Below are 48,288 nucleotides of genomic sequence, written 5' to 3'. Positions count from 1 at the left end.
CGTGGGCGTCGGCCCACACCGACCAAGGGAGGCGTAAACGCGCCTCCCTTGGAACCCTGCGTTTTTTCTTTTGTGAGTTCGAGGCTGCGCAGGGTTGGAATGGACATGTTTCAGGCACTTTAGTGATCGTCGCGAAGTGCCGTTTCAGTGGTGTGCTGTTCTGCTCCTCCCCCGGGAAAGGGGGATGCTGGGAGTGGGTATTGAAGAAAACTCAGTGACTTAGGTCAGTCTGGGGATGGGTTTACTCCTTCTCCTATCAGAGGAGAAGGCAGGGATGAGGAGTGGTTTAAAACCGTGCTCAATGCACCAAACCTCAACCCGGCCTCTCCTTAAAAAGAAGAATGAGCAGGCCCTATTCAGGATAAATCCCTCTAAAACTGGTCTTCTTCCTCGGCCCCGTCATCAAACCCTCAAGCGCCTCGACGCACTTTAGGTAGTGCGGCGTCTGTTTGTGGGCGGCGACGGCGGCGTTATCGACGTAGGCTTCATAAATGAAAAATCGCGTGGGTTCTTGCTCGTCTTGCAGCACGTCAAAGCGCAGGTTGCCCGGCTCTTTAATCGCGCCTAAGTGATTGTCACGAAACACTTTCAAGAACTCATCGACCTTGTCCGCTTTAACATTAATTTCTACCAGTGTGACTTCCATAACTCCTCCTTGGCTCAGCCTTTTTGGTCGAGAAACAACTCGTAGGCGTGGTCGACGCTGGCGTTGTTATGCACCACGGCCTGCACGGCTTTCAGCATGGCGATTGGCGATTCGGACTGGAAGATGTTGCGCCCCATATCCACGCCAGATGCCCCCTGATCGATAGCCTGGAAGCACATCTCTAAGGCTTCGCGCTCGGGCAGTTTCTTACCACCGGCGATAACAATCGGCACCGGGCAGCCTGCGGCGACGCGCTCGAAGCCACTGTCCACATAGTAAGTTTTGATGATGTGCGCCCCCATCTCGGCGGCGATGCGGGTGGCCAATGAGAAGTAACGCTGATCGCGCACCATATCTTTGCCCACCCCGGTCACCGCCATGGTTGGCATGCCGTAGCGGGTGCCCTGATCCACTAGCTGAATAATGTTTTTGATCGACTGATGCTCGTGCTCGCTGCCGATATAAACCTGCGCGGCCATGGCGGAAACGTTCAGGCGCAGCGCGTCTTCAATGGCTACGGCCACGGTTTCGTTCGACAGCTCGGTGAGAATCGAATTGCCGCCAGACGCGCGCAGCACCACGGGTTTATTGACGGCAGCGGGCACCACGCTGCGCAGAATGCCGCGTGTACACATCAAAACGTCCGTGTGTTCGAACAGCGGCGCGATGTTGAGATCGATACGCTCAAGGCCGGTGGTCGGCCCCTGAAAATAGCCGTGGTCGAACGCCAGCATGACGGTTCTCCCGGAGGCCGGATTGAAAATGCGCGCCAGCCGCGACTGCATCCCCCAGTCCAGCGCCCCGCTTCCTTTAAGGAAGAAAGCGTGGTTGCTTTGCGGCGTACCAATACCAAAATCCTTGCCGTCTTTGATGTCATCTAAATCAGCCATCTCAAGTTCTCCTTACAGTGACGTTAATGTTAGAAATCGTATTTACCGATGTTGTCTTTGGTGAACACTACGCGCTCCGGCAGCAGAACAATGCCGTTGCCCTTGGCTTCATATTGGTAGCCCTGCACGCTGTTCGGCGAGACTTCTACCTGCCCGATTTTCGGCACATCCAGCTTGTCGCCGACGTTCAGCTCGCCCTTCTTCAGCAGCTGTTCGGCGACATACACCGAGATTTTGCCCTGCGCCACTACGTCCCACAGGCCGAACTGTTTCACCGTGCCACGCTCGACGTACGGGCGCATAACGTTTGGCGTGCTGAAGCCGACGATGGCGACATTCTTGCGCCCGAGGTTTTCCGCCGCCTGCGCCGCCGCTGGCAAGGCATTGGCATCCGGGGCGATGATGGCGTCGAGGTCATTCCACGATTTCATGATGCCCTCGGCGGTTTGTAGCGACTTGGTGGCGTCGTTATAGCCATATTGCGTGGTGACAATTTCCCAGCCCGGATGCTCTTTGGCGATTTTGGCTTTCGCCTCTTTCACCCACTGGTTCTGGTCGGTCACCGTCGGGCTGGAGTAGAAGAACGCCACCTTGGCTTTCTCTTTGGTCACTTGGCTGGCGGTCATGTCCACTAACATGGAACCTAACTGCTGCGGCGTGCCTTGGTTGATATAAATCGAGCGGCACTCGGGCTTGGTGTCCGAGTCCCATGTCAGGACTTTCACCCCGCGCTGCATGGCGCGTTTTAAGGCCGGGCAGAGTCCATCGGGGGATACCGCCGCGACCACGATGGCGCCATAGCCCTGATTGACGAAGTTATTGATCATCTGCACCTGCCCCGACACGCTCGGCTCCGTCGGGCCGTCGTAGGTCACGTCGATGCCCAGCTCCTTGCCCGCCGCCGTTGCGCCACTGCCGCCACTGGTGAAGTAGCCAACTCCGACCAGTTTCGGGATAAAGGCGATGCGATCTGCGGCCTGTGCGCTGGCACAAACCACAGCCAATGCGCTGACGGCGAACAGGTTTTTCCACGCGGTTGTTTTCATCATTCACTCCACATTATTTCGAGGTCAGAGAAGCAGAAGGCGCAGACCAGCGGCGGTAATAGCGCTGGAAAACACTGCGAAGGAGGCCACGGTTGAGGCTGGCTGAACGGCCAATCACCACCAGAATCAGCAGCGCGCCGGAGAGTGCGCTGGAAACTTGGCTGGAGATGCCGACCATTTGCAGCCCTTGTTGCAAATAACCAATCAGCAAGGTCGCCAGCGCGGTGCCTAACACCGAGCCGGAACCGCCGTAAATATTCGCCCCGCCCAGCACCACTGCGGTGATGGCAGGCATGAGCAAGGAGACGCCGAGGTCCGAGCGCGCCGAGCCGAAGTAGGAGGTCATGACTATCGCTGCAACCGCCGAGGCCAGCCCGGTCATGCCATACAGCGCAAACAGCGTGCGGCTGACGGGCAGTGCGCCATAGCGCGCCACGCGGGCGTTTTGCCCAATCAGAAACACATTGCGGCCGGTGCGGGTGCGGTGCATCAATGCCCAGAAGAACAGCGTTGCCAGAAGGAAAATCAGCAGCGGCATCGGCAAGCCCAGCACCACTCGGTTAGCGAAATCGGTAAAAGCCGCCGGGAAGTCGCCAATGCCTTCGAAACCGGTCGCGCCCGCCAGCCCGGAAAGCAGCAGTGCGCTGCCGCCAAACAGGTATAAGGTGCCAAGGGTGATCACCAGCGGATTGACCCCGGTATAAAGGATGAGCGCGGCGTTGAGCAAACCGCAGGCCGCGCCGAGTACCAGCGTCAGGCCAATCGCCAGTGGCAGGGGCACGCCCGCCTGACACAGCACGCCGAGCGCGATGGCGCAAAGGCCGATGGTCGAGCCGAAAGAGATATCAATGCCGCCGCTGACAATCACCATGGTCAGCGGCAGCGCGACGATGCCAATGGTGATGAAGTCGCTGGTGCTAAACAGCAGCGTGTTAATGTCCAGCATGCGCGGGTTAGCAAAGCCAAACAGTAAGATCTCCATCACCAGCAGGGCCAGCAGCGCCCCTTCCCAGCCGTAACGCTTCAGGTTGTTCATCACAGCACCCCGCTTTTATTGGCGTTCATGCGTCGGGAAGTGCGCGGCTCCGACGGTTTGGTTTTGGCTCTTTCGACTACCGCCGCTTTGGGTTGGAAGCGAGCGTACTTCTGGCGGCGCAGGTTTTTGTCGAGGGCCTGACGCAAACGCCCGTCAAACACCAGCACCGCCAGCAGCACTACGCCCGCGATAAAGTCGTTCCACCACGCGGGCAGGCGCAATAGCACCAGCACGCTGTCGATTTGCGTCAGGAAGTAGGCTCCCAGCACCGCACCAACGATGCTGCCAGTGCCGCCAAGCAGGCTAATGCCCCCCAGCACGCAGGCAGCGATGGCTTTCATTTCCAGCCCGCTGCCGGTTTGATTCGGCACAAAACCAATTTGCGAAGCGAAGACAATCCCGGCCAGCGCCGCCATCGCGCCATTAATGCCGAAAGCCAGAATGCGCATGCGATTCACCGGCACGCCGAGCTGGCGCGCGCCCTGTAGATTGTCCCCAACGGCGTAGAAGCTGCGGCCAAACGCCGTGCGCGACAGCATCCAGAACATGGCTAACAGCAGCACAATCACCAGCAGGCCGAGAGGTGAAATGCCCAGCACCAGCGGCGCAGAGAGCGATTTCAAGTCAGCGGGCAGCCCCTCAATCCATTTACCGCCGGTCAGCAGCAGCATCAATCCGCGATACAACCCCAGCGTGCCGAGGGTGGCGACAATCGCCGGAATGCGCAGCCACGCCACCAGCACGCCGTTGAACAAGCCCGCCGCAATCCCGACTGCCAGCGTCGCCAGACAGGCCAGCGGCAAAGCGACGCCGCTATTAAGCAAAATACCCAGCGACACCGCGCACAGCCCGGTTATCGAGCCGACCGAGACGTCAATATTGCGGGTCAGCATCACCAGCGTGGCGCCCATCGCCAGCAGCATGAGGATCTGCGCGCTGCCGAAAATCATCCCCAGCGTCTGAAAGCTAAACGACTGGCTGTCCATCGCGCCCAGCAGGCCGAACAGCGCGACAATCGCCAATAGCGCGGTGAGCTCACGGTTATTCTGAATCAGTTTCAGCATGACGCTTCTCCATCTAAAGCCTTGGCGGGCGCGGGTTGGTGAGCATTGCCGAAGGCGATATGCATGATGCCGTTGACGTTAATGTCGCCTCCGCGCAGCTCGCCGCTCATCTCCCCCTGATGCATGACAAAAACCCGGTCCGCCAGCCCTTCTATCTCGTCTAAATCGGAAGAGATCAGCAGCACGGCGACATTCTGTTTCACCACGCTTTGCAGCAGTTGGTAGATGTCAGCGCGGGCGGAAACGTCCACGCCACGGGTTGGTTCATCGACAATCAGCAGCGCCGGGGCGGCTTCCAGGCATTTGGCGATCAGCAGCTTTTGCTGGTTGCCGCCGGAGAGCGTGCGGGCGTGCTGCTCGCCGTGGGAATATCTAATGCCCAGCGCACGGTGGTAGCGTTCGAGCACGGCGGCCTCGCGTTTGGGGTTGAGCCACCAGCCGGTGCGGTTAAAGGTCAGCGAGGTGGTGTTCCATGACAGCGGCGCGTCAAGGTATAAGCCGGAGGCCTGACGGTCTTCGGGCAGGTATACCAGCCCCTGTTCCAGCCGGGCCAGAGTATTGAGCGACGTGATATCGCGCCCCGCCAGCCGCACCTGCCCGCCCCGCGCCGCGCGCAGGCCATACAGCGTTTCAGCCAGCTCGGTGCGTCCGGCCCCGACCACGCCCGCCAGCCCGACAATTTCTCCGGCATTCACCGTTAAAGAGATATCAATAAAGCCTTCGCCAGTGAGGTTTTCCACCTGTAGCACCGGCTGGCCTGCCGCAGCGTTGCGGCGCGAACCGGGGAGATCCAGCCACAGCTTCTGTTCGGCGGGCAGCGCGGTTTGTGCGGCCTGCGGAGTAATAGCCTGAATCAGCTGCTCGTTGTCGAGTTCGCTCAGGGCGCCGCTGAGCGCAATTTTGCCGTCGCGCATCACGCTCACGCGGTCGGCAATTTGGCGAATTTCCGGCAGCTTGTGGGAGATAAACACCACCCCGACGCCCTGCGCCGTGAGCTTTTTCACCTGAGTAAAGAGCCGGGCGGATTCAGCAGGCGTCAGCGAGGCGGTGGGTTCGTCGAGGATCAGCAGCCGCGCGTCGCGCATCAGCCCGCGCAGGATCTCCACCAACTGCTGGTCGGCCACTTCCAGCGTTCCGGCCAGTGCGCCAAGCGGCAAGGTACAGCCCAGCTGCTCAAGGCGCTGTTTCAGCTTATCGCCGCGAGCCTGATGGGCGGGCAGACGAAATAAAATGTTCTCTTTTACCGTCAGGCTCGGGAACAGCATCGGCTCCTGCGGCACCAGATAGATCCCCGCCTGGTGGGCCTTGGCGGGCGTCATGCCAGTTTGTATTTTGCCGTTCAGCCACAGCGTGCCGCTGTCCGCCACCTCGACCCCGGCGATGATTTTCATCAAAGTGGACTTCCCCGCGCCGTTGCCTCCCAGCAACGCATGGATCTCACCGCCGTGCAGGGTGAAGTCGATATTTTTCAGTACCGCCACGCCGGAAAAACCTTTGCTGACACCGGAAACCTGTAATAACGCGTCGAGGGAGTCTGTCTGCATGAAAGGGCCTCTGAGTGAAAACACATTCAATGAACAAATGTATTTATCATTTAATATTGTTCAAAAGCCTAGTCTCGGGTGACGAATAAAACTTCAGCCGCGATCACAGTTTGTTCAATCCATATACTCTGCGATATGATTCGAACAGCAATCATTCACGATTTGCCATACACATCACAGTTAACAACATTTTGTTAACGAACAATTGATCTACATTTTGATAAGTGTTCACTATGAATGACAAAGCAACGCAGTCCGACCTGACTATCCCAATGGAATACGGCATGGGCGAAGAAGAGCTGTTGGCACGTACCGCGTGGTTCTATTACCACGACGGCCTGACCCAAAATGAGATCGGTGACCGACTGGGGCTGACGCGCCTGAAAGTCTCGCGTTTGCTGGAGAAAGGCCGTCAGTCGGGCGTTATTCGCGTGCAGATTAACTCGCGCTTTGAGGGTTGTCTGGCGCTGGAAAACACCTTGCTAAATCGCTTTGATTTGCAGCACGTCCGCGTGTTGCCGCAGCTATCTGAAGGGGTGCTGAGCAGCCGTCTTGGCGTGGGTGCCGCGCACATGTTGATGACGCTGCTTAAGCCCGATCAGCTGCTGGCAGTGGGGTTTGGCGAAACCGCGATGAGCACTTTGCAGCACCTGAGCGGCTTTATCAGCTCACAGCAGATCCGCATGGTGACGCTGTCCGGCGGCGTCGGCCCTTATATGACCGGCATCGGCCAGCTCGACGCGGCCTGTGGCGTAAGCATTATCCCCGCGCCGTTGCGGGCATCCTCGGCCAGCGTCGCGGCGATTTTCCGCCAAGAGCGCAATGTGCATGACGTGATGCTGGCGGCCTGCGCGGCGGACATCGCTATCGTCGGCATCGGCTCGCTAAACCAGAAGCACGACGCCACTATTCTGCGCTCGGGCTATATCAGCGAAGGCGAACAACTGATTTTTGGCCGCAAAGGCGCGGTCGGCGACATCCTCGGCTACTTCATGCAGCGCAATGGCGAGCTGGCGGAAAACATGGCCATTCACGACGAGCTGATTGCCGTCTCGCCGGATGAATTGGCCAATATCCCCACCGTGCTGGGCGTCGCAGGCGGGGTAGAAAAAGCCGAGGCGATTGTCGCGGCGCTAAAAGGCAAACGAATTAACGCACTGGTTACCGAAGAGAGCACGGCGCAGGCGATGCTGGCGCTGCTCGACTAACGCGCAGGATGTGTTCTGCGCGGCGGTAACGGGTATGGACAAAAACCGTTATGAGAGAGCGACTATGAGCACATCATCTGCGACAAAACACGATGCTTATTTGATGGCACTGGATGCCGGCACGGGCAGCATTCGCGCGGTTATTTTCAATCTCGAAGGTGAGCAGATAGCCGCGGGACAGGCCGAGTGGATCCACCTTGCGGTGCCGGACGTGCCCGGCTCAATGGAGTTTGATCTGAGTAAAAACTGGCAGTTGGCCTGCCAGTGTATCCGCCAGGCGCTGCATGAGGCACAGATCCCCGCCTCGAGCATTCGCGCCGTCGCCGCCTGCTCAATGCGCGAAGGCATCGTTCTCTATAATAAAGCCGGTGAGCCAATTTGGGCCTGCGCCAACGTTGACGCTCGCGCCAGCCGTGAAGTCTCCGAGCTTAAAGAGATCCATGATTATGAATTCGAGCGCGAAGTCTATGAGTGCTCCGGCCAGACGCTGGCACTGAGCGCCATGCCGCGCCTGCTATGGCTGGCTCACCATAGCCCGGACATTTACCGTCAGGCGGCAACCGTGACTATGATCAGCGACTGGCTGGCCTATATGCTGAGCGGCGAGCTGGCGGTTGACCCGTCCAACGCGGGCACAACGGGCATGTTAGACCTCGTCACGCGCAACTGGCGCCCTGAGCTGCTCGACATGGCCGGGCTGCGTGCCGATATGCTTTCTCCCGTCGCGGAAACCGGCACCCGACTTGGCTCAGTCACCGCCAAAGCGGCAGAAGCCAGCGGCCTGCAGGCCGGTACGCCGGTGGGCATGGGCGGCGGCGATGTGCAACTCGGCACGCTGGGGCTGGGCGTGGTGCGCGCCGGGCAGACGGCGGTGCTGGGCGGCACCTTCTGGCAGCAAGTGGTTAATCTGCCAAAACCCGTCACCGACCCGGAAATGAACATTCGCATCAACCCGCACGTGATCCCCGGCATGGCGCAAGCCGAGTCAATCAGCTTCTTCACCGGCCTGACGATGCGCTGGTTCCGCGACGCATTTTGCTCCGAAGAGAAGCTGCTCTCCCAGCGTTTGGGGGTCGACACTTATTCATTATTAGAAGACATGGCTGCCCGCGTGCCGGTCGGCTCATGGGGCGTGACACCGATTTTCTCCGACGCGATGCATTTTAAAACCTGGTATCACGCCGCCCCCTCTTTCATCAACTTGTCGATTGACCCCGAACGCTGCAATAAGCAAACGCTATTCCGCGCGCTGGAAGAGAATGCCGCCATCGTCTCCGCCTGCAATCTGGACCTGATTGCCGAGTTTTCCGGCGTTCGCGCCAAGTCGCTGGTATTCGCCGGTGGCGGCTCGAAGGGCAAGTTGTGGTGCCAGATCCTCAGCGATGTCACCGGCATTCCGGTAAAAGTGCCGGTCGTGAAGGAAGCCACCGCCCTGGGCTGCGCCATTGCGGCCGGCGTCGCGGCGGGCGTCTACTCCACCCTCGCGGAAACCGGGGAATCGCTGGTGCGTTGGGAAAGGGAGTATCAGCCCGACGCGGCAAATCATGAGATTTATTTGTTGCAGAAAAGCAACTGGCAGGCCGTTTACGCCGACCAGTTGGGCCTGGTAGATAGGCAGTTGACCACGTCGATGTGGAAAGCACCCGGGTTATGAGGGGATGGTGGGCCAGTTGGTCGGTGTGTGCAGACGCCCACGACCTTGACCTTAAACCGCAAAACCGGACTCTTACCCAACGGCCAGTAAAGGCTCTGCCACACGGCTGCTCTCCCCTGCCATCAGCTCCTGCAAAATCTTATAAACCGCCTGCGCCGGAGGTGACAAAGGTTGGGTGGTGGAAACTTTTAGCTGGTGCGACCGGCGGGCTGATGCGCCGCTGACGACGGAGAAGGCTTTGGCTGGGCGGGATTCGGCGATCACTGCCATGTCCATGCGACCTTCGGTGACAAGTTCGGTGAGGGTCGAGTTAAAGTTTTCGTTGATATACAACAGAATGCGCGGGTGCTGCTCGCGAACGGCCTGTAACAACTGGGCGGCCATGTTGGGTGCCGCGCTGCCGAGGGCCAAACCGACGGACACTTGCCCGCTGAGTGCCTGACCGGCACAGTTCACGGCGCTATGCGCCTGCTCGCACTGACGTAAAATCGTCTGGGCGTGCATGTAAAGAATATTTCCGGCCTCGGTTGGGGTTACACCACGCTTAGTGCGAATTAATAATTGCTGATGCAACTCCCCTTCCAGCGTCGCCAGTTGCTGGCTCAACGCAGGTTGGGCGATATGCAAAACCTCTGCCGCCTGAGTCAGGCTGCCGATATCGACGATTTTCACGAAGTACTTTAAGCGTCTGAGGTTCATCACTGTTCTCCACGTTGCCAGAAAAGGTTCCCCTGAGGGGGTGCCAAACATAGTAGCTACATCAAGAGAGCAATAACTGGGCCAAAAACTCAATCATTACAAAAATATATATAACTCATTGTAATTAATATTTAATTTCTCAATCATCGCATAAGTAATTACTTCCCACACGCGCACCATTCACATCCTATTGCACCAACATAATGCAATCTTATGACGCGTTAACCTACATGGCCTTTAGGTAGAGAGGCGAAGAAGTCGGCGTAGGAAGGCTGGCGGGTTTGCTGGAGGATTTCGGCCAATTCGGCAAGGGGGAGATCAGACCAATCAACACGCAGATCAACGCTGGGATATTCGCGATCGTGCCAAATTTTTAGCGCCGCTGACTTCAGCCCGCGCTTGTCTCCACCGGCCTGCGCACCGGCGAACATGGCGCTGAGAAGGCGATCAGCAAAGGGTAAATCGCCGTTTTGGTCATAACTTTCCAGCATGTCGGACAGCGTGCTGGCGCCGGTGAGCAAGTTACCGCCGACCACGCACGAATCCCCCGCCAAACTGCCGGCCCACGGACCGCACTCTCCGCCGCTCCAATGCGCCATCTTGCCCTGATTATCAATAATCAGCACCTGACGCATCTGGCGGTTGAAGTCTTCGGCCAACAAGTTTTTTAAGGTCAAAGCGGCGTCTGCGCCTTGTCGGAGCAATGCCAGTCCGCGCTCGCCGTAAAGTGGGTTGGTCATGGCTTGGGTAGCAATAGCGCCAACTTGCGATCGCCCATGGGTCACCAGCGCGCCCACCGCCGGGCCCGCCGTGGCGCTGGCAACGCCCAGTGCTCCCGTTTTTTGGTCCCGCGCTACGATTGAAAAGGTCAAAACCGCCCCCTGTTTTTGTCGTATTATGACAACTTCGTTAAATTTATGAGTATAAATTATTGCATTTAATTCTATTTATACGCATAAATAAATTAAGCACAAATAATAAACAGACTCTTTTGAGAGGAGTCACACCACACACAACTCGCCACGAGGTCAGTATGCTGCAAACTCTGCGAAGAAGGTTTCTCCCGCTCTGTCTCTGCTTCGGCGCGCTGGCGTGGTGCGCTCCCACCATGGCGAAAACGCCAGCCGATGCCTTGTTAATAGGCCAAGTTGCCGAGCCGCAATCCCTCGACCCGCAAATCGCCACGGCAGCGAACGATTCGCGTATTTTGGTCAACATCTACGACGGGTTGGTACGTAATGGCGAAGGCAAGCTGGATATCGAGCCCGCCCTTGCAACACATTGGGAAATCAGTCCGGATGGTCTGACCTATCGCTTTCATCTGCGGGAAAACGTGACGTTTCAGGATGGCACGCCGTTCAACGCCGAAGCGGCAAAATTCACCTTTGACCGTATGCTGAATGACAAAAATCCGTGGCATAACACCGGGCCCTTCCCGCTTTCCTTCTTCTTTTCATCGATAAAAAGTATTGAGACGCCGGACACCAATACGCTGGTGTTCACCCTTAAAGAGCCTTTTGCCCCTTTCCTCTCTAATCTGGCGACGCCGACCGGCCTGATTGTCTCGCCGACCGCCGTGAAGAAATATGGCAAGGAGTTTGGCCGCCACCCGGTGGGCACTGGCGCATTTCGCTTTGCTGAGTGGCAGGCCAATCAGCGGGTGGTGGTCAATGCCAATGAGCATTATTGGGACGGCAAACCTGCGGTACAGCACGTCGTATTCAGGCCGATAACCGACGGTAATACACGGGTGGCCGAGATGCTGTCTGGCGGCATCGATGCCATGGTGGAAGTGCCGCCAGACACGGTAAAGCTGTTTGAGAAAAAGCACGATCGCTTCCGTATGTATCAGACCACCGGCCCGCACGTCTGGTACGTGATGCTCAATACGCAGGTGCCACCCTTCAATGATGTACGCGTGCGGCAGGCGGTGAATTACGCGGTGAACAAACAGTCTCTGGCAGACAATATTTTGCAAGGTTCCGCCGAGGTGGCTGATGGTCCTATCCCCCGTGCTTTTGGCTGGGCGGCTAACAAAGAGGTTTCGCCCTACCCTTATGACCCGGCCAAAGCGCGTGAGTTGCTCAAAGCCGCAGGAGCCGAAGGGGCGACGCTGACCTTCTACGTGACAGAGGGTGGCTCCGGCATGCTCGACCCTATCCCGATGGCGACCGCTATTCAGGCCGATCTGAAAGCCGTCGGCCTGAATGTAGCGATTCAAACCTATGAGTGGAATACCTATCTGTCGAAGGTGAACGCCGGGCTGAATAACCAAACCCATATGGCGGAAATGGCGTGGATGACCAATGACCCGGACACCCTGCCATTCCTCACGCTGCGCACCGACGCGTGGCCGAAAGCGGGAGGATTTAACTCTGGGTATTACAGTAACCCGCAGGTTGACGCGCTGCTGCAAAAGGCGCGGCTGACCACGGACACCGCCACACGCGGCGCGCTCTATCGTCAGGTACAGCAGAAGGTTCATGACGACGCGCCGTGGATTTTCGTCGCTAATTGGAAGCAAAACGCCGTGACGTCAACGCGCATTCAGCACTTTGCGCTGCAACCGAATTTCAATCTGTTGCTCAATCGGGTAACCAAACAGTAAACGGGGAGAATCACGATGATGGGTTACGTACTGAAAAGGCTGCTGGCGACCATTCCGGTGTTTATCGGGCTGTCGCTGATTGTCTTTCTGATTATGGCGATGATCCCCGGCAACCCGGCGCAGGCGCTGCTGGGCGCGTGGGCGACGCCGGAAAACGTTGCGCGCATCAACCAAGAGTTGGGGCTGAATAAGCCGCTCTATCAGCAGTATTTCATCTGGGCCGGGAATATCTTGCACGGCGACTTTGGGCGCTCTTACGTGCTTAACAGGTCGGTGATTGATGAAGTGCTGGAGCGATTTGGTGCCACGCTGCTGCTGGGTGGTTGCGCGTTACTGATAAGCACAGTTCTGGGCTTGCTGGCAGGGATTTTCTCCGCAGTGCGTCAGTTCGGCTGGGGGGATCGCCTGATAACCCTGCTAGTGCTGCTGGGCATTTCAATGCCCTCTTTTTGGATTGGCCTGCTGATGATCATGCTGTTTGCCGTGCAGCTCCAGTGGTTTCCCGCCTCTGGCATGTACGCCATTTGGGGTGGTGGTGGCGCGCTGGACTTGCTGCATCACCTCACCCTGCCTGCCATTACGCTGGCGATTGTCGCTACCGGCGTAATTGCCCGCCTGACGCGCACCGCCATGCTGGAAGTGCTGCGACAAGACTTCATTCGAACCGCCCGTGCCAAAGGTCTTTCCGAGCGAAAAGTGATCTATAAGCACGCGTTTCGTATGGCGTTGGTGTCGGTTATTCCGGTGATCGGCATTCAGGCAGGCTTTGTGCTGGGTGGCGCAGTGTATATCGAGACCGTTTTTCAGTGGCCGGGGCTGGGGGCGATGATGGTGAAAGCCGTGGCGACTCGCGATCTGCTTCTGGTTCAGGGCGGCGTGCTCATTGCTGCAGCGGCCTACGTGCTGATCAATCTCTGTGCTGACATTCTTCAGGCGCTTCTCGACCCGAGGTTAAAATCATGAACTCGACGACAACGACCACCGCGCCGCGCCATCGCCAATCAATCTGGGCACTGTTGCTGGCCAACAGACTGGCCACGCTGGGCCTAATCCTGTTAGTGCTGGCTGTTGCGGCAGCGCTAGCGGCTCCGCTATTGCCGCTGCCAGATCCTGACGCGACCGACTTACTCAATCGCCTACTGCCGCCCTTCTCACAAGGACACTGGCTCGGCACTGACCCCTTGGGCCGTGACGTGCTTTCACGCCTGCTGTGGGGCACGCGCGTGTCGCTGGCTGTGGGCATTTGCGCCACGCTTTTGGCGGCATTTTTTGGCACGCTGATTGGGCTGATTGCCGGTTATGCCGGGGGAAAAACCGACAGCTTGCTGATGCGGCTGATAGACATGCTGATGGCCTTTCCCTACATATTGCTGGCGTTGGTGATTGTCGCGGTGCTCGGCCCCGGCCTGCTGAATGCGCTTTACGCCATCGCAGTGGTCAACATTCCCTTCTTTGCCCGTAATATTCGTGGCTTGACCGTCGGCCTGCGCCAGCGCGACTTTATTCAGGCGGCGCGACTGTCGGGTAAAAATCACCTGCAAATCTTGCTGACTGAAGTGCTGCCAAACGTCATGCCGGTGGTAGTGGTAACCATGTCGACTACCGTCGGCTGGATGATTTTGGAAACTGCCGGACTGTCGTTCCTCGGCCTCGGGACGCAACCCCCCAATGCCGATTTAGGCTCAATGCTTGGACAGGGCCGCGCACAGATGTTCAGCGCGCCGCACGTCTCGGTGGTGCCTGGCTTAATGATTTTCCTGCTGGTAATGAGCTTTAATCTGCTCGGCGATGGCGTGCGTGACCTGCTAGATCCGCGACTCAAGTCCGGCGTGCTGCAGCGCGCTCAGGCAGTGACTTGCGTAAAACGCGCTCAGGTACCGGCGGCGCGGCACAGTGATAAAGCCCTGCTGGAAGTGGTCGATTTGCAGGTGAATTTCCGCTCCGGCGCCCATGTTTCGGCGGCAGTGAAAGGCATTAGTTTCTACGTTGCGCAGGGTGAGTGTTTAGGGCTGATAGGCGAAAGTGGCTCGGGGAAAAGCGTCACCGCGCTGTCCATCATGGGGCTGGTGTCCTCCCCGCCCGGCGAGATAACCGGCGGCGCGATTTACGTGAGTGGCGAAGAGATGCTGTCCCTTCCCCAAAGCCAGTTGCAGCAGAGGCGTGGCGCGCGGGTGGCTTATATCTTTCAGGATCCGCTGACCACCTTGCACCCGCAGTTCACTATCGGCGCACAGATCATTGAAGCTATTCAGGCCCACCAGCCGCTAGCGGCTTCAGCCGCCAAACAGCGGGCACTGGCGCTGCTGGCAAGCGTCGGCATTGATCAAGCAGCATCTCGCTTTGACGCCTTCCCGCATCAGCTTTCAGGCGGCCAGCGCCAGCGAGTGGGGATTGCCATGGCGCTGGCCAATGACCCCGAGGTCATTATCGCTGACGAACCCACCACTGCGCTGGATGTCACGGTGCAGGCCCGCATTCTTGAATTACTGCAAAAGCTGCGTCACGAACGCGGGCTGACCCTACTGTTTATCACTCATGATTTTGGCGTTATTGCGCAGATTTGCGACCGCGTGGCGGTTATGCGCCACGGTGAAATCGTTGAAACTGGCGAAACAGGGTCCGTGCTTCGCCAACCTCAACATGACTATACCCGGCGCCTTATTGCCAGCGTGCCAAAGCTCGGTCAGGGACGTGCTTTCCTTAAACAAGTCGGCGAGCTTTATCGCCAAGACGCGTCGCCGCAGGAGGCTCCATGAACAAGGTGATTGAAACCATTGGGCTGGTGAAAACCTTCGGCAGCGCGTCCGGCTGGTTTTCCGGCCATAAACATCAGGTAGAGGCGCTCAAGGGTGTCTCCCTGCACCTAGACGCAGGTGAAACGCTGGCGATTGTTGGCGAGAGCGGCTCAGGCAAAAGTACTTTGGCGCGAATGTTGGTGGGCCTTGAACGCCCGACGTCCGGCAGCATCAAGCTAATGGGTGAAGAGATGTCGGCACACGCCAAGCGCGGCGACAAAGCCTTCGGCCAAATGATTCAGTATGTGTTTCAGGACCCGGTGGCTTCACTCAATCCGCGCAAAACCATCGCCGATACGCTGAACGTGCCTCTGCGATATTTGTGCAACTACCCCGCCGCGCGCCGTCGTTCGCGGATGCTGGAACTGATGGATGCCGTGCAGATGCCCGCCGACGCGCTAGCTGGGTATCCCCATGAGTTTTCCGGCGGGCAGGCACAGCGGCTGGCGATTGCTCGCGCACTGGCAGCAGAAGCACGTATCTTGGTGCTCGACGAGCCGGTCAGCGCGCTCGACGTATCGGTGCAGGCGCAGGTGCTGTTACTGTTAGACCAGTTAAAGCGCGAGTTTGGGCTTTCCTATCTGTTTATCAGCCATGATTTAGCAGTGGTGGAGTCGATTGCCGATCGGGTGGCCGTGCTGTATCACGGAGATTTGGTAGAATGTGCGCCAAGCGATAGGCTGTTCAACGCACCACAGCATGATTATACGCAGCGGCTACTCGCCAGCGCGCCACGGGTTTGAAGGGATGAAGGATTTTATGAGTACAGACAGGCCAACTCAGAGCGAACCGACGCGCCGCAAACGCACCGATGAAATTGTCGATGCCATAAAAGAGAGCATTATTAGCGATAACCTTCTGCCGGGAGACCGACTGCCACAGGAGAAAGACCTGATAACCCGCTACGCAGCAGGGAAAGGCACCGTGCGCGAAGCCTTGAAATCGCTGGAGGTGCAGGGTCTGATCCGCACTAAAACCGGCCCCGGCGGCGGCGCATTTATCGAATCCATGACCGAATCCCGCGCCATGAGTTTGCTCTCCAATTATCTTTTTACCCGCCAGCTTTCCATCGCCAATATCTATGCACTGCGCAAGGCGTTAGAGCCTCTGGTAGCGGTCAGTGCCATCGACAATATTGATGCCAAGGGCTTCGAGCAACTGCACCAGCTGATTACGGTTTATGACCACGAACCGGCAGATGAAGAAGAACGCTGGGAGCAGCGAATGGCCGAACTGGACTTCCACGGAGTGGTTGCTAGTTACTCTGACAACGTGCTGCTAGCCTTTATCTGCCACTTCCTGCAACGGTTGCTCAAAGATTTGGCGGTCTGCAAAGACATCTACCTGCGCCCAGAACCCGTGGATCGCAGCGTCGGTATTAGCTATCAATATCGCCTGATTGAAGCCATGCGCCGCAAAGATGCCGACGTAGTAACTCAGATCATGACCGAACACATGCAGCATGCCGAAGACGCGATGCTCGGTCTTGAGGCGACGCTCGAAGAGAGGTTTTTGCGAGATGGGCCGCAATAATGTGCCGCAAACGCCGCTTTTCGGCTCAATTCTCAGCTACTTGGCTAAACAGCGAGCAAACGGACATAAATATGCAGATGTCCCTTTGACATGCCTGCGGGCAATCGCTATTATTCGCCCCGTTCCAACGATTCCTCTGTAGTTCAGTCGGTAGAACGGCGGACTGTTAATCCGTATGTCACTGGTTCGAGTCCAGTCAGAGGAGCCATATTAGAGACGCCCGCTTAAGGAAACTTAAGCGGGCGTTTTGCTTTGTGCGATAGCTTATTGGCTGCGGAAATTCTCCACAGCCGATCGATTAATGCTCAAGCATCTCGTGGACGAGCTGCTCTTTGCTTAAAGAGTATTCATAGTAAGTTGGCCAGTGGTCCATCTCTTTCAGCAAGGCTTCTTGAGAGTCGTTGCCCATATATAAATGGTAGTGAGAAGATTTTTTCGGCCCAATAATATGGTCGCTAAACTGCACATATTTTGGCGCGGTGGATTGCTTGTCGCGGCATTCGAACAAGTAACGCACCCCTTTCTTGCCGGACGAATAGGTGAGGATTTTGAAACCGTCATAATGGTAGTGACAGGATCTCGCCTGGCTATTCTGGTGAAATTCAATGACGTTATTTTCAATGCCAATCATATCGATATCAGTGGCATAGCCCTTCTTGTAATACTCGCGATACTCCTCCACGCTTTTACTTTTATTCTCTTTGGCCTTTTTCTGCAAAACTGGGTCAAGGTCGCCGTTCAAGAGATATGGGTTAATCGACTGCCATACGCCATCCCAATCGGTGAGAGAACGATCTTTAACATCCGCGTTCTCAAATACACCCTCGCTAGCTTTGCGATCTTTTTCCGACATGGGTGCGCCATGTGCCAAGGCCTGTGAGCTGGACAGTAAAATCCCCAGAGTGAATAAAGTAAAAGGTATGCTTTTTGTCATAACGTTCTCCTGATAGTCCTTATCAAACTATTGTTACGTTATAACATATCTTGAATTTTTTCAACGGCTTCATGCGCAGGAGCCAGTAAACCCCACGGCGGGTTTCCCTAGATGGGTATAACTATTACTCATCCCGGTTTTTTCTATCACGGGACCAATAACGTCGTCGGTGCAGCAGCCAAGTATTGAGAACCGCATTCCGCATTCTCTCTGCCCCAACAAAACCCACCACAATCCCTATCAAGGGTAAAAAAACTTGATGATGCCCTTCCTGATTGAAAGCAGCTAAAAAGGCCAATGTGCATAATACGCAGATGATGGAATTAACAAAGATTCTCCCTGGTGAAAGACCTTCAATTCCTCCGGACCAACAAGATATAGCAAATGTTGATAGCCCGGAGAAAAAAGCCAAAGGATGGATCCAGAGAAAATGGAAAATAGTATAGATGCCGTGGATTGCTTCCATAGTTATTTTTCCTTTGGCACGCCGCCATACGAATAAAGAGATAAAATATTTCACAAAAAGTGAAGGTATTAAACCTGTCATTTTTACCGCGTCTATGTATGGGATACGTTATTTAAAAGAGATATTCATAGTATGCGAAGTAAAATATCCTTATAACATACTAAGAATTTGTCTCAGTGAGATTATTTATGGTGTTGCTCACCTCTCTAATCCTGTTACTTTTCAAACTGGAATAATGGTAAATAGGAAGACTCCCATTAACAAGCCGCACAACTTCCGCTCGCGGAATATAGTACACCTTGGCCATTGCCTCAGGCATGATAGCGATACCATGTCCTCGGGACATTTTCAGCAACATGTTACTTACATCAGTTTCTGCACTCTCTATGCAATTCTCTTGAGAAAGCCAACTGAAATGCTCATCGTTGTAAATAGCCTGCCCATTAGCCCCGATGCAATAGAGATTCACTGGTCCAATCTTCAAAACGTCGCGGGCTAAACGCTCTGGTATCGTGGCGCTAATACTAAAGGTAGTCGAGTCAAAAATGGGATAAGCCTCTGGGAATTTTTTTGCCGTCAGGATTAAGTCATAGCGCCCTAAGGAGAAATCGTAGCCCTCATCGGAAAAGATATCTTTATATTTAATATCAACGCTATGGGAGTTAAATGAAAGGTAGTTGGCGACAAAACTCGAGACCAGTGGAGGTACGCTGTCATCTATTAAGATTTTTACAATTTCTCTCTGCTTATTATTAATATATGAGCGTTCAACATCAATCAGTTGATGGTAAATGGGCAGCAGTTCTTCATACAGCTTGATTCCATGGCTGTTAGGTTGAAGTCCGGTGCTGTTTCTGGTGAAAAGCTGCATGTTGATTGAGCTTTCAATGTCTGCGATGACTTTACTCACCGGCGTTCGTGTCAAATGAAGCTTTTCGCAGGCCTTTGCGACACTACCTTCCTCAATGATAGTCATGAAATACTTCATTTTTATAGATGTGAATAACCCCATAGTTTATGTCCCATTTCGTAGTTAATTAAATGTAGCTAAGTTTGTTTTTTTCAAGGTGCAAAGTTTAGTCATCTCTGACCAAAAAATAGTTATCATGCCTTCGCGTGATAATCGTGATGATTTTAAAAGAATAAACATACATGCTCTAATTGCTCATTAATTACTTACAATAGGTATTTAAACATTCTCTAACATTCTTATTGCCGTAGAGTAAATGTTGTACTAATACGCAGGTCTATATCGCTATCTACCTGAAAAAGTAAAGGTGTGACAAAGCCTTCGCCATGCTTAGGCGCTCATAATTAGATACAATAATAACGAATTAACAAGAGCAATATATGCCCAATGTGGAGTTAGCGATATATTTTACAGTGTAAAGTTTCAAGAATAACTGTCTAGATTGTTGTACATGGATTAAAATAACGTACTAAATAAAAATCAACATATATATCAAACCATTTTTTAGATAAGGCAAACCAAATAATGAACATCCTGATTTATATAGATCCTGCGCAATGTAAATATGACAGGTAGCAATATAAAATATTGCTAGATAATATTTATTTATTCTAAGTGCCAAGGTGATTTTTTGTTGTTAAGAAGAGTGTTATTGAAATAATAAGTGGCAAGTTCGGAGTTGAATAAGCTGATTTTTAAACCAATAAGAAAGGGAATTAACTTTTGATAAGTCATCTGATCGGCCAGCGTTAACAGACTAGGAGTTAGCACTGGCCAGGGAGGGAATTTACTTACTCAGTGCCCCCGTTTTTTTGCCATCCAGAGCCTTATGAATGGCGGCTTCCAATTCATTTATTTCAAATTTCGCAACGTAACCGTCGGCACCCACTTTGCGCACGTGATCTTCATTGGCGCTACCGGAAAGCGAGGAGTGAATGATGACCGGGATATTTTTCAGGAATTCATCACGCTTGATATTTAAGGTCAGCGTGAAGCCATCCATTTCGGGCATCTCCAGATCGGTAAGCACAAAGGCGATTTTGTCGGAAATTGGCCGTCCTTCAGCCTTGGCCTGTTCGGCGATCTTTTTGATGTTATTCCATGCTTCAAGCCCGGTTACGTGCATCACGCTGGGCACTTTCATGCTGTCGAGGCCGTGCTGAAGCATCGAGCGTGCGACTTTAGAGTCTTCAGCGACAATGGCTACCGCACCCGGCTCTAACGCAAACGCTTTGGTTTTTTTAGCATCAATTTTTGTATTACGGTCGGGGGGAATAATGTCGTAAAGGATTTGCTCGACATCTAATACCAACGCCAGGCGGTTACTGGATTTATCATTATCCAGACGCGCAATGCTGGTGATGTTGCGGCTCTTCACACCAGCTTCTGCCGCCAATACCTGGCTCCAGTCGAGGCGCACAATGTCATCCACTGATTCCACCGCAAAAGCTTGCGTACTGCGGGCATATTCAGTCACTAGCAGGATATTCAGCCCGTTTTTTGGCTCACAGCCCACCACCGCCGGAAGATCAATCACCGGAATAATTTCCCCGCGAATATTCGCCATACCCATCATGGGTGAGGCCATCCCCGCCGCCTTGGTCAACGGCGGCATGACCACAATTTCCCGTAATTTGAACACGTTAATGCCATAGAGTTCAGACTGCCCGTCGTCTTGAGAATTCCCCAAGCGGAACAGCAACAATTCAAAACGGTTTGATGAGGTGAGATTGGTTCTCTCGTCGATTTCTTTCTGAAAATTATCCATGTCTTCCCCAAGAGAGAATGCTGAGCGAGGCGCTCTTAGCGACGCAAGGGTCGCTGGCTTAATTGGGTTATCGACCATCGGCATAAAATACTTAGGCTCGAACATAAGAAAAGCCCGCTAATGCGGGCTTTTTGTGACGTGGCGCGGATATTTTACTGCGGCAAATTAGGACTGAGTATCTCGATCTTCCACCGTCAGCGAGACTAAGCCTATGCCCAACTTTTTCGGCTCAAAACCGCTGCTGGTGCCTTCGGTTGGCTCAGTAGGCGATGGCGGCGTAATGACGATGCTCTGCGCATTGCCCGGATTGGTGAAAGGCAGGGTCACGGTGTCGTCCTGCGCGTTAAAGGTCACAAACTGTTCTTCGTCCCCCACTTTTACCGAGATTGGCTTGCCGATGTTGTTGCCATAGGCTCGGGCGCGCAGTACCAGATTGAAGCTGGCCGGGAGAGGATCGACATAATCGATTTTCACCGCCGGAGCCAAATTAGCATCTGACCAGCGCCCCCACTCTTCGACATTGGAAATGCCACTGATGGCTCGCACCTGCTGAGGCAAGCCGGGGAGCATAAAGACGATAGCCTGAGACTGATATTTGGTGGCGTCGTCATCAATATTCAGCTGGTCTACCGTGCTCTGATACACCTGCTGGCTACCCGAAGTCTGCTCAAAATCCACCTTGCCTTTATAGACCGCGCCGCTGGCCTGCACGATCTGCGGTTTTGATGCCAGATTGCCCGAAGCGACGCAAAGTCCGGTATTCAGTGATAGCTCGGGTGCCCACACGCGGCCCATTTCATAACACTTATCTACCCAGACGAAGTTATCGCCCATGGTTAACGAAGCCAGCTGCTTTTTCAGCGGCGTAGAGAGATAGACGTCAAACATCGGCTCCACTTTATTGACCCCGACTTTGAGGATAAACGGCGCTTTGATGGTCATACCGGAGAAGGTAAAGGTGTTGGCTTTATTATCTATGCTGTATTTACTGATGCGATTCGGGAAGCCCCACTGTTTGATGACCGCAGGCTTCCAGCCTTCAATCTTCTCGTCGATATTCATAAACTGCGTAGCCAGCGAAGTGCTCGACAGGCCGCTGCGCCCCAGTCCAATAAAGTTATCGCCGCCCATCAGATCCAGCACCGTCGCGCCATTATCAATGGTGCTGCGTTTCACATTGTTCAGCTCAGCCTGCGGGTTACGACCATCCATCACAAAGAACAGGTCTTTGCGATTTTTCTTGGTGAGCATACTGTACGCCGTGTTGTTCATCGCCAAATGGTCTGAACTCACCACGATAATGGTGTTGTCGTAGTAACCGGAGGCTTTAATTTTATCGATAAACGCCGCCACCAGCTGCTGGCTACAGGCCACGGCGCTGAGCGAACGGTTATCCTTATTGTTCACCAGATACTCTTTTTTGGTACAGCCGCGCGAGATAAAACCGTCGGGGTGGTGGGTATCAACGGTGAGCGCGAACAGGGAGAAAGGCTGGCCCGCCTTGCTCAGTTCGACGAATTTCTTATAGGCTTCATCCAATAAGGTGTCGTCGTACCAGCCCCAGTCATTCTTATAGGCCGGGTCTTTGACCGTGCTACGTAACTCGTTGTAACCATACAAGTTATCGAAGCCGTGCGACTTCAAGAAAGTGCCCTTTCCGGCAAAAGCCAGCTCCGCGCCCTGATAGAAGTAGTTCTGATAACCCGCGCCCTTCAGCACGTCGCCCAGACATACATTTTCTGGATAGAAGGTCGACAGCGCGCTTGAGGCGTTGCCATCAAAAGGCGCAAACAGCGGGATGCCGCACAGCGACGCAACCATCCCTGCGATGGTGTATCCGGTGCCTGGCACCTGCCGCGTGCCGGTAAAATCGATGCTGGCATCTTTATGTTTAGCAAGCTCAGTGGTCAGGCCGGGGAAAGTCTGCTCATCAAAGTAGGTGCGCTCCAGGCTCTCGCCAAAGATATAGACCAGATTCGGCTTCTTACCCTTAATCACCTTCTGCGGCACTTTGTAATAGGTGTCGAAGTCGGCGGTATCGCCACTCATTTGGGTTTTAACCAGACGGGAAATGTTCTGGAATGCCTGAGTAGATCCCACGGAGAACACCGCCAGCACCACGGCAAACACGCTATATACCCAACTACTGTTACTGGCGCGGCGCTTTTTCAGACACCAGACCAGCAGTGAAACGATGACCACCAGCGCCACCACCAGCCCGGCGAATGGCAGAATATATTTGCTCAGCCCTGCCCCTTTAAGGCTGCTGGTCACGGTATAAAGCACCGCGTCGGTAATGCCGTCGCCGGTAAAATAGTTACTGCCAATCAGCACCAAATTAAGAACCACGTAAAGCGTCAGGAAAAACAGCAGCAAAGAGAACCAAATACGGCCCGCGGATGCGCGTCGCACATATAAGAAAATGGACGAGACAAATAAAAAGAATGAAATGAAATCTGTGACCATTGCTGCGCCCTGAAACTTAGAGGTAATAAAAAGATGTTTTGCCTGCCAAGCGCAGGGCCGAAAAATACGGGGGATGCGCTATATAGCGTAATAAAATCAACAGGGTCAACGCCTGTTTGCTGCCTGAGGTCAAGTTAAGGGGAGAAAGCGAGAATATTTGCCCAAAACGTGATCTGTATCGCCCGTTTTCAACAAAAAGTTAACCTTCGTTTAATCTTACTGAAACATTCACCCTAGACAAATCAAATCGTGCGTATCACCAGCAATGGCGCGCTTTTCAGCTAATTCTCATGGGTGATTATTTTGGTGTGAATTGGAGGTTAGACGCTGCAAGAGGGTGCGCCTGAGTACGCTATCGGGTATTTTAAGTCGCGAAGTCATCACGATATTTGAACAGGACAACGTAATTGATGAAAAAACGTGCTTTTTTAGCAGTCGGTTTGCTGGCGATGGCGCTTTCTGGCTGCACCAGTGATTACGTAATAAGCACCAAAGCCGGGGATTCTATTCTCAGCCACGGCGAGCCGGACAAAGACCGCGACAGCGGCATGACCAGCTACATCGATTTAAACGGCGATTACCATTTGATGAACACCAACGATATCGCCGATATCAGCAAGAAATAAGTTTAGTGCACCAACCACTCGGCACAGACTTCATCTGTGACCAAGCCGTTGATCCACTTGCCATTTAGCGCGGCGCGAATGGCAAGATGCTTGGCACTTCCGCCAGCAAGGGCAATGACCGGTTTATCATCATGGGGCGTGGGGCCGACGCTGGTTAAACGGGCATTCAGTTCACTCTCAACGCGCTCCCCCTCCGGCCCCATAAAGTGGCCCAGCACTTCCGCCACGGCATTTTTCGCCATTAAACGCTCGACGTCCTGCTCGCTAATAAAGCCATCTTTGTGCAACGGGCAGCCCGGCTCGATAGTCCCGATGCCAATAAAGGTCACATTGGCCTGACTGGCTTTTTCGCTCACGGTGCGATAAATCCGGTGATTGCACCAGACGGCGCGGTCATCTTCGCCATCGGCAAACAGCGGCGCGGGCAGAATAAAGTAGCGCCCCTGTGTTTTCTGCGCCATCAGCAACGGCACGTCGTAGCGGGTACAGGAACCGTCCGAGGCGATAGCCCCAATCAGCGACACGCTGCTGTGCTGCGGGCGCTCCACATCAGCCAGTTCGTCAATGGCGGCCTTCAGGCTGCGGCCCGAGCCGACGCCAATGATCATCGGCTGCTCTTGTTTGATGTACTGCGCCATCACTTCCGCACCCGCGACCGCGATGGCGTGGCTGATACCCGCATCATCCATTCCCTGCCCCGGCACCACTTGGCAGACACCAAGACCAAAACGTTTTTTTAGCTGGGCGGCTAACTCCATGCAGCGCCCCACTGAGTGGGAAATATGTACGCTGACCAGCCCGTTATCCAACGCGCTGGCCACCAGACGCTGGGCCACCTGGCGAGAAACGCCCAGCGCGTCGGCGATTTCATTCTGCGTCTGCCCCGCCACGTAGTACATCCACGCCGCCCGCGCAGCCAGATCCAGCTTCTTGTCACTCTTATTCATGCGTACTTCCCGACTCGCTAATTTCCCTTCCACCATGTTATCGCCATTTACACCCCGCCGTGACAGCAAAATTCTCCCAAGATCGGAAAGTGTGAGCTTAAGCCCACTTACAGGGCAAATGTTCTATTAAGCTACTTTCATTCGAGCAAAAGCCCAATAAAAGAGCTTAAGCCCAAAAAATCCGAAGACTAACCCGAGTGGAGATCCTATGAACACCTCACTGACCCCAACACCCTCCGTCTGGCTGCATATCGGCAGCGGCTCATTCCACCGTGCGCATCAGGCATGGTATCTGCACCGTTTGCTGGTTGAAGGCTATAAAGAGTGGTCAATCGCGCTGGGCAATATTCGCCAAGACGGCGTGCCTCTGCTCGAGGCTCTGCAAGCCCAAAACGGCCAATATGTGTTGGAAACTGTGACCCCGCAGGGTGAGCGAGAATACGAAACCATCACCTCGATTCAAAAAATCATCCCGTGGGATAACGAGCTAGCAGCGCTGATTGCTCAGGGGGCCGATTCGCACACCAAAGTGATCTCCTTTACTGTGACCGAGGCTGGTTATTACCTCGATAACCAGTTCAATCTGGACCAAAGCAATGCCGACGTGCAGGCCGATCTCAACGGCGGCTGCCGCACCATTTACGGCGCCATCAGCCACATTCTGGCGCGACGCATCGCCAATGACGGCGGCCCAGTGACCTTGCTGAACTGCGACAACCTGCGCCACAACGGCGACCGATTCCACAGTGGTTTGTTGCAGTTTTTAACCCTGCGCCAGCAGCAGAGCACCCTCGACTGGGTGAAGAAAAATACCCGCAGCCCGAACACCATGGTGGATCGCATCACTCCGCGCCCGTCGCCCGAAGTGGCCGTTCGCGTCGAGCAGGCCACCGGCATCAAAGACCGCGCGCCGGTAATGGGTGAAGCCTTTATCCAGTGGGTGGTTGAGGATGATTTCATTGCCGGACGCCCGCCGCTTGAGCAGGTTGGCGTCGAAATGGTCAAGTCAGTTCTGCCTTATGAAGAAGCTAAAATTCGCATTCTTAATGCCAGCCACAGCTGTATTGCCTGGGCCGGGACCCTGTTGGGGCAAAGCTTTATTGACGAAAGCACCCGCACCGAGGCTATTAGCCAGATGGCTTATGACTATGTGACCGAAGATGTGATCCCTTCCCTGACGCCAAGCCCGCTTGACCTTGAAGCCTACCGCGACGTGGTTCTGGAGCGCTTTAGTAACCCGTATATTCAGGACACCAATCAGCGCGTGGCCGCCGACGGCTTTTCGAAAATCCCCGGCTTTATCGCCCCAACGCTGCAAGAGTGCTATCAGCGCGGGCAGACGCCGCGCGCCACCGCCGCGCTTCCCGCCCTGTTCTTTGTCTATATGCAGCAGTGGCATTTAGGTCGCCTGCCCTATGAGTATCAGGACGGCATTCTGGACGCAGCGGCGGTTCACGCCCTGTTCGACAGTGCCGATCCGCTGGCCCGCTTTGCCGCCGACGACAAGCTGTTTGGCAGCCTCGCAGGTAAAACTGAATTCGCGGATCTGCTGCGCCAGTCGGTATCGCGGGTTAACCAATGGCTGGCCGACGCCAAGCGCGCCTAGGGGGAAAGCGATGTATCTCGGACTGGATTTAGGCACTTCAGAAATCAAAGCCGTGGTGATTGATGCCGACGGCCACCTGCTGGCCAGCGCCGGTGAGCCGCTGGAGATCAGCCGCCCGCAGCCGCACTGGGCGGAGCAAAACCCCTACGATTGGTGGCAGGCAACCCAGCGCGCGGTGGGTCGTCTGCGGCAAAAAGTGCCACAGCAGTGGGCGGAGATCCGCGCCATCGGCCTGTCGGGCCAGATGCACGGCGCGGTGCTGCTCAGCCGCGACGGGCGGGTTTTGCGCCCGGCCATTTTGTGGAATGACACCCGCAGCGCGGCGCAGTGCGAGCAGCTGACTCAGGCGGCCCCCGAACTGCTTAAGGTGGCGGGGAATCTGGCCATGCCCGGCTTTACCGCGCCGAAGCTGCTGTGGGTCGCCCGCCACGAGCCGCAGATTTTCGAACAAACCGCCTCCGTGCTGCTGCCGAAAGACTATCTGCGCTGGATGATGAGCGGCGAGAAGGTGTCGGAAATGTCAGACGCCGCTGGCACCCTGTGGCTGGATGTCGCCAGGCGCGACTGGTCAGACTCCCTGCTGGCGGCCTGTGGTTTGAGCCGCGATCAGATGCCGCGACTGGTGGAAGGCAGCGAAATCAGCGCCACGCTGAAAAACGATATTGCCCGCGCCTGGGGGCTGCGGGATGACGTGATCATTGCCGGCGGCGGTGGCGATAATGCCGCCAGCGCGGTGGGTATTGGCGCCGTCACCCCGGGTGACGCCTTTATTTCTCTCGGCACCTCTGGCGTGCTGTTTGCGGTAAATGACCGTTTCCGGCCCAACCCGCAATCGGCCCTGCACGCCTTCTGTCACGCCTTGCCCAACAGCTGGCACCAGATGAGCGTGATGCTGACCGCCGCCAGTGCGCTGCGCTGGTACTGCACGTTGATTGGCAGTAATGAAACCACCTTATTGGCGGAAATTGCCCAGCTTAGCCCGGCCCAGCAGCGTCAGGCTCCGCTGTTTCTGCCCTACTTGTCCGGCGAAAGAATGCCGCACAACGACCCACAGGCCACCGGCGTTTTCCACGGCATGACCCACAGCACCGACCGCGCCACGCTGGGATATTCGGTGCTCGAAGGGGTAGCTTTCGGCATGGCCGACGGGCTGGCGGTGATGCAACAGGCAGGAACTCAGTTGCAACAATGCTCGCTGGTCGGCGGCGGTGCGCGCAGCGATCGCTGGGCGCAGTTGGTCAGTGACGCGCTGGACCTGCCGATTGTCACCCATTCCGGCGGGGAAGCCGGAGGCGCGCTGGGCGCGGCGCGTCTGGGCTGGCTGGCTGCCGGAGGAGATGTCGCCGAGGCGTGCCGCAAGCCGGAGATCGCCCGCCGCTTCCAGCCGCAGGCCGAAAACCGCGACATGCTGCGCGAGCGATTGCAGACCTACCGGCAGCTTTACCAGCAACAGGTCGCGCTGAGAACCGCCCAAAAATAACACCCCGAGGGCGCCTAAGCGCCCCATCTCTGCCCCTACTCACCAGCCGCTGCGGCGACGCAGCACAGGAGTTCGACATGCAAAAACACGCAACCCACTGGTTCGGTTTACCAAAGAACCTGCTCTGGGGCTACATCGCCATCGCCATTTTCATGAGCGGTGACGGCTTCGAAATGGCTTTTCTGTCTAAACACATCATCGACATGGGCTTCAGCGCCTCGCAATCCGCCGTGGTGTTCACGGTTTACGGACTGGCGGCGGCATTGGCGGCCTGGAGTTCCGGCGTGGTGGCGGAGATCATCACGCCGCAGAAAGCCATGCGCATCGGTTTCATCCTGTGGATAGTAATGCACACGCTGTTTATGCTGTTCGGGCTGGGTATGAAGAATTACCCGCTGATGCTGCTGTTCTACGGCATTCGCGGGCTGGCTTACCCGCTGTTTATCTACTCGTTCGTCATGTTGGTGGTGCAAACCGTGCCCAAGCAGAATCTTTCTTCCGCCATGGGCTGGTTCTGGGCCATGTACTCCATCGGCATTGGCTGCGTAGGAAGCTATCTGCCGAGCTTTACCATTCCGTTTATGGGCGAAACCGGCACGCTGTGGTTCGCTATTGCCTGGGTGGCGGTGGGCGGAATTATGGCGATGACGCTGCTGCGAAAAGTCGGTAAATCCAGCAGTAAAGCCCATCTCAGCCCGAAAGAGAAACTCGGCGAACTCAGCCGCGCGGTGACCATTCTGTTCACCAATCGCAATATTTTCCTCTCCTGCCTGATTCGCATCATTAATACCATTTCGCTGTTTGGCTTCGCGGTGATCATGCCGATGCTGTTCGTCGGTCGCCTTGGTTTTAGCATGTCGGAGTGGCTACAGATCTGGGCGGTGTTCTTTTTCGTGACGATTTTTACGAACGTAATGTGGGGAATTTTAGGCGAGAAAATTGGCTGGCTGCGTCAGGTGCGATGGTTTGGCTGTATTGGCTGTGCAATCTCCAGCCTGGCCTTCTACTATCTGCCGGTCTATGCCGGGCATAATTTCTGGGTCGCGCTAGTCCCTGCCGTGATGTTAGGCATTACCGTCGCCGCCTTTGTGCCCATGACCGCCGTTTTCCCGGTGCTGGAGCCTAACCATAAAGGCGCGGCCATTTCGATTTATAACCTTTCTGCCGGGCTAAGTAACTTTGTGGCGCCCGCCATTGCTTCAATCATTCTGCCGTTCTTTGATATTGTCGGCGTGGTGTGGGTGTATACCGCACTCTACCTGATTGCTGCGGTGTTAACCCTGATGGTCAGAGTGGAACAGCCGGGGCATCCGTCCAAAGCGGCGAGCCGCGTGGTGCTGGACCCGAACCTACTACAGCGACCAACCCGTTAGGCGCAAAACGCCGAGCTCGTCGCGCAGCGGCATCTGTTGATGTCGCTTTTTCATCCTTTCACTTCAACACATTTGCCCTCACCGCCTTCATGATCGCCTGCACCCGGTTCTTCGCCCCCAATTTCAACATGCAGTTATTAATGTGGAAAACCGCCGTTCTTTCCGAGATGGAGAGGATTCGGCTGATTTCCCAACTGGTCTTCCCTTCGGCCAGCCAGTGCAGGCACTCCTGCTCTCGGCTGGTTAACGAAGGTAAAACAATCCGCTCTTCATTAGACTTATTAAAGTGTTTTGCTGCACAATTATTAAACTCCTGTAGATAAATAGACATCATGCCAATAATACTTATCGAGTCCTTATTGGAAATAAAATAATCATCTTTTCGGACCACGCTTAGCACGCCAATATATTTCTCATTCAAGGGTAATGATATTGAATAGCCATAACGAATGCCGTGTATTCTTGCGCAATTCAAAAATTGGTCATCTAAAGATAAGTCGATGCTTGTCCAAATATTAGGTGACTGGTAGTGCTGTGCTTTATTAATAATTGGGTCGATTTTGTTAAAGCCATACTCTATATATTGCCGCCTCCATTCCGCATTAAAACCCTCCAGTATAAAGAGGTCATCGAAGCCGGTAGTGGGCACGATGACGTAGGCATAACTATCGAATTTTATTGAATAAATCCACCTATCCAGTTTGATTTTTATTTGGTCATCGACCAGGTAATTGAGATCGGTAAACTTAGTATATACACCCTCACTTTTGATCATATTATAACCACGCATAAGGTGAGCCGTGCTGTGATTATAGAAAGCTTAAGGGAACTGTCAATTATTCCACATTCAGGAACCTGCAATAACTGTCAGGTTTGATCACTTTTTTTCTTTATTATCTATAAGTCCATGAGCAATAAAGATTAAGTAAAATATCGCTAATTTGCATAAATATTAATTGAGTCCAAACTCATTCTCGAAGTCTGGAATACCTCAACGGGTTCTATAGCCGAATTTTTATTCGGCATAGAAACTTAATCTCTTAGCGAAATGTAAGGAATACTTATGTCAAATATCATTAAACCTGATGCTGCTACAGAAGAATCCTACCGCATCGATGGTTTTGATCCCGCTACTTCTACAGAGAAATACAGCTATACCTCTGCCCGCGTAGCTAAGCCGGTGTACAACAAGTACAACAACGCCGGTCGTCCTAAGGTATTTGGTTACTACACAGACTGGTCGCAGTATGACGGCCGTCTGCAAGGCAGCCAGCAACCCGCTGACCGGGGCCGTGGCGTTGACCTGGCACTGGTCGCACCGACGGCTTTCGACAAACTGATCATCGGTTTCGTTGGTATTCTCGGCGACCTGGGTGAGAAATCCACCGCGATCGCTAACGGCGCCGCAGCCTTCGGTCTGCATGATCAGGAAGGCTCTGTCACTTTCCTTGACGTGTGGGGCGATACCCAGACTTTCGTTAACAACGGCTTCCCAGGCTACCTAGAAGTCAACATGCCGGACGATTTCCAGCAGGAGAAAGTTCAGGGCGTACTCGGTGGTTTGCGTGATTTACAAAAACGCGCTAAAGCCGAAGGCCACGATCTGGTGCTCTCCTTCAGCGTAGGTGGCTGGACTATGAGTAATGGTTTCTACAACATGGCTCGCGATCCAATCCAGCGGGTACGCTTCACATCCAGCATTGTGGATATCTTTAAACGTTTCCCAATGTTCTCTGAAGTGGATATCGACTGGGAATACCCAGGTGCGCCGGGTAACAACAACCCATATGCTGAAGACGATAGCGTCTACTACGTGCATTTGATCAGAGAGTTACGCAACGCCTTCAATAATGCGGGTCTGCCGAATACCAAGATCAGTATCGCATCATCCGCGGATCCAGCCATTCTGGCAAAATCGGACATTCCGGGCTTATTGGATGCAGGTCTTAACGGCATCAACCTGATGACTTATGACTTCTTCGGCACCCCTTGGGCTCCGGCGTTGAACCACCACACTAACCTGCACAAAACCGAAGCCACCACCTATGGCACCGACGCAGCCGTGGACTTCCTGATTGGTCTGGGTGTTCAGCAAAGCAATATCAATATCGGCTATGCCGGTTACACCCGTAACGCCCGCAATGCCTCTATCTCGCAACTTTCTCCACTGGTCGGCACCTATGAGCCGGGCGCGGCTACCACCACGGGGACTTTCGAGTCAGGCAGTACCGAATGGTATGACATCATCAACAACTACCTCGATTTAGAAGCGCAAAAAGGTAAAAACGGCTTTGACCTCTATACCGATGAAGTCGCTGATGCAGATTACCTGTATAGCTCAACGTCTAAGCTGTTCCTGTCCTTGGATACGCCACGTACAGTCAAAGCTAAAGCGGCTTATGCACGCAATAGAGGGCTGGGCGGCGTGTTTACCTGGACTGCCGATCAGGACAACGGTTTGCTGGTCAACGCGGCTCGCGAAGGCCTGGGCTCGCCGATTATCACGCAAAAAATTGATATGTCGCCGTTCTACTTTAAAGGCATCAACACTTCGCCAGATCCGGTTGACCGCGCCCCTGTCGCGCAAATCGAAGGGCCGAAAAGCCCGGTCTTACCAGCGACCGAGTTGACCTTTGATGGGACTCATTCCTTCGACCCAGAGGGTGATCCCATCACTTATCAGTGGAGCGTGCCAGCCGGTCTGGAATTCAGGGGTAGGCTGACAGACCCGATCATTTATGCAAAAGTTCCGCAAACGGGCTTCCAAAGCAGCTACACCGTTTCACTGACCGTGTCCGACGGCAGCAAAACCGGTACAAGCAGCTATACCTTCACCGTTGTTGGTGGAGCAAACCAGCCACCGGTGGCTTCTGTCTCTGGCAACCAGACCGTTAACAGTGGCGCTTCAGGTACTCTGAGCGGGACTAAATCGTCTGACCCGGAAGGCCAGCCATTGAGCTACTTCTGGACGCTACCGGCTAACGTCAAGGCGACTTCAGTAACCGGCAGCACGCTGAATTATATCGCACCATCGGTGCTGGCTGACGAGAAGTTGACCTTCAAACTGACCGTCACTGACGTGGGTGGGCTGACCAGCACGGCATCTTACGATGTCACTGTGAAACCCGCTTCCGCTTACCCACAATGGGATGCTAATGCTGTGTATAACCAAGGCGACCATGTGAGCTGGAAAGGCAGCAACTATGTGGCGAAATGGTGGACGCAGGGCACTGAGCCTGGCACTGAAGACTCGGCAGGTGGCGAACCATGGCTCAAGTTGGGTGCTAACCCAACCGACGGCCAGCCAAACAGCCCGTCTCGCAGAGCCTGCGCACCACGCGGCCGCAATCCGGGTAATAACAAGTAAGTAAGTCACACTCCATCTGGGGAACATTCTGTTCCCCAGTTTTTCCTGGTAAAAATGAGTCCCCGCTACGGCAGGCACTCCTCTTTAAATGATGAGAATTAACCATGAGCACAGCAGATATTATTCCGCTGGCGAGAACGATTATTCCTCTCAGCCACCAGATCCTTAATAAAGATATTCCATCCCCTTCTTTGTATGGCTGTATTTCTGGGGGAATGGAAAATCAAGAACTCTTATTATCGATGTTTGGTTTACGCCATCGCGTATTTAAACAACGACTCAAATGGGATGTATCGAGCATTGATGATTTAGAAATCGATCAGTTCGACAATGACCAAACCCAATATATTGTTACAACTGACATTAATAATAATGTTAAAGGCTGCGTCAGGTTATTGCCGACCACCAGCCCCTATATGCTCAGTGAAATCTTCCCCTACCTTTGGCAAAGCGAGCAGCCAATACCCAGCTCTGACAGCGTCCGCGAGCTTTCCCGCTTCTCATTTGAAAAAAATGCCGACTCAAAAAGTTACGGCTTTTCGCAATCCGTTATTCGCTTATTACGCAATTTGGTGATGTACGCTCAGCACAATGATATTTCGCGTTATGTCTTTGTCACCACCACCGCCATTGAAAGAATGCTCTTGATTCAGGGTATTTCCATTAATCGTGTTGGCGAAGCTATTCGTATTGGCAAAACCGATACCACGGTTATTTTTATGAATATTAATACTAAAACTTATAATGCGCTCTTTAATAAAACTCTGTGATCCCATTTTTAAAATAGACCTAATAACATATACGAGGAATTTATTATGCCTAATTCATATACCCCCTATATTGATGTCACGATTAATGCACAATGGAGCGACTGGCAAAATTACCCGCAGGGCCGCCCAAATCCAATCTATTACGAGCGGGCACTAAGATGGAAAATTGATGGATTGATTTTTGGTTTTATCACACTGAATCCCGAAACCAATACGCCATGCTGGGCAGCCAGTTCTGCCATGCCTTTAGACTGGGCGCTCCCTCTGGCGCAAGAGCTAAACAGCGCGGGGCTGTCGGTGATCATTTCATTTGGCGGGGCTTCTAACTCTGATATCTCAACCCATTTCTCCATTACTGAACTCGAAGAGATCTATATCACCACCATTGAACTCTACGAAGCCAAAGGGCTGGACTTTGATTTGGAAAATGGCCTGTTCGATGCCGTGAAGATCTGTGCTGCACTTAAGAATGTCGCCAGCCGCAAACCCGACGTAGCAATCAGTTTCACCCTCCCAACCATGCCTACGGGTTTGAATCCAAGTGGCGTCGCGATTCTTAAACTGGCGAAAGATGCCGGTTTTGAATTCAGCGTAAACGGTATGGCAATGGACTATGGCGATCCCGATAATGACCCTTCAACCCAAACTGACATGGGTAAGGCAGCGGTCGACGCGGCCCTGAGCATCAGTGCGCAGATTGCCCCGCTTTATCCCGATCTCACTGAAAAACAACGATTAAGCAAGGTAGCAATCACGCCGATGATTGGACTTAACGATGATGCCAGTATGTTCAAGCTCGACGATGTCAATACGCTAACTCGCTTTGCCAAACTCACTCCACTGAGCTTTATTGGTATCTGGTCATTTAACCGAGATAACCCATCGAGCTATACCTATGTCGATCTCGAAACCAGCAGTAACCCGGAACAGAGGGTTTCAGGTGAATATTCACAACTGTTTGTTTCCGGGCTGAAGGTGGCTACACCGCCGACGAATAATAGTAAGCCCTATGGTCGCGCTTATTATCAATTGCACCCGGCAACAAAAAACCGCCGTTGCGAATGACCTGACTGACATTCGCTGTGTTTAGCGGATAAAAAAGCCGGGCATCAAAGCCCGGCTTTTCTTGCTGACGACTCAAGCGATTAGAGGCCGTTTTCAGCAATATCCATCGCGAAGTAGGTCAGGATGATATCGGCACCGGCGCGTTTAATGGCACCTAAGCTTTCACGCACCACGGCGCGCTCGTCAATGGCACCGGCCTGCGCAGCGAATTTGATCATCGCGTATTCACCACTGACCTGATACGCCGCCAAAGGCAGGCGCGATGCTTCGCGGATATCGCGGATCACGTCGAGGTAAGCACCGGCAGGTTTCACCATCAGCGCATCAGCGCCCTCTTGCTCATCCATCAGCGATTCGCGCACGGCTTCGCGGCGGTTCATTGGGTTCATCTGGTACTGCTTGCGGTTGCCTTTCAAAACGCTGCCGCCCGCCTCGCGGAATGGCCCGTACAGCGAAGAAGCAAACTTAGTGGAGTACGCCATGATGGAGGTGTCGATAAAACCCGCTTCGTCCAGCGCGCTGCGGATGGCTTGTACTTGGCCGTCCTGAGCCGCAGAAGGCGCGATGAAATCAGCCCCGGCGGCGGCGGCCACCACGGCTTGCTTGCCGAGGTTTTTCAGCGTGGCGTCGTTGTCGACGCCGTGGTCGTGCAGCACGCCGCAGTGGCCGTGGGAGGTGTATTCACAGAAACAGGTGTCGGACATCACGATCATTTCCGGCACGGTGTCTTTACAAATACGCGCCATGCGCGCCACCAGACCGTTTTCATTCCAGGTATCGCTGCCGGTGGCATCCATATGTTTGGAGATACCAAAGGTCATCACCGAGCGAATACCGGCGCGGGCATAGCGTTCAATTTCAAACGCCAGGCGGGATTCAGGGATACGCATCACACCAGGCATGGCTTCGATCGGCACGTATTCAGATGTCTCTTCCTCTACGAAAATCGGCAGTACCAAGTCATTCACGCTAAATTCGGTTTCCTGAAAAAGAGCGCGCATTGAATCGGACTGTCTCAGGCGGCGAAGGCGTGAGTTTGGGAACTGGTTAGACATGAAAACTCCTAAGAAATTAACCTGTTGCGTTTTAAATGTAGTTCGCATACCAAGTCTGACGAGGGAACTCGTCGAAAGCGAGGGCGCTATTTTATAACAACTTTTAATGAAAGGATTAACTTTACGTGAGGAGATGTTAAGAAACTTGCTGTGGCAAACGGGAGCATGGTTGCAGGCGGCTGGAACGCGGAGGGCGCGCCCCGCCGCGTTCTACATAGCCAGTAAAATAGCTTAGACCTGCACGAAATGGCCTTTCGACACTTCATGATATTGGCGAATCGGCGGCACATAGCTGTTATCGCGCACCGGGCTTTTCAGCTCATCCACCTGCATATGGCGCTTCAAGCCACGCCGCGCCGGGTCTGGCACCGGCACTGATGCCATTAGCTTGCGAGTATAGGCGTGCTGCGGGTTGTCGAAGATGGCGGCGCGCGGGCCGATTTCCACAATTTCCCCCAGATACATCACCGCCACCCGATGGCTAACACGCTCCACTACCGCCATGTCGTGGGAGATAAACAGGTAAGAGAGGTTCATGCTCTCCTGCAAATCGAGCAGTAAATTCACCACCTGAGCCTTAACCGACACGTCCAGCGCCGAGACAGATTCGTCGGCGACAATCACTTTCGGGTCGAGGGTCAGTGCGCGGGCGATGCAGATACGCTGGCGCTGGCCGCCGGAGAACTCGTGCGGGAAGCGGCGCATCATATCCGGCGACAACCCCACTTTGTGCAGCAGCGCGGCGGCCTTCTCTTTGGCGTCGGCGCGATTATGCAGCTTGTGTTGCAGCATCGGCTCGATTAAGGCGTCGCCGATACGCATGCGCGGGTTGAGGCTGGCGAACGGGTCCTGAAAAATCATCTGAATGCGCTGGCGCATTTGTAGAATTTGCCGTTTATCAATGTTCATCACGTCAAAGCCGTCGAAGTCGATCTCGCCGCTGTGCGGGGTCATCAGGCGAGTGACGGCGCGGCCGGTAGTAGATTTCCCACAGCCCGACTCGCCTACCAGCGACAGGGTTTCCCCCTGCAACAGATCAAAACTGATGTTTTCCACCGCGTGAACCGCCCCCACCTGTCGGCTCAACAAACCACCGTAGACCGGGAATCGCGCACTGAGATTCTTCACCGACAAGACCGGCGTCTGCCCGCTGTCTGGCGTATTGGCAACTTCTAGCGGCTGGGTCGAGGCGCCCGTTTGCAGGTCGATTTGCGGGAAACGCAGCGGCCAAGGCCGCCCCTGCATTGAGCCAAGCTTCGGCACCGCCGCCAGCAGGGCGCGGGTATAAGGATGCTGCGGGCGATGGAACAGCTCGGCGGTTTCGCCACTTTCTACGCACTCGCCGCGATACATTACCAGCGTGCGGTCAGCGATTTCCGCCACTACGCCCATATCATGGGTGATGAATAGCACCGCCATCCCCTCCTCTTCCTGCAAGGTTTTAATCAGGTCGAGGATCTGCCCTTGGATGGTGACATCCAGCGCGGTAGTGGGCTCATCGGCAATCAGCAGTTTGGGTTTTAACGCCAGCGCCATGGCAATCATGACCCGCTGGCGCATACCGCCGGAAAACTGGTGTGGATACTCATCAAACCGCGCCTGCGCATTAGGAATACGCACCTTCTCCAGCAGGCGCAGCGTCTCGGCCCGCGCCTGTTTCGACGACATCCCGCGATGGCGTTTCAGGCTTTCCGCAATCTGCCTGCCGATGCTAAACGTCGGATTGAGCGAGGTCATCGGCTCCTGAAAAATCATCGCCATTTCGTTGCCGCGAATGTCGCGCATCGCCTTGTCCGACAGCCCCAGCAGACTGCGCTGATTGAGGTTAACCACCCCTTCAATCTTGCTCGACTGGGCTTTCAGCAGGCGCATCACCGACAGCGAAGTGACGCTTTTTCCCGAGCCGGATTCGCCCACAATCGCCAGCGTCTCCCCCGGATAGACCTCAAACGACAGGCCGCGCACCACCGGCAGCCAGTCATCTTCACCACGAAACGAGGTGGTGAGATTTTGGACTTCCAGCACCGGCAGGCGTGGCGCGGCGGCTTGTTGCGGGGTAGTGGCGTTCATGTTCTTTCTCCGGCAAGGGCAAACGGGTTAAGCCAGCAATTAACGGCTGCGGGCTGACAGCAATGTTTCTGGCGTATAGCTAAAGTCTTTGTCGAACGGGAAGGTGTCGCGTGTTTTGCGCAGGCGCGGCAGGCGCTCGACAAACTGATCGACCACGCCGTTGGACAGCGCCATCAGGTTCGGGCTGGCGATCGGCGCCAGTTCCGGCGACAGATAGCCCGATTTCACCACCACGATGTTGGCGCTGTGGGGGTCCAGCTCCAGCGCGGTGAAGTCGCTAATGTTGTGATATGGGCGGCGGCGGGCCGACACCACGATATCAATACCGCCGGTGCGCAGTACCGCCTGACGGTCCGCCGGGGCCAGCGCGTCGAGCAGCAGAACCACCTCGAACTCGCCTTTTACCTGCGGGCTGGAGTGGTCCAGCGACGCGCCGAGCGTCAGGCTGAGGTGCGAGCCCACGCCCGCGTTGAACGCCGCTTCGGTGGCGGGTAAATCGGCAATACCGGCGACAATCACGCCGTCGGCATATTGGGCAATCAGCTCGGCCAGCACGTCGGCACGGTCGCCCACGCCGCCGCCGGTCGGGTTATCGCCGGAGTCGGCAAGCACCACCGGGCGCGTCGGGCTGGCAATCGCCTTGGTCACGCAGGCTTTCACCGTGTCAGTTTCGCAGCCGAAAACGAAATCTTCGCGCGCGTCCCAGTAAGCCTGCGCCAGCTTTTTGGCTTCGCGCTCCAGCACGGCTTGGTCAGTGCCGGTCATGATCACCGCCGCCGTGGCGCGGGGCTCGTCGGCCCAAACATAGCCGACCATCAGCGAGCTGTCCCAGATGCCGTCAATCTGATCAATTTCCGGCAAGCGGGCATACAGGCTTTTCGCCGGCTCATCTTCGGTGCTGGTGCGTTCCCCCGGCAACACCACGGGCACAGGTGCCCACAGCAGGGTGGGCTTGACGCCGGTTTGCAGGGTTTTAATCAGCATCGCGACCGAACGGCGCATGGTTTCTTCCGTATCGATGTGCGGCGCGGTGCGATAGGTGGAGAACATATCGATGGCATCAATGATTTTCTGCGACACATTGCCGTGCAGGTCGTAGCTAACGCTGATCGGGCAGTCGTCGCCCACCGCCTCGCGGGCCGCGGCGATCCAGTCCCCTTCGGCATCTTCCATCCCTTCGACATACATCGCACCGTGCATCGGCAGGTAGAGGCCGTCAAAAGGCTTTTGCGCCTCCAAACCACTCAAAAATTCAGCTTTGAATTTTTCATAAGTCGCGCGGGACACCGGGCCACCGGCAATGGCGCGGGCGTGAATGGTTGGCAAGAAGGTGGCCGGGTAATCCTGCAAGAACTTGAAGTAAGGCGCGGCGAGCAGCGCCCCGTCGCGGGTAATGCGGAAGTCTTTCTCTTCGTTGAGCACCGGATTGTAAGTGCTGCATTCGATATGGATACCGCCGACTGCTATACGCATGGTGTTTAACCTCAGAATTCAGAGTGTGAAAGTGAACGTTTCAGCAAGATTTCAGGCCGACCAAAAAACGATGCGCCGGGATGCTTGCCGCAGCGCGCGCCCAGGTATCGTCATTAAGCGCGAAGGTTTTGACCGGCGTTAGCCCGGCCACGCCCGGCAGCACGTTGGCATCTATCGACTGCTGTACCACGGTGCCAAACAGCCCGGAGAAGCTCTGTTCCTGATGGGCGATCAGGATCATGTCCGGGTCATTAATTTGAATCAGATGCGAAATCGCCAGGCCCAGCGCGGTGCCCGCCCGATGCAAAATGCCAATTGCCGCGTTACTGCCGCGCGCCGCCAGCTTTTCCAATTCCGCCAAGGATTCGACATCCAGAGCCTCAGCCTTAGCGCGCTCCATAATGGCGTTGAGAGAGGCCAGCGTGTCGAGACAGCCGCGCTTGCCGCAGCGGCACGGCAGGCCGTCCAGCTCAATGGTGCAGTGGGCAATCTCCCCCGCGCCGCCGTGAAAACCGCGATGCAGCTGGCCGGAGATAAAGTGGGCGTTACCAATACCCGCGCCGTGGCTGACCAGGGTGAAGTTGCTCAGTTCGCGGGCGTGACCGAAGCGTTTCTCACTCACCGCCAGCGCCTTGGCGTCGTTTTCAATGGCGACGGCAATGCCGCCGCCCTGATTAATGGTCGGGCAGTGCTGGTGAATGCTTTGGCGGATCAGGTCGGCCAGCGGCACGTCGCGCCAGCTCAGCAGCGTGGATTGCACGCAGGTTGACTGATGTTCATCGATGAAGCCCGACAGCGTCACCCCCAGCCCGAGCAGCTTGTCGGCGGCGTCGGCGTGGGCCGCCAGCAGCTCCGGCAGCGCGGTGGCGATGTTATCCGCTAGCCGCTGCGGCTGATTGTCGAGGGGGAATGTCACCCGCGACAGGATCTCGCCATGCAGGTTAATCAGCACCATGTGCGCCGGATCTTGTAATAGCGACACGCCCGCGAAATAGGCGCCGTCCGGGTGGACGGTTAAACGCACCGAGGGGCGACCCTGCCCCGCGCCCGGCACGGTTTGCGATTCGAGCAGCAGTCCGGCGTCAATCATCTCGCGCACCACCCCGCTGACCGCAGCCTTGCTCATGCCGGAGAGCTGAACGAGGTCAGTGCGGCTCAGGCCATCCGTTGCGGTGATAGCCCCTAATATCTGTTGTTGTAAGGTGGTTAGCATATTTGTTTCCGGGCTCTCAAATTTCAATCAGCTGCGTTGACATTAAACATTAAAAATGGATATATCAATGCCAATTAGTTCACATTTTGAACCAAACATCTCAACATAAGTTTTTCATATGAACTAATTACGCAAAAAAACGTTCACACTGTTTTTGATGTTTTCGAATCACCTTTTAATCAATTACACGTAATACCCGAAATATTTCGACGTGCAGAAAGGCGGCGAACGAACGAATTCCGAATCACTTACACAGGTCAGTGATTTGGGTAAGAGAGAGCAGCCAACGCCTCTGCGGTTCGAAAGATGACGGGTATTTTGGGCAGAGGAAATACGATGAACAGCAAAATGCGATTAACTCTACTAAGTACGGCGCTGCTTGCCGCACTTTCCTCCCCGCTCTACGCGGCCACCCTGACCATCATGCAGAACGAAGCGCCGCGCAGCATGGACCCCGGCAACCAGACGGCGACCTTTACCGGTACGGTGCTGGACCCGATGTATGAAGGTCTGCTGCGCATGTCGCCCGAGCTGAAGCCAGAGGCGGCGCTCGCCACCTCGTGGAGCAGCGATGAGAGCGGCCTGAAGTGGACGTTTAAGCTGCGCAGCGGGGTGACATTCCACGACGGTACGCCGTTTAATGCCGATGCCGTGGTCGCCAACTTCGCCCGCCACCTCGACGCCAAGCGCGGTCTGGCAGCCAGCGGGCGTCTGCGCACCTTCCTCGAAAGCGTCACCAAGGTGGATGACTCGACGGTGCTGTTCACCCTGAAGAAGCCTTATCCCGCCTTCCTCAATTTACTGACGACCGGCGCGTCCTTGATGGTCAGCCCAACCGCCGACAAGGCCGGCACGCTGGACAGCAAAGCCGTGGGGACTGGCCCGTACAAAATGGTGCAGTACAAAACCGGCGAATTCGTGCTGGAAGAGAAATATCCGGGCTACTGGGGGGATAAAGCCAGCGGGCCGGACGACCTGAAATGGACTTGGAGCGCCGAGCCGTCGGTGATGAACATGGCCCTGCAGGCTGGCGAAGCTGACGTGATTAACCCAGTGCCGCCGCAGTTCGCCAACGTGCTGAAAAACAACCCTAAATTCCAGCTGCATGAGAGCCCAGGCTCCGCCGTATTCTGGGTGGCGCTCAACACTGACCTTAAGCCGCTAGATGACGTGCGCGTTCGTCAGGCGTTGAACTTCGCCACCGACCGCGCAGGTCTGGTGCGCGCCATCATGTCCGGCTTCGCCATTCCGGCTAACTCGCCGCTGGCTCCGGTCACCGCGGGTTATGACAAAACCCTCGACCCGTATCCGCTGAATCTGGAGAAAGCCAAGGCGCTGCTGAAAGAGGCCGGGCTGCCGAACGGCTTTACCATGTCGATTGCCGTACAGGGGCAGGACGCGCGTATCGGCCAAGTGCTGCAAAGCATGTGGGCGAAAATTGGCGTCAAGCTGGACGTCCGCCAGATGGAAAGCGGCGTGTGGGCCAAAGCCGCCTTTGCCGATCAGGCAGGCAAAAAGGCCGATAACACCGGCGCGGTGCTGGCGTCCTGGTCTTCCGGCGTTAACGGCGCGGATCTGCAACTTCGCCCACTCTACTACAGCAAAAGCTTTGCGCCGGGCGGTGCCAACCTCGGCTTCTTCAACGACCCTAAACTGGATGAAATGCTAGACAAGGCGGCGTCAACGCAGGATGAAAATGCCCGCAACGCCATCTACGTCGAGGCGCAGAAAGAGATCAACCAGCAGGCGCCGCAAGTGCTGCTGTACTACCAGAATGACCTGTTTGCGACAGGTACCGGCGTGTCCGGCGTCACCATGGTTCCGGGCGGTCAGATTGTTGTAAAAGACGCACATAAGGGTTGATATGAAAGCTTATCTGGCAAAAAAACTCATCGCCTTCCCGGTCATTCTGATCGGCGTGTCGATGCTGATTTTTGGGTCTATCCGCGCGCTGCCGGGCGACCCGGCACGCCTGATGGCCGGGCCGGAAGCAACGCAGGAAGCGGTGGACAATATGCGCGTACGTCTTGGGTTGGATCAGCCGATCGTCACCCAGTACGTGCATTTTGCCACCGACGTTTTGCACGGGAATCTCGGGCTGTCGCTGCAATCGCAGCAGCCCGTGACGCAGGAGATCGGCGAGCGCCTGCCCTATACGCTGGCGCTCGCCGTGCTGGCCTACTTTTTGGCGGTGGTGATTGGCGTGCCCGCCGGGATGATTGGCGCGGTCTATCGCAACCGCTGGCCGGACTATGGCGTGATGCTGCTGGCGATTGCCGGGGCCTCGATTGCTAACTTCTGGCTCGGGCTGATGGCGATGAACTACTTCTCGGTGTCGCTCGGCTGGCTGCCGCTGCTCGGTGCAACCTCGTGGAAAAGCTACATCCTGCCGTCGGTGACGCTGGCGGTGCTGCCGATGGCGGTGATGGCGCGCATGACTCGCTCGAGCATGCTCGACGTGCTGTCGGAGGACTACATTCGCACCGCGCGCGCCAAAGGGCTGTCCGCCGTCACTATCTATTGCAGCCACGCGTTTCGCAACGCGCTGATCCCAATTGTCACCATCGTCGCCCTCAACTTCGGCAGTCTGATTGGCGGCGCGGTGGTCACCGAGTCCGTATTTAACTGGCCGGGCATCGGGCGTCTGTTGGTGGACTCGGTGCGCTATCGCGATTATCCGGTGATTCAGGGCGTGGCGCTGGTTGCCGTGTGCGGCGTGGTGGTGATGAACCTGCTCGGCGAGCTGTTGATTGCCTTCTTGAATCCAAAAATAAGGTTCGATTAATGTCTGCCATTATCACCCAACTACCCCGTCGGAAGCCGCGCACGCTGCGGTTTTTCCGCTGGCTATGGCGTCATCCGGCGGTGACCTTTGGCGGTCTGATTGTCGGCGCGATTGTTTTAGTCGGTATTTTCGCGCCGTGGCTGACGCGTCACGATCCCTACGCGCAGGACCTGATAGATACCCTGCTTGCTCCTTCGGCGGACCACCTGTTTGGCACCGACGACTATGGTCGTGATATTTTCGCTCGGGTAATTTACGGCGCGCGGATTTCCATTATCGAAGTGGTGCTGAGCGTCGGTTTGGCGATGCTTATCGGCATCCCGCTGGGGGTGATCGCCGGGATGGCCGGGCGCTATGTCGATATGGTCATCATGTGGTTTATGGACATGCTGTTTGCCTTCCCCGGCATCGTGTTGGCGATTTTGGTGGTCAGCATTCTGGGCGGCGGATTGGTCAACTTGCTGATTGCCATCTCGCTGTTCGCCATTCCGGTTTATGCCCGCCTCAGCCGCAACCTGACTCTCGGCCTAAAGCAGATGGAGTACGTGGAGGCGGCGCAGGCACTCGGCTTGTCACACTACCGGATTATCGTGCACTACATTCTGCGCAACGCCGTCGGGCCGATTATTGTCCAATCAACCCTGACCGCCGGTACGGTGATTTTGGCCGCAGCTAGCCTCTCGTTTCTTGGCCTAGGCGTGCAGCCACCCATGCCGGAATGGGGTACTATGATGAGCGATGGCCGAAACTTCCTCGGCATAAATATTTACCTTTCGCTGTTCCCCGGTCTGGCTATCATGCTGACGGTGCTCGGATTTAACGTCCTGGGCGATGGATTACGCGATTTACTGGATACCCGCTCATGAGCAAACCTTTCTCCGCTGCGTCAGCTGACGCGGCGGTTTTTTGTGCCGATATCGGCGGTTCATTTATTAAGTTTGGTATTTCCGCGCGTTCAGGCGAAGTGGAGGAGTTTGGCAAGGTGCCGACCCCGACCGCCTCGTGGGATGCTTTCGTTGCCGCCGTACAAGGTTTGATCACCCAGTACGCGCCGGACTACCCTGCCGACACGCCGCTGGCTATCTCCACGGCGGGGCTAGTGTCGCCACAAACCGGTGAGCTACTGGCAACCAATATTCCGGCATTTAACGGCCGCTCGCTGGCGGCCGATCTCAGCCTCGCCTTGCAGCGCCCGGTGAGCGCCGCCAATGACGCCGACTGTTTTGCACTGGCGGAAGCCTACGCCGGAAACGCGCAGAATCAGCCGATTGTGGCGGGAATTATTCTCGGCACAGGCGTGGGCGGAGGTCTGGTGATCAACGGCCAACTGGTGCGCGGCCACGGCGGCGTCACCGGCGAGTGGGGTCACGGCGCCATCACCCGCACCGAGCTACAGATCAATGGCAAGACCTACCCTATCCCGCGCCTGCCCTGCGCCTGCGGCCAGCACGGCTGTCTGGATATACTCGGCGGCGCGCGCGGTTTGGAGCGCCTGCATCAGCATCTTAATCAGCAAGATCGCACCAGCCAGCAGATCGTCGACGGCTGGCAAAACGGCCAGCCGGACTCAGATTTAACCATCCAAGCCTGGCTGCAACTGGTCGCCGAACCTCTGGCGCTGCTGGTCAACATCCTCGGCCCCTCCAAAATCGTGGTCGGCGGCGGCTTAGCCAACGCCATCCCCCTGATCACCGCGCTAGATCTGGCCGTCCGCCATGGCGTGCTGCACCGCTACCCGGAACCTCTGGTCGTCACTGGCAAGTTTGCTGGCGCTGGCGGGAACGGCGGGATGATAGGAGCAAGCGTGTTGGGGCGTTTGAGCGAACGCCCTGCGCTTTAAAAGCTGGAATCTTTTAAGGTCAAGGTCAACACCGTGGGCTCGCCGCCCACACTGGCCCAAAGGGTTTTAAACGAAACCCTTTGGAATCCTGCGTTTTTTACTGCTGGAAGATCGAGGCTTCGCAGGGTCGGAATGGACGTGTTTCAGCGGCCACGGTGTTCGCCGCGAAGTGCCGCCGCTTAGGCGGTTCCCTCAGTTCGGGATTACTCGGCCTCTGGCCTCGCCCTTCGGGTCGTTGCTACGCAACGCTGTCTCGCTTTGCTCGGCTCAAGCCTTTGGTCTCGAACCACTCCCTCGGCGTCACTTCTGAATGCGGCCTACTGGCATCTCGACCGTGCCGTTTCAGTGGAGTGCTGCTCTGCTCCTTCTCCTCTCAGAGGAGAAGGCTGGGATGAGGAGTGGTTTAATTCAGCACTCAATGTAACCAACCCCACACCCCACCTAGCCTCCCCTCCTGAAAGGGGAAGGACAAAACCAAAAGCCGATTCAGCTGTTTTTCAGCATAGCCTGTAGAATTTCCCAGGCTGTATCCAGACGTTCAAAACCGTCGCGGTCGAGGAAGTGGCCGCCGTGGGGAATGCCCTGTAACTCAGCGTCCAGATCCTGACTGAGTTTTAGTGAATGCTGGGGAGCAACGATGTCGTCATTAAGGGAAAGCAGCACGGCACGCTGGCGGATACGTTTTTTCAACAGCTCATAGTCCAGCGGCTGCTGAGTGAAACCCTCTAATTCAGGCAAAGTTTCAACCGCCCCGCCGAAGCCAGAAACCATCACCACCCCGCCCACTCGGCTTGATGGCTTCAGTGACTCAATAAACCGCAAAGCCGTCACACACCCCAAGCTGTGCCCGACAAAAAAGGTGTTTTCATCGGCATCGTGCACTTCAGCCTGCATCGTAGAACGCCAAGCCGCGTCATCTGGCGCGAGCGAATTGGGCATCTGCAATACTTTCACCTCAGCGCCTTCCTGCTCGGCTTGCTGTTTCAACCAAGAAAACCAATGAGAATCCGGCCCCGCCATAAAACCATGAATGATAAAAACCTTATGCACTGCGCCCACGGGTTACGTCCTTTTAGAAGAATGTCAGATAAAAAACTTAGGGAATAATAGTTGGTTTTCGTTTTTTGCTGGTTTGATTTTTTGTGGGGACGAGCACGGTTTACTCCTTCTCCTCTCAGAGGAGAAGGCTGGGATGAGGAGTGGTTTCATTGAGCGCTCAATGCAGCCAACCCCACACCCCACCTAGCCTCCCCTGCTGAAAGGGGAGGGATAAAGTCAAAAGCAAAACCACATGAAACGGCACGGTGTAAATGCCAGAAAGCCGCGTTCAGAAGTGACGCCGAGCAAGAGGTGGAAAACCGCGTGGCTTTTTACGCGGGTTGTAATCCCGCAGCGAGGGAACCGCCTAAGCGGCGGCACTTCGCGGCTGTCACCAAAGCGACTGAAACATGTCCATTCCGACCCTGCGAAGCCTCGATCTAAAACAGCATAAAACGCAGGATTCCAAAGGGTTTCGTTTAAAACCCTTTGGGCCAGTTTGCGTGGCAACGCAAGGTTTTGAACTTCAGCCCGGTGTGGTGGCAGCGCACGACCTTGACTTTAAAAGCCAGTTTGCGTGGCAACGCAAGGTTGCAAACTTGACCGTCAGCGGCTTTGGGCAGCCGCCCAATCATCCCGCCGCAGGCGATAAAGACAGTGCTCCTGAAGTCTATCCCCCTCAGCTACCACTGGGTGATTAAAATTCTCCGCAGGATCACAGGTCATCCCCATGCGCTTCATTACTGCCTGAGAACGCAGGTTTATCAGCGCGGTAAAAGCGACGATTTCATGCAAGTCGAGCTGGTTGAAGCCCACCTTTAATGCAGCCTGCGCGGCTTCGCTGGCGAGTCCTTTGCCCCATGACTCGGCGCTGAGACGCCAACCGGCTTCGACGCAAGGGTTGAAAGGTAGCGGGTAGCCCGGCGTGTGTAGGCCGAGAAAACCGATGAACTTGTGCTCATCGCGGGTCTCCAGCGCCCAGATGCCCCAGCCGCGTTCGGTTATCAAGGCGCTACAGCGTTCGGCCAAGTTGTCACTCTCTTCGCGGGTCATAACCGAAGGGAAAAACTCCATCACGCGCGGATCGGCATTCAGCTCGGCAAAAGGCGCCAGATCCTCTTCGCGCCATTGGCGCATGATCAGGCGCGGCGTGGTGATTTCAATCGTGGGAGTGACAACAGGGACGATAAACTCTTGCATAATTCTCCTTGTAGCCGAGTGGCCGTTAATGGACTCAGTGATTCGCAATAACATAACCGTTATACGGAATTTCTTTAGACTTACAAGGCTGATTCCACTCACTTATTACTGCGCTTGAGCGCCAGCCAGGCTTTGACCGAACCTGTGCTTTCTTGCTTGCGGTGCAGCAAAATCATATTGGCGCGCAGGCTAAAGTTCTCCAGCGGCTTATAGATCAAACCGGGTAACGGCACCTGTTCGAACGTCGAGGGCACCAGCGCAATGCCCTGCCCAGCGGCCGCCAGCATGAGTACGCTTAGCGTGCTTGAAACCTGATGAGCGATGCGCGGCGGGCTGCCCAAGGCTCGCTCCAACTGCGCCACCTGCCCGCCATCGGCTTTACCGGTGGAATAGACAATCAGCGGCTCGTTGGCAATCATCTCTCTAGTGAGCAGTTCAGCGCCCGCCAAAGGGTGGTCCTTCGCAAGCGCGATGACCATCGGCCAGTCGCCAATCAGCTCTGAGCTAAGTTGGCTATCAAACTCAATGCCCATCTTGGGGCAGTAGCCAATGTCTATTTTACCCGCCAGAATGGCTTCGCTCTGCCACTGCGGGGCCAGCTCTTGCAGCTCAATCTCCACCTGCGGATAGGCAGCATTGAAGGTGCGCATATCTGCCAGCAGCTTGCCGGTAAACACCGCATTGCCTGCAAAGCCAATCCTCACTTTGCCGGTTTCCCCACGCAGGGCGCGCTGCACCACGCTTTTTGCCCGCTCGGCCTGAGCCACGGCCAGTTCAGCCTCTGTGCGGAATAGTTTCCCGGCCTCGGTCAGCTCCACCTTGCGCGTGGTGCGCAGGAACAGCACCCCGCCCACCTCCTCTTCCAAGGCTTTAATCTGCATACTCAGCGCAGGCTGCACGATGTTAAGACGCTGGGCGGCACGGCCAAAATGAGCCTCTTCGACGACCGTAAGAAAGTAACGCATTTGCCGCAAATCCATGTTTTAGCACTCATCAACTAAAATGATTAATAGCTCAATTTAAACTATTTGTTTTGATGGCTCTAGGCGCCGA

Annotated in this window: 39 protein-coding genes, 1 tRNA gene, 1 other RNA gene and 1 pseudogene; 19 read left to right on the top strand and 23 right to left on the bottom strand. The window is 55.3% G+C overall.

What is annotated here, in order from left to right; all coding sequences use genetic code 11:
- Positions 1-352: 352 nt before the first annotated feature.
- Genes lsrG through lsrA form a run of 6 tightly spaced genes read right to left on the bottom strand, consistent with a single transcriptional unit; the run spans position 353 to position 6,226 of the window.
- Entirely contained in the window at positions 353-646 is a 294-nt protein-coding gene (gene lsrG / locus SBO83_RS15175) for a (4S)-4-hydroxy-5-phosphonooxypentane-2,3-dione isomerase (protein WP_034789397.1), read from the bottom strand.
- Between the two features lie 14 nt (positions 647-660).
- Positions 661-1,536: a 3-hydroxy-5-phosphonooxypentane-2,4-dione thiolase gene (gene lsrF / locus SBO83_RS15170; protein WP_396132073.1), complete on the bottom strand. Its 876-nt coding sequence runs from the start codon at positions 1,534-1,536 to the stop codon at positions 661-663.
- A gap of 29 nt (positions 1,537-1,565) precedes the next feature.
- Positions 1,566-2,582, bottom strand: coding sequence for an autoinducer 2 ABC transporter substrate-binding protein LsrB (gene lsrB, locus SBO83_RS15165; protein ID WP_396132083.1), 1,017 nt, complete (start codon positions 2,580-2,582; stop codon positions 1,566-1,568).
- A gap of 13 nt (positions 2,583-2,595) precedes the next feature.
- Positions 2,596-3,618 (bottom strand): autoinducer 2 ABC transporter permease LsrD, encoded by a 1,023-nt coding sequence (lsrD, locus tag SBO83_RS15160; protein ID WP_396132072.1) that lies wholly within the window; start codon positions 3,616-3,618, stop codon positions 2,596-2,598.
- Positions 3,618-4,682, bottom strand: coding sequence for an autoinducer 2 ABC transporter permease LsrC (gene lsrC, locus SBO83_RS15155; RefSeq protein ID WP_396132071.1), 1,065 nt, complete (start codon positions 4,680-4,682; stop codon positions 3,618-3,620). Before lsrC ends, lsrD begins: the two co-directional genes overlap by 1 nt.
- Complete coding sequence (lsrA, locus tag SBO83_RS15150) at positions 4,676-6,226, bottom strand: autoinducer 2 ABC transporter ATP-binding protein LsrA (protein ID WP_396132070.1); 1,551 nt, start codon at positions 6,224-6,226, stop codon at positions 4,676-4,678. Before lsrA ends, lsrC begins: the two co-directional genes overlap by 7 nt.
- Before the next feature lie 233 nt (positions 6,227-6,459).
- On the opposite strand from lsrA, the gene lsrR reads away from it, so the two are divergent.
- Both lsrR and lsrK read left to right on the top strand, forming a co-directional pair.
- Entirely contained in the window at positions 6,460-7,434 is a 975-nt protein-coding gene (gene lsrR, locus SBO83_RS15145) for a transcriptional regulator LsrR (protein WP_353501628.1), read from the top strand.
- 64 nt (positions 7,435-7,498) lie between these two features.
- On the top strand, positions 7,499-9,088 hold the full coding sequence (gene lsrK / locus SBO83_RS15140; RefSeq protein WP_396132069.1) for an autoinducer-2 kinase: 1,590 nt from the start codon (positions 7,499-7,501) through the stop codon (positions 9,086-9,088).
- Between the two features lie 246 nt (positions 9,089-9,334).
- Here lsrK and SBO83_RS15135 read toward each other — a convergent pair.
- Positions 9,335-9,787: pseudogene (locus SBO83_RS15135) on the bottom strand (LysR family transcriptional regulator); the annotation flags it as partial.
- A 221-nt stretch (positions 9,788-10,008) separates the two neighbouring features.
- Positions 10,009-10,659, bottom strand: a complete 651-nt coding sequence (locus SBO83_RS15130; RefSeq protein ID WP_396132068.1) for a DUF1028 domain-containing protein — start codon at positions 10,657-10,659, stop codon at positions 10,009-10,011.
- 161 nt (positions 10,660-10,820) lie between these two features.
- Here SBO83_RS15130 and SBO83_RS15125 point away from each other — a divergent pair, with 161 nt between their 5' ends.
- From SBO83_RS15125 to SBO83_RS15100, 6 genes are all read left to right on the top strand, one after another.
- Complete coding sequence (locus SBO83_RS15125; protein ID WP_396132067.1) at positions 10,821-12,395, top strand: ABC transporter substrate-binding protein; 1,575 nt, start codon at positions 10,821-10,823, stop codon at positions 12,393-12,395.
- 15 nt (positions 12,396-12,410) lie between these two features.
- Positions 12,411-13,358, top strand: coding sequence for an ABC transporter permease subunit (locus SBO83_RS15120; RefSeq protein ID WP_396132066.1), 948 nt, complete (start codon positions 12,411-12,413; stop codon positions 13,356-13,358).
- Entirely contained in the window at positions 13,355-15,151 is a 1,797-nt protein-coding gene (locus tag SBO83_RS15115; protein ID WP_396132065.1) for an ABC transporter permease subunit, read from the top strand. The genes SBO83_RS15120 and SBO83_RS15115 overlap by 4 nt, the downstream gene beginning before the upstream one ends.
- Positions 15,148-15,933 carry an ATP-binding cassette domain-containing protein gene (locus SBO83_RS15110; protein WP_396132064.1) on the top strand — a complete coding sequence of 262 codons (786 nt, stop codon included), beginning with the start codon at positions 15,148-15,150 and terminating at the stop codon, positions 15,931-15,933. Before SBO83_RS15115 ends, SBO83_RS15110 begins: the two co-directional genes overlap by 4 nt.
- A 16-nt stretch (positions 15,934-15,949) precedes the next feature.
- Complete coding sequence (locus SBO83_RS15105; protein WP_396132063.1) at positions 15,950-16,723, top strand: GntR family transcriptional regulator; 774 nt, start codon at positions 15,950-15,952, stop codon at positions 16,721-16,723.
- A 132-nt stretch (positions 16,724-16,855) separates the two neighbouring features.
- A tRNA-Asn gene (locus tag SBO83_RS15100) sits at positions 16,856-16,931 on the top strand.
- 90 nt (positions 16,932-17,021) lie between these two features.
- On the opposite strand, the gene zinT is transcribed toward SBO83_RS15100, so the two are convergent.
- The 5 genes from zinT to opgB form a co-directional block, all read right to left on the bottom strand.
- Positions 17,022-17,657, bottom strand: coding sequence for a metal-binding protein ZinT (gene zinT / locus SBO83_RS15095; RefSeq protein ID WP_396132062.1), 636 nt, complete (start codon positions 17,655-17,657; stop codon positions 17,022-17,024).
- 124 nt (positions 17,658-17,781) lie between these two features.
- Entirely contained in the window at positions 17,782-18,123 is a 342-nt protein-coding gene (locus tag SBO83_RS15090) for a phage holin family protein (protein ID WP_396132061.1), read from the bottom strand.
- A gap of 160 nt (positions 18,124-18,283) precedes the next feature.
- Positions 18,284-19,099 carry a LysR family transcriptional regulator gene (locus SBO83_RS15085; protein ID WP_396132060.1) on the bottom strand — a complete coding sequence of 272 codons (816 nt, stop codon included), beginning with the start codon at positions 19,097-19,099 and terminating at the stop codon, positions 18,284-18,286.
- Between the two features lie 781 nt (positions 19,100-19,880).
- Positions 19,881-20,861 (bottom strand): chemotaxis protein CheW, encoded by a 981-nt coding sequence (locus SBO83_RS15080; protein ID WP_396132059.1) that lies wholly within the window; start codon positions 20,859-20,861, stop codon positions 19,881-19,883.
- Between the two features lie 165 nt (positions 20,862-21,026).
- Entirely contained in the window at positions 21,027-23,327 is a 2,301-nt protein-coding gene (opgB, locus tag SBO83_RS15075; protein ID WP_396132058.1) for a phosphatidylglycerol--membrane-oligosaccharide glycerophosphotransferase, read from the bottom strand.
- 410 nt (positions 23,328-23,737) lie between these two features.
- Between opgB and SBO83_RS15070 the strand changes: the two genes are divergently transcribed.
- A complete protein-coding gene (locus SBO83_RS15070; RefSeq protein ID WP_353501615.1) occupies positions 23,738-23,953 on the top strand; it encodes a YgdI/YgdR family lipoprotein in 216 nt (71 codons plus the stop codon).
- A gap of 2 nt (positions 23,954-23,955) precedes the next feature.
- On the opposite strand, the gene SBO83_RS15065 is transcribed toward SBO83_RS15070, so the two are convergent.
- Positions 23,956-24,900 carry a sugar-binding domain-containing protein gene (locus SBO83_RS15065; protein WP_396132057.1) on the bottom strand — a complete coding sequence of 315 codons (945 nt, stop codon included), beginning with the start codon at positions 24,898-24,900 and terminating at the stop codon, positions 23,956-23,958.
- A 208-nt stretch (positions 24,901-25,108) separates the two neighbouring features.
- Here SBO83_RS15065 and dalD point away from each other — a divergent pair, with 208 nt between their 5' ends.
- From dalD to SBO83_RS15050, 3 genes are all read left to right on the top strand, one after another.
- On the top strand, positions 25,109-26,506 hold the full coding sequence (gene dalD / locus SBO83_RS15060) for a D-arabinitol 4-dehydrogenase (RefSeq protein WP_396132056.1): 1,398 nt from the start codon (positions 25,109-25,111) through the stop codon (positions 26,504-26,506).
- A 10-nt stretch (positions 26,507-26,516) separates the two neighbouring features.
- The gene (xylB, locus tag SBO83_RS15055) at positions 26,517-27,986 is read left to right on the top strand and encodes a xylulokinase (RefSeq protein ID WP_396132055.1); all 1,470 of its coding nucleotides are present in this window, start codon (positions 26,517-26,519) and stop codon (positions 27,984-27,986) included.
- Positions 27,987-28,063: 77 nt separating this feature from the next.
- Positions 28,064-29,359 carry an MFS transporter gene (locus tag SBO83_RS15050; protein ID WP_396132054.1) on the top strand — a complete coding sequence of 432 codons (1,296 nt, stop codon included), beginning with the start codon at positions 28,064-28,066 and terminating at the stop codon, positions 29,357-29,359.
- 58 nt (positions 29,360-29,417) lie between these two features.
- Here the strand turns inward: SBO83_RS15050 and SBO83_RS15045 are convergent, their stop codons facing one another.
- The gene (locus SBO83_RS15045; protein ID WP_396132053.1) at positions 29,418-30,149 is read right to left on the bottom strand and encodes a helix-turn-helix transcriptional regulator; all 732 of its coding nucleotides are present in this window, start codon (positions 30,147-30,149) and stop codon (positions 29,418-29,420) included.
- A gap of 273 nt (positions 30,150-30,422) precedes the next feature.
- Here SBO83_RS15045 and SBO83_RS15040 point away from each other — a divergent pair, with 273 nt between their 5' ends.
- The 3 genes from SBO83_RS15040 to SBO83_RS15030 all read left to right on the top strand — a co-directional run bounded on the left by SBO83_RS15040 (position 30,423) and on the right by SBO83_RS15030 (position 34,561).
- Complete coding sequence (locus SBO83_RS15040) at positions 30,423-32,726, top strand: glycoside hydrolase family 18 protein (protein ID WP_396132052.1); 2,304 nt, start codon at positions 30,423-30,425, stop codon at positions 32,724-32,726.
- Between the two features lie 104 nt (positions 32,727-32,830).
- Complete coding sequence (locus SBO83_RS15035; protein ID WP_396132051.1) at positions 32,831-33,496, top strand: acyl-homoserine-lactone synthase; 666 nt, start codon at positions 32,831-32,833, stop codon at positions 33,494-33,496.
- A 45-nt stretch (positions 33,497-33,541) separates the two neighbouring features.
- Complete coding sequence (locus SBO83_RS15030) at positions 33,542-34,561, top strand: hypothetical protein (protein WP_396132050.1); 1,020 nt, start codon at positions 33,542-33,544, stop codon at positions 34,559-34,561.
- 80 nt (positions 34,562-34,641) lie between these two features.
- Here SBO83_RS15030 and hemB read toward each other — a convergent pair whose 3' ends face one another.
- From hemB to SBO83_RS15010, 4 genes are all read right to left on the bottom strand, one after another.
- On the bottom strand, positions 34,642-35,616 hold the full coding sequence (hemB, locus tag SBO83_RS15025; RefSeq protein WP_034789371.1) for a porphobilinogen synthase: 975 nt from the start codon (positions 35,614-35,616) through the stop codon (positions 34,642-34,644).
- A gap of 231 nt (positions 35,617-35,847) precedes the next feature.
- Positions 35,848-37,686 carry a dipeptide ABC transporter ATP-binding protein gene (locus SBO83_RS15020; RefSeq protein ID WP_396132049.1) on the bottom strand — a complete coding sequence of 613 codons (1,839 nt, stop codon included), beginning with the start codon at positions 37,684-37,686 and terminating at the stop codon, positions 35,848-35,850.
- Positions 37,687-37,725: 39 nt separating this feature from the next.
- Positions 37,726-39,159 (bottom strand): M81 family metallopeptidase, encoded by a 1,434-nt coding sequence (locus tag SBO83_RS15015; protein WP_396132048.1) that lies wholly within the window; start codon positions 39,157-39,159, stop codon positions 37,726-37,728.
- A 40-nt stretch (positions 39,160-39,199) separates the two neighbouring features.
- Entirely contained in the window at positions 39,200-40,372 is a 1,173-nt protein-coding gene (locus SBO83_RS15010) for an ROK family transcriptional regulator (RefSeq protein ID WP_353501604.1), read from the bottom strand.
- A gap of 336 nt (positions 40,373-40,708) precedes the next feature.
- Here SBO83_RS15010 and SBO83_RS15005 point away from each other — a divergent pair, with 336 nt between their 5' ends.
- From SBO83_RS15005 to SBO83_RS14990, 4 genes are read left to right on the top strand one after another with little or no spacing between them, the layout of a single operon-like run.
- The gene (locus SBO83_RS15005; protein WP_396132047.1) at positions 40,709-42,235 is read left to right on the top strand and encodes an ABC transporter substrate-binding protein; all 1,527 of its coding nucleotides are present in this window, start codon (positions 40,709-40,711) and stop codon (positions 42,233-42,235) included.
- Position 42,236: 1 nt separating this feature from the next.
- A complete protein-coding gene (locus SBO83_RS15000; protein WP_034789358.1) occupies positions 42,237-43,157 on the top strand; it encodes an ABC transporter permease in 921 nt (306 codons plus the stop codon).
- The gene (locus SBO83_RS14995) at positions 43,157-44,023 is read left to right on the top strand and encodes an ABC transporter permease (protein WP_034789356.1); all 867 of its coding nucleotides are present in this window, start codon (positions 43,157-43,159) and stop codon (positions 44,021-44,023) included. The genes SBO83_RS15000 and SBO83_RS14995 overlap by 1 nt, the downstream gene beginning before the upstream one ends.
- A complete protein-coding gene (locus SBO83_RS14990) occupies positions 44,020-44,997 on the top strand; it encodes an ROK family protein (protein WP_396132046.1) in 978 nt (325 codons plus the stop codon). Before SBO83_RS14995 ends, SBO83_RS14990 begins: the two co-directional genes overlap by 4 nt.
- A 200-nt stretch (positions 44,998-45,197) precedes the next feature.
- On the opposite strand, the gene SBO83_RS14985 is transcribed toward SBO83_RS14990, so the two are convergent.
- From SBO83_RS14985 to SBO83_RS14970, 4 genes are all read right to left on the bottom strand, one after another.
- Positions 45,198-45,285: non-coding RNA, RtT sRNA (locus tag SBO83_RS14985), on the bottom strand.
- Between the two features lie 198 nt (positions 45,286-45,483).
- Positions 45,484-46,047, bottom strand: a complete 564-nt coding sequence (locus tag SBO83_RS14980; RefSeq protein WP_396132045.1) for an alpha/beta hydrolase — start codon at positions 46,045-46,047, stop codon at positions 45,484-45,486.
- Between the two features lie 594 nt (positions 46,048-46,641).
- A complete protein-coding gene (locus SBO83_RS14975; RefSeq protein ID WP_396132044.1) occupies positions 46,642-47,235 on the bottom strand; it encodes a GNAT family N-acetyltransferase in 594 nt (197 codons plus the stop codon).
- Positions 47,236-47,333: 98 nt separating this feature from the next.
- On the bottom strand, positions 47,334-48,200 hold the full coding sequence (locus tag SBO83_RS14970) for a LysR substrate-binding domain-containing protein (RefSeq protein ID WP_396132043.1): 867 nt from the start codon (positions 48,198-48,200) through the stop codon (positions 47,334-47,336).
- Positions 48,201-48,288: the final 88 nt, after the last annotated feature.

This window comes from Ewingella allii (genome assembly GCF_044430645.1).
GTDB classification, from domain to species: Bacteria; Pseudomonadota; Gammaproteobacteria; order Enterobacterales; family Enterobacteriaceae; genus Ewingella; species Ewingella allii.
Note: the sequence above shows the minus strand (reverse complement) of the source record. Positions and strands in the feature narration are given on the sequence as shown.

Bases quoted from the DNA above. Each gene is read 5' to 3' on its own strand.
- SBO83_RS15120 (WP_396132066.1), top strand. From the start codon at position 12,411: ATGATGGGTTACGTACTGAAAAGGCTGCTGGCGACCATTCCGGTGTTT.
- lsrK (WP_396132069.1), top strand. From the start codon at position 7,499: ATGAGCACATCATCTGCGACAAAACACGATGCTTATTTGATGGCACTG.
- opgB (WP_396132058.1), bottom strand. From the start codon at position 23,327: ATGGTCACAGATTTCATTTCATTCTTTTTATTTGTCTCGTCCATTTTC.
- SBO83_RS15035 (WP_396132051.1), top strand. From the start codon at position 32,831: ATGAGCACAGCAGATATTATTCCGCTGGCGAGAACGATTATTCCTCTC.
- SBO83_RS15020 (WP_396132049.1), bottom strand. From the start codon at position 37,686: ATGAACGCCACTACCCCGCAACAAGCCGCCGCGCCACGCCTGCCGGTG.
- lsrD (WP_396132072.1), bottom strand. From the start codon at position 3,618: ATGAACAACCTGAAGCGTTACGGCTGGGAAGGGGCGCTGCTGGCCCTG.
- SBO83_RS15065 (WP_396132057.1), bottom strand. From the start codon at position 24,900: ATGAATAAGAGTGACAAGAAGCTGGATCTGGCTGCGCGGGCGGCGTGG.
- SBO83_RS15125 (WP_396132067.1), top strand. From the start codon at position 10,821: ATGCTGCAAACTCTGCGAAGAAGGTTTCTCCCGCTCTGTCTCTGCTTC.
- hemB (WP_034789371.1), bottom strand. From the start codon at position 35,616: ATGTCTAACCAGTTCCCAAACTCACGCCTTCGCCGCCTGAGACAGTCC.
- SBO83_RS15000 (WP_034789358.1), top strand. From the start codon at position 42,237: ATGAAAGCTTATCTGGCAAAAAAACTCATCGCCTTCCCGGTCATTCTG.
- SBO83_RS15085 (WP_396132060.1), bottom strand. From the start codon at position 19,099: ATGACTATCATTGAGGAAGGTAGTGTCGCAAAGGCCTGCGAAAAGCTT.
- SBO83_RS14970 (WP_396132043.1), bottom strand. From the start codon at position 48,200: ATGCGTTACTTTCTTACGGTCGTCGAAGAGGCTCATTTTGGCCGTGCC.
- lsrB (WP_396132083.1), bottom strand. From the start codon at position 2,582: ATGAAAACAACCGCGTGGAAAAACCTGTTCGCCGTCAGCGCATTGGCT.
- xylB (WP_396132055.1), top strand. From the start codon at position 26,517: ATGTATCTCGGACTGGATTTAGGCACTTCAGAAATCAAAGCCGTGGTG.
- SBO83_RS15050 (WP_396132054.1), top strand. From the start codon at position 28,064: ATGCAAAAACACGCAACCCACTGGTTCGGTTTACCAAAGAACCTGCTC.
- SBO83_RS15110 (WP_396132064.1), top strand. From the start codon at position 15,148: ATGAACAAGGTGATTGAAACCATTGGGCTGGTGAAAACCTTCGGCAGC.
- SBO83_RS15010 (WP_353501604.1), bottom strand. From the start codon at position 40,372: ATGCTAACCACCTTACAACAACAGATATTAGGGGCTATCACCGCAACG.
- SBO83_RS15070 (WP_353501615.1), top strand. From the start codon at position 23,738: ATGAAAAAACGTGCTTTTTTAGCAGTCGGTTTGCTGGCGATGGCGCTT.
- lsrA (WP_396132070.1), bottom strand. From the start codon at position 6,226: ATGCAGACAGACTCCCTCGACGCGTTATTACAGGTTTCCGGTGTCAGC.
- lsrG (WP_034789397.1), bottom strand. From the start codon at position 646: ATGGAAGTCACACTGGTAGAAATTAATGTTAAAGCGGACAAGGTCGAT.
- SBO83_RS14975 (WP_396132044.1), bottom strand. From the start codon at position 47,235: ATGCAAGAGTTTATCGTCCCTGTTGTCACTCCCACGATTGAAATCACC.
- SBO83_RS15115 (WP_396132065.1), top strand. From the start codon at position 13,355: ATGAACTCGACGACAACGACCACCGCGCCGCGCCATCGCCAATCAATC.
- SBO83_RS15005 (WP_396132047.1), top strand. From the start codon at position 40,709: ATGAACAGCAAAATGCGATTAACTCTACTAAGTACGGCGCTGCTTGCC.
- lsrF (WP_396132073.1), bottom strand. From the start codon at position 1,536: ATGGCTGATTTAGATGACATCAAAGACGGCAAGGATTTTGGTATTGGT.
- lsrC (WP_396132071.1), bottom strand. From the start codon at position 4,682: ATGCTGAAACTGATTCAGAATAACCGTGAGCTCACCGCGCTATTGGCG.
- SBO83_RS15040 (WP_396132052.1), top strand. From the start codon at position 30,423: ATGTCAAATATCATTAAACCTGATGCTGCTACAGAAGAATCCTACCGC.
- SBO83_RS15090 (WP_396132061.1), bottom strand. From the start codon at position 18,123: ATGGAAGCAATCCACGGCATCTATACTATTTTCCATTTTCTCTGGATC.
- SBO83_RS15015 (WP_396132048.1), bottom strand. From the start codon at position 39,159: ATGCGTATAGCAGTCGGCGGTATCCATATCGAATGCAGCACTTACAAT.
- SBO83_RS15105 (WP_396132063.1), top strand. From the start codon at position 15,950: ATGAGTACAGACAGGCCAACTCAGAGCGAACCGACGCGCCGCAAACGC.
- SBO83_RS15030 (WP_396132050.1), top strand. From the start codon at position 33,542: ATGCCTAATTCATATACCCCCTATATTGATGTCACGATTAATGCACAA.
- lsrR (WP_353501628.1), top strand. From the start codon at position 6,460: ATGAATGACAAAGCAACGCAGTCCGACCTGACTATCCCAATGGAATAC.
- zinT (WP_396132062.1), bottom strand. From the start codon at position 17,657: ATGACAAAAAGCATACCTTTTACTTTATTCACTCTGGGGATTTTACTG.
- SBO83_RS14995 (WP_034789356.1), top strand. From the start codon at position 43,157: ATGTCTGCCATTATCACCCAACTACCCCGTCGGAAGCCGCGCACGCTG.
- SBO83_RS15080 (WP_396132059.1), bottom strand. From the start codon at position 20,861: ATGGATAATTTTCAGAAAGAAATCGACGAGAGAACCAATCTCACCTCA.
- dalD (WP_396132056.1), top strand. From the start codon at position 25,109: ATGAACACCTCACTGACCCCAACACCCTCCGTCTGGCTGCATATCGGC.
- SBO83_RS14990 (WP_396132046.1), top strand. From the start codon at position 44,020: ATGAGCAAACCTTTCTCCGCTGCGTCAGCTGACGCGGCGGTTTTTTGT.
- SBO83_RS15045 (WP_396132053.1), bottom strand. From the start codon at position 30,149: ATGCGTGGTTATAATATGATCAAAAGTGAGGGTGTATATACTAAGTTT.